At 61.8% G+C, this 56,719-nt stretch carries 52 protein-coding genes and 1 tRNA gene (2 of these 53 running past the window's edge); 8 read left to right on the top strand and 45 right to left on the bottom strand.

Translation table 11 applies throughout. From position 1 onward, the window contains the following. Nucleotides 1-1,071, top strand: the 3' portion of a protein-coding gene (locus ACYVRZ_RS07345) for a class I SAM-dependent methyltransferase (RefSeq protein WP_461225977.1). Its footprint begins 108 nt before the window's first position; only the last 1,071 of its 1,179 coding nucleotides appear in the window; the start codon falls outside the window, past its left edge; its stop codon occupies nucleotides 1,069-1,071. A gap of 69 nt (nucleotides 1,072-1,140) precedes the next feature. On the opposite strand, the gene smpB is transcribed toward ACYVRZ_RS07345, so the two are convergent. The 10 genes from smpB to ACYVRZ_RS07295 all read right to left on the bottom strand — a co-directional run bounded on the left by smpB (nucleotide 1,141) and on the right by ACYVRZ_RS07295 (nucleotide 13,357). Continuing rightward, nucleotides 1,141-1,614, bottom strand: coding sequence for an SsrA-binding protein SmpB (gene smpB, locus ACYVRZ_RS07340; RefSeq protein WP_262316641.1), 474 nt, complete (start codon nucleotides 1,612-1,614; stop codon nucleotides 1,141-1,143). Between the two features lie 315 nt (nucleotides 1,615-1,929). After that, nucleotides 1,930-4,386, bottom strand: coding sequence for a ribonuclease R (rnr, locus tag ACYVRZ_RS07335; RefSeq protein WP_461225976.1), 2,457 nt, complete (start codon nucleotides 4,384-4,386; stop codon nucleotides 1,930-1,932). A 71-nt stretch (nucleotides 4,387-4,457) separates the two neighbouring features. After that, a complete protein-coding gene (secG, locus tag ACYVRZ_RS07330) occupies nucleotides 4,458-4,694 on the bottom strand; it encodes a preprotein translocase subunit SecG (RefSeq protein WP_262316642.1) in 237 nt (78 codons plus the stop codon). Between the two features lie 83 nt (nucleotides 4,695-4,777). Next, nucleotides 4,778-6,331: a ClC family H(+)/Cl(-) exchange transporter gene (locus ACYVRZ_RS07325; RefSeq protein WP_461225975.1), complete on the bottom strand. Its 1,554-nt coding sequence runs from the start codon at nucleotides 6,329-6,331 to the stop codon at nucleotides 4,778-4,780. A 52-nt stretch (nucleotides 6,332-6,383) separates the two neighbouring features. Beyond that, a complete protein-coding gene (locus ACYVRZ_RS07320; RefSeq protein ID WP_461225974.1) occupies nucleotides 6,384-7,010 on the bottom strand; it encodes a LysE/ArgO family amino acid transporter in 627 nt (208 codons plus the stop codon). A gap of 679 nt (nucleotides 7,011-7,689) precedes the next feature. Next, a complete protein-coding gene (eno, locus tag ACYVRZ_RS07315; protein WP_262316645.1) occupies nucleotides 7,690-8,994 on the bottom strand; it encodes a phosphopyruvate hydratase in 1,305 nt (434 codons plus the stop codon). Nucleotides 8,995-9,062: 68 nt separating this feature from the next. Beyond that, nucleotides 9,063-9,818: a triose-phosphate isomerase gene (gene tpiA / locus ACYVRZ_RS07310; RefSeq protein WP_461225973.1), complete on the bottom strand. Its 756-nt coding sequence runs from the start codon at nucleotides 9,816-9,818 to the stop codon at nucleotides 9,063-9,065. A gap of 60 nt (nucleotides 9,819-9,878) precedes the next feature. Continuing rightward, complete coding sequence (locus ACYVRZ_RS07305; protein ID WP_461225972.1) at nucleotides 9,879-11,069, bottom strand: phosphoglycerate kinase; 1,191 nt, start codon at nucleotides 11,067-11,069, stop codon at nucleotides 9,879-9,881. Nucleotides 11,070-11,259: 190 nt separating this feature from the next. Next, nucleotides 11,260-12,282, bottom strand: a complete 1,023-nt coding sequence (gene gap, locus ACYVRZ_RS07300) for a type I glyceraldehyde-3-phosphate dehydrogenase (RefSeq protein ID WP_225049149.1) — start codon at nucleotides 12,280-12,282, stop codon at nucleotides 11,260-11,262. Nucleotides 12,283-12,319: 37 nt separating this feature from the next. Beyond that, the gene (locus tag ACYVRZ_RS07295) at nucleotides 12,320-13,357 is read right to left on the bottom strand and encodes a sugar-binding transcriptional regulator (protein ID WP_461225971.1); all 1,038 of its coding nucleotides are present in this window, start codon (nucleotides 13,355-13,357) and stop codon (nucleotides 12,320-12,322) included. 371 nt (nucleotides 13,358-13,728) lie between these two features. Between ACYVRZ_RS07295 and ACYVRZ_RS07290 the strand changes: the two genes are divergently transcribed. Next, complete coding sequence (locus ACYVRZ_RS07290) at nucleotides 13,729-14,178, top strand: MarR family winged helix-turn-helix transcriptional regulator (RefSeq protein ID WP_262316649.1); 450 nt, start codon at nucleotides 13,729-13,731, stop codon at nucleotides 14,176-14,178. Nucleotides 14,179-14,244: 66 nt separating this feature from the next. Here the strand turns inward: ACYVRZ_RS07290 and ACYVRZ_RS07285 are convergent, their stop codons facing one another. Next, nucleotides 14,245-14,835: an ATP-dependent Clp protease proteolytic subunit gene (locus tag ACYVRZ_RS07285; protein ID WP_225049145.1), complete on the bottom strand. Its 591-nt coding sequence runs from the start codon at nucleotides 14,833-14,835 to the stop codon at nucleotides 14,245-14,247. A gap of 267 nt (nucleotides 14,836-15,102) precedes the next feature. Here ACYVRZ_RS07285 and ACYVRZ_RS07280 point away from each other — a divergent pair, with 267 nt between their 5' ends. Next, nucleotides 15,103-15,807, top strand: coding sequence for a hypothetical protein (locus tag ACYVRZ_RS07280; RefSeq protein ID WP_461225970.1), 705 nt, complete (start codon nucleotides 15,103-15,105; stop codon nucleotides 15,805-15,807). Between the two features lie 61 nt (nucleotides 15,808-15,868). On the opposite strand, the gene ACYVRZ_RS07275 is transcribed toward ACYVRZ_RS07280, so the two are convergent. The 10 genes from ACYVRZ_RS07275 to ACYVRZ_RS07230 form a co-directional block, all read right to left on the bottom strand. Continuing rightward, nucleotides 15,869-15,940 (bottom strand) — tRNA-Arg (locus ACYVRZ_RS07275). A gap of 47 nt (nucleotides 15,941-15,987) precedes the next feature. After that, the gene (locus tag ACYVRZ_RS07270; protein WP_461225969.1) at nucleotides 15,988-16,557 is read right to left on the bottom strand and encodes a GNAT family N-acetyltransferase; all 570 of its coding nucleotides are present in this window, start codon (nucleotides 16,555-16,557) and stop codon (nucleotides 15,988-15,990) included. A 255-nt stretch (nucleotides 16,558-16,812) separates the two neighbouring features. Then, the gene (locus ACYVRZ_RS07265; RefSeq protein WP_461225968.1) at nucleotides 16,813-17,265 is read right to left on the bottom strand and encodes a MarR family winged helix-turn-helix transcriptional regulator; all 453 of its coding nucleotides are present in this window, start codon (nucleotides 17,263-17,265) and stop codon (nucleotides 16,813-16,815) included. A gap of 96 nt (nucleotides 17,266-17,361) precedes the next feature. Next, nucleotides 17,362-18,306, bottom strand: a complete 945-nt coding sequence (whiA, locus tag ACYVRZ_RS07260) for a DNA-binding protein WhiA (protein ID WP_461225967.1) — start codon at nucleotides 18,304-18,306, stop codon at nucleotides 17,362-17,364. A gap of 1 nt (nucleotide 18,307) precedes the next feature. Then, nucleotides 18,308-19,342, bottom strand: a complete 1,035-nt coding sequence (locus ACYVRZ_RS07255) for a gluconeogenesis factor YvcK family protein (RefSeq protein ID WP_262316654.1) — start codon at nucleotides 19,340-19,342, stop codon at nucleotides 18,308-18,310. Further along, nucleotides 19,339-20,223, bottom strand: coding sequence for an RNase adapter RapZ (gene rapZ / locus ACYVRZ_RS07250; protein WP_461225966.1), 885 nt, complete (start codon nucleotides 20,221-20,223; stop codon nucleotides 19,339-19,341). The genes ACYVRZ_RS07255 and rapZ overlap by 4 nt, the downstream gene beginning before the upstream one ends. Before the next feature lie 249 nt (nucleotides 20,224-20,472). Continuing rightward, nucleotides 20,473-21,015: an HdeD family acid-resistance protein gene (locus tag ACYVRZ_RS07245; protein WP_461225965.1), complete on the bottom strand. Its 543-nt coding sequence runs from the start codon at nucleotides 21,013-21,015 to the stop codon at nucleotides 20,473-20,475. Between the two features lie 299 nt (nucleotides 21,016-21,314). Then, complete coding sequence (gene uvrA / locus ACYVRZ_RS07240; protein ID WP_461225964.1) at nucleotides 21,315-24,173, bottom strand: excinuclease ABC subunit UvrA; 2,859 nt, start codon at nucleotides 24,171-24,173, stop codon at nucleotides 21,315-21,317. A gap of 4 nt (nucleotides 24,174-24,177) precedes the next feature. Next, the gene (gene uvrB, locus ACYVRZ_RS07235; RefSeq protein WP_461225963.1) at nucleotides 24,178-26,187 is read right to left on the bottom strand and encodes an excinuclease ABC subunit UvrB; all 2,010 of its coding nucleotides are present in this window, start codon (nucleotides 26,185-26,187) and stop codon (nucleotides 24,178-24,180) included. Nucleotides 26,188-26,473: 286 nt separating this feature from the next. Further along, nucleotides 26,474-27,109: a YfbR-like 5'-deoxynucleotidase gene (locus ACYVRZ_RS07230; RefSeq protein ID WP_461225962.1), complete on the bottom strand. Its 636-nt coding sequence runs from the start codon at nucleotides 27,107-27,109 to the stop codon at nucleotides 26,474-26,476. Between the two features lie 142 nt (nucleotides 27,110-27,251). Here ACYVRZ_RS07230 and ACYVRZ_RS07225 point away from each other — a divergent pair, with 142 nt between their 5' ends. Next, a complete protein-coding gene (locus ACYVRZ_RS07225) occupies nucleotides 27,252-27,749 on the top strand; it encodes a GNAT family N-acetyltransferase (protein WP_461225961.1) in 498 nt (165 codons plus the stop codon). A 39-nt stretch (nucleotides 27,750-27,788) separates the two neighbouring features. Here ACYVRZ_RS07225 and ACYVRZ_RS07220 read toward each other — a convergent pair whose 3' ends face one another. From ACYVRZ_RS07220 to ACYVRZ_RS07195, 6 genes are all read right to left on the bottom strand, one after another. Beyond that, nucleotides 27,789-29,456, bottom strand: a complete 1,668-nt coding sequence (locus ACYVRZ_RS07220; protein WP_461225988.1) for a phospho-sugar mutase — start codon at nucleotides 29,454-29,456, stop codon at nucleotides 27,789-27,791. Nucleotides 29,457-30,193: 737 nt separating this feature from the next. Further along, nucleotides 30,194-31,156: a thioredoxin-disulfide reductase gene (trxB, locus tag ACYVRZ_RS07215; RefSeq protein WP_461225960.1), complete on the bottom strand. Its 963-nt coding sequence runs from the start codon at nucleotides 31,154-31,156 to the stop codon at nucleotides 30,194-30,196. 53 nt (nucleotides 31,157-31,209) lie between these two features. Further along, a complete protein-coding gene (locus tag ACYVRZ_RS07210) occupies nucleotides 31,210-32,250 on the bottom strand; it encodes an NAD(P)H-dependent glycerol-3-phosphate dehydrogenase (protein WP_262316663.1) in 1,041 nt (346 codons plus the stop codon). A 25-nt stretch (nucleotides 32,251-32,275) separates the two neighbouring features. Continuing rightward, nucleotides 32,276-33,097, bottom strand: coding sequence for a prolipoprotein diacylglyceryl transferase (gene lgt / locus ACYVRZ_RS07205; RefSeq protein WP_461225959.1), 822 nt, complete (start codon nucleotides 33,095-33,097; stop codon nucleotides 32,276-32,278). Then, nucleotides 33,097-34,035 (bottom strand): HPr(Ser) kinase/phosphatase, encoded by a 939-nt coding sequence (gene hprK / locus ACYVRZ_RS07200; RefSeq protein WP_262316665.1) that lies wholly within the window; start codon nucleotides 34,033-34,035, stop codon nucleotides 33,097-33,099. The genes lgt and hprK overlap by 1 nt, the downstream gene beginning before the upstream one ends. Nucleotides 34,036-34,143: 108 nt before the next feature. After that, the gene (locus ACYVRZ_RS07195; protein ID WP_461225958.1) at nucleotides 34,144-35,088 is read right to left on the bottom strand and encodes a helix-turn-helix domain-containing protein; all 945 of its coding nucleotides are present in this window, start codon (nucleotides 35,086-35,088) and stop codon (nucleotides 34,144-34,146) included. A gap of 107 nt (nucleotides 35,089-35,195) precedes the next feature. On the opposite strand from ACYVRZ_RS07195, the gene ACYVRZ_RS07190 reads away from it, so the two are divergent. After that, nucleotides 35,196-36,464: an MFS transporter gene (locus tag ACYVRZ_RS07190; RefSeq protein WP_461225957.1), complete on the top strand. Its 1,269-nt coding sequence runs from the start codon at nucleotides 35,196-35,198 to the stop codon at nucleotides 36,462-36,464. 143 nt (nucleotides 36,465-36,607) lie between these two features. Here ACYVRZ_RS07190 and ACYVRZ_RS07185 read toward each other — a convergent pair whose 3' ends face one another. Both ACYVRZ_RS07185 and ACYVRZ_RS07180 read right to left on the bottom strand, forming a co-directional pair. Next, nucleotides 36,608-37,645 (bottom strand): hypothetical protein, encoded by a 1,038-nt coding sequence (locus tag ACYVRZ_RS07185; RefSeq protein ID WP_461225956.1) that lies wholly within the window; start codon nucleotides 37,643-37,645, stop codon nucleotides 36,608-36,610. 112 nt (nucleotides 37,646-37,757) lie between these two features. Beyond that, nucleotides 37,758-38,450, bottom strand: a complete 693-nt coding sequence (locus tag ACYVRZ_RS07180; protein WP_262316669.1) for a 2,3-diphosphoglycerate-dependent phosphoglycerate mutase — start codon at nucleotides 38,448-38,450, stop codon at nucleotides 37,758-37,760. A 164-nt stretch (nucleotides 38,451-38,614) separates the two neighbouring features. Here ACYVRZ_RS07180 and ACYVRZ_RS07175 point away from each other — a divergent pair, with 164 nt between their 5' ends. Both ACYVRZ_RS07175 and ACYVRZ_RS07170 read left to right on the top strand, forming a co-directional pair. Next, a complete protein-coding gene (locus ACYVRZ_RS07175) occupies nucleotides 38,615-38,818 on the top strand; it encodes a hypothetical protein (RefSeq protein ID WP_461225955.1) in 204 nt (67 codons plus the stop codon). Between the two features lie 159 nt (nucleotides 38,819-38,977). Further along, nucleotides 38,978-39,340 (top strand): hypothetical protein, encoded by a 363-nt coding sequence (locus ACYVRZ_RS07170; RefSeq protein ID WP_461225954.1) that lies wholly within the window; start codon nucleotides 38,978-38,980, stop codon nucleotides 39,338-39,340. Nucleotides 39,341-39,416: 76 nt separating this feature from the next. On the opposite strand, the gene ACYVRZ_RS07165 is transcribed toward ACYVRZ_RS07170, so the two are convergent. The 15 genes from ACYVRZ_RS07165 to ACYVRZ_RS07095 form a co-directional block, all read right to left on the bottom strand. Continuing rightward, nucleotides 39,417-40,460 (bottom strand): AI-2E family transporter, encoded by a 1,044-nt coding sequence (locus ACYVRZ_RS07165; RefSeq protein ID WP_461225953.1) that lies wholly within the window; start codon nucleotides 40,458-40,460, stop codon nucleotides 39,417-39,419. A gap of 31 nt (nucleotides 40,461-40,491) precedes the next feature. Next, nucleotides 40,492-41,214 (bottom strand): DNA/RNA nuclease SfsA, encoded by a 723-nt coding sequence (gene sfsA / locus ACYVRZ_RS07160; protein WP_461225952.1) that lies wholly within the window; start codon nucleotides 41,212-41,214, stop codon nucleotides 40,492-40,494. 72 nt (nucleotides 41,215-41,286) lie between these two features. Then, nucleotides 41,287-41,748: a universal stress protein gene (locus ACYVRZ_RS07155; RefSeq protein WP_461225951.1), complete on the bottom strand. Its 462-nt coding sequence runs from the start codon at nucleotides 41,746-41,748 to the stop codon at nucleotides 41,287-41,289. 33 nt (nucleotides 41,749-41,781) lie between these two features. Next, the gene (locus ACYVRZ_RS07150) at nucleotides 41,782-43,026 is read right to left on the bottom strand and encodes a carboxylate--amine ligase (RefSeq protein WP_461225950.1); all 1,245 of its coding nucleotides are present in this window, start codon (nucleotides 43,024-43,026) and stop codon (nucleotides 41,782-41,784) included. A 138-nt stretch (nucleotides 43,027-43,164) separates the two neighbouring features. After that, on the bottom strand, nucleotides 43,165-44,835 hold the full coding sequence (locus ACYVRZ_RS07145) for a MutS-related protein (RefSeq protein ID WP_461225949.1): 1,671 nt from the start codon (nucleotides 44,833-44,835) through the stop codon (nucleotides 43,165-43,167). 169 nt (nucleotides 44,836-45,004) lie between these two features. After that, nucleotides 45,005-46,078, bottom strand: a complete 1,074-nt coding sequence (locus ACYVRZ_RS07140) for an ABC transporter substrate-binding protein (protein WP_461225948.1) — start codon at nucleotides 46,076-46,078, stop codon at nucleotides 45,005-45,007. After that, nucleotides 46,075-46,887, bottom strand: a complete 813-nt coding sequence (locus ACYVRZ_RS07135; protein WP_262315570.1) for an ABC transporter permease — start codon at nucleotides 46,885-46,887, stop codon at nucleotides 46,075-46,077. The genes ACYVRZ_RS07140 and ACYVRZ_RS07135 overlap by 4 nt, the downstream gene beginning before the upstream one ends. Next, the gene (locus ACYVRZ_RS07130) at nucleotides 46,884-47,699 is read right to left on the bottom strand and encodes an ABC transporter permease (RefSeq protein ID WP_461225947.1); all 816 of its coding nucleotides are present in this window, start codon (nucleotides 47,697-47,699) and stop codon (nucleotides 46,884-46,886) included. The genes ACYVRZ_RS07135 and ACYVRZ_RS07130 overlap by 4 nt, the downstream gene beginning before the upstream one ends. An 11-nt stretch (nucleotides 47,700-47,710) precedes the next feature. Next, entirely contained in the window at nucleotides 47,711-48,802 is a 1,092-nt protein-coding gene (locus ACYVRZ_RS07125; protein WP_225049093.1) for an ABC transporter ATP-binding protein, read from the bottom strand. A 23-nt stretch (nucleotides 48,803-48,825) separates the two neighbouring features. Further along, nucleotides 48,826-49,365: a helix-turn-helix domain-containing protein gene (locus tag ACYVRZ_RS07120; RefSeq protein ID WP_461225946.1), complete on the bottom strand. Its 540-nt coding sequence runs from the start codon at nucleotides 49,363-49,365 to the stop codon at nucleotides 48,826-48,828. 335 nt (nucleotides 49,366-49,700) lie between these two features. Next, nucleotides 49,701-50,561, bottom strand: coding sequence for a UDP-N-acetylmuramate dehydrogenase (gene murB / locus ACYVRZ_RS07115; RefSeq protein ID WP_461225987.1), 861 nt, complete (start codon nucleotides 50,559-50,561; stop codon nucleotides 49,701-49,703). Nucleotides 50,562-50,615: 54 nt separating this feature from the next. After that, entirely contained in the window at nucleotides 50,616-51,155 is a 540-nt protein-coding gene (locus ACYVRZ_RS07110; protein WP_461225945.1) for a 3'-5' exonuclease, read from the bottom strand. A gap of 8 nt (nucleotides 51,156-51,163) precedes the next feature. Next, entirely contained in the window at nucleotides 51,164-51,925 is a 762-nt protein-coding gene (locus tag ACYVRZ_RS07105; RefSeq protein WP_461225944.1) for an exodeoxyribonuclease III, read from the bottom strand. A 962-nt stretch (nucleotides 51,926-52,887) separates the two neighbouring features. Then, on the bottom strand, nucleotides 52,888-53,979 hold the full coding sequence (locus tag ACYVRZ_RS07100) for a metallophosphoesterase family protein (protein WP_461225943.1): 1,092 nt from the start codon (nucleotides 53,977-53,979) through the stop codon (nucleotides 52,888-52,890). A gap of 88 nt (nucleotides 53,980-54,067) precedes the next feature. Next, complete coding sequence (locus tag ACYVRZ_RS07095) at nucleotides 54,068-55,369, bottom strand: pyrimidine-nucleoside phosphorylase (RefSeq protein WP_461225942.1); 1,302 nt, start codon at nucleotides 55,367-55,369, stop codon at nucleotides 54,068-54,070. Nucleotides 55,370-55,451: 82 nt separating this feature from the next. Here ACYVRZ_RS07095 and add point away from each other — a divergent pair, with 82 nt between their 5' ends. Continuing rightward, nucleotides 55,452-56,480: an adenosine deaminase gene (gene add, locus ACYVRZ_RS07090; protein WP_461225941.1), complete on the top strand. Its 1,029-nt coding sequence runs from the start codon at nucleotides 55,452-55,454 to the stop codon at nucleotides 56,478-56,480. 135 nt (nucleotides 56,481-56,615) lie between these two features. Here add and ACYVRZ_RS07085 read toward each other — a convergent pair whose 3' ends face one another. Continuing rightward, nucleotides 56,616-56,719, bottom strand: the 3' portion of a protein-coding gene (locus ACYVRZ_RS07085) for a GGDEF domain-containing protein (protein WP_461225940.1). 1,030 nt of this gene lie beyond the right edge of the window; only the last 104 of its 1,134 coding nucleotides appear in the window; its start codon lies beyond the right edge, outside the window — the gene reads right to left on this strand; the stop codon is at nucleotides 56,616-56,618.

Raw genomic sequence — 56,719 nt, 5'->3', positions numbered from 1 at the left:
CCGCTGAGCGTCACCTTCAAGAAGCCGGTACCCCTGCTTCAGGTGATGAAAAACGCGAGCCTGGCTTTGGGCGAGGCCTACATGCGCGGCGATATCACCGTGGTCGGCGGCCAGTACCCACTGCAGCGGCTGTTGACCGCGGCCTACGAAAGCGCCGGCAGCTTCATGAAAAACCCCGCCCTCAAGCGCTTCATCCCCAAGCAGTCGCACTCGGAGCAGAAAAGCAAAAAAGACATTCAGGCCCATTACGACCTGGGCAACGACTTCTACCGCCTGTGGCTGGACGACACGATGACCTACTCTTGTGCCTACTTCGATGACTGGCACGAAGACCTCACCCAGGCGCAAAAAAACAAGGTCGAGCACATTTTGCGCAAGCTCGACCCGCAGCCCGGCCGCACCTTCCTGGACATCGGCTGCGGCTGGGGGACCTTGATGCTTCGCGCCGCCACCGAATACCACCTGGACGTCACCGGCATCACGCTGAGCGAAGAGCAGTTCAAGTACGTCAACCAGCGCATCAAGGCGCTGGGGCTTGAGGATCACGCCCGGGTGCTGCTGTGCGACTACCGCGAGCTGGACCACGCGCCGTTCGATTACGTCACCTCCGTCGGCATGTTCGAGCACGTTGGCAAGGAGAACCTCGGCCTCTACTTCCAAGACGTCGCCAAGCTGATGAAGGCCAACGGCACCGCGCTGATCCACGGCATCACGCGCCAGCAAGGCGGTGCGACCAACGCCTGGCTGACCAAGTACATTTTCCCCGGCGGTTACGTCCCCGGCCTGAGCGAAAACGTCGACCACATCACGGCGGCCGGCCTTGAAATCGCCGACCTCGAGCCGCTGCGCCGCCACTACCAGCGAACGCTTGAACTGTGGGACCAAAACTTCAACGCCAAGCGCAACCTGATTCAATCGCAGTTCGATTACAGCTTCGTTCGCATGTGGGACCTCTACCTGCAGGCGGCCGCCGCGTCCTTTGAATCCGGCAACATCGACGTCATCCAGTACCTGTTGACCAAAGGCGCCTCGGGCCACGGCCTGCCGCTGACCCGCGAGTACATGTACTGATTCTCAGCCATCACAAAACGCGCCGCACAATCGCCATCCAGCTGGATGCGCAATTGTGCGGCGCGTTTTTCAGTAGCGTTCCTTCATCGCCCGGGCGATGTCGCGCTTTTGGTCCTTTTGCTTCAAGGCCTCACGCTTGTCGTAGAGCTTCTTGCCCTGGGCCACGCCGATCAGGACCTTGGCGTAGCCGTGCTTGAGGTACATGCGCAGCGGGACGATGGTCAGCCCCTGCTGATCCGTGGCCTCGAGCAGCTTCTTGATTTCTTTCTTGTGGAGCAAGAGCTTGCGGTTGCGCAGCGGATCGGCGTTGAACTGGTTGCCCTGCGCGAACGGGCTGATGTTAACGTTCTCCAGCCACGCCTCGTTGTTGCGAACCCGGGCGAAGCCGTCCTTGAGGTTGACCTTGCCGGCTCGCACGGACTTAATCTCCGTGCCGGTCAGCGCGATGCCGGCCTCGTAAGTGTCGAGGATGTTGTAGTCGTGGCGCGCCTTTTTGTTTTGCGCCAGCAAATTATCAGGCTTTGGCTGCATTTTCTTGGCCAAGGTGACGTCACTCCTTTCAAGAGAGGGTGGAGCGAGGCGGTTTTAGCCGGTCGGGTAGCGTAAGGCTGGGCATTGGGCCCGAACTTGGCCCAGTGCCCGGCCATAGCAGGCCGAACCGGCGTTGCCTCGCGGAACCCGTTTTAGAGGGGGGAAAAGCGCGGGTTTAGCGGGACGGGTAGCCGAGCGCTAGCGTTGGGGCGGGTTGTGCCCCGGCGCTGGTGCCTCGCTAGCCGCTCCCGCGTTGCGCTTTGGAACCCGTTTAGAGGGTGGAGCCGAGCGCCTAGCTGACCGGCCAGCGTAGGACTGCCCTGCCCCCTAGTGCTTGCCGCGGTTGCCGCCGCGGCCTTGGGTGTTGCGGATCTGGGCGCCGATGGTGTTGCCGAAGCCGTGGCTTTGGCCGCCGTTGCCGCGCCCGTTGCCTTGGCCGCTGCGGCCGTGGTTTTGGCCACCCTGGCCCGGCCGGTTGCGGTTTTGACCGTTACCGCCCCCTTGGCCGTTGCGCGGCCCATTGCCGCGGCGATCCGAGCGGCCTTGGCCGCCGTTGCCGCGACCGCGGCTGTTTTGGGCGGCCAGGGCCTGGACGTCGGCGTCGGCCACCGGCGCGTCCTTGTCGGGAATCAGCGAGAAGTCGACCTGGCGCTGCTCGACGTCGACGTTGTCGAGCTTCACGCGCAGCGGCTGGCCGATGCGGAAGATGTGGTGCATCCGAGAGCCGACCAGGGCCATCTGGCTTTCGACGAAGTTGTAGTAGTCGTCGCCCATGCGGGTGATGTGAACCAGGCCCTCGACGGTGTTGGGCAGGGCCACGAACATGCCGAAGCTGGTGACACCGCTGACCACGGCGTCGAAGGTCTCGCCGACCTTGTCGGCCATGAACTCGGCCTTTTTGAGGTCGTCGACGGCACGTTCGGCGTCGATACTGTGGCGCTCACGCACGGAGGTCTGCACGGCAATACCAGGCAGCTTCTCGGTCCACTTGTCCTGCACGGCCTCGCCGGCCCCGCGCAGCGCGTAATCGCGAATCAAGCGGTGGACGATCAGGTCCGGGTAGCGGCGAATCGGGCTGGTGAAGTGCGTGTAGTACTGCGCCGCGATGCCGAAGTGGCCGAGCGGATCCTCGGAGTAACGCGCCTGCTTCAGGCTGCGCAGCATTTTGACGTTGACCATCATCTCTTCCGGGGTGCCGGCGACTTCGGTGTTGACGTCTTGCAGCATCTTCGGGGTGACCGGGACACCCTTTTTGATTGGAACGTGGATGCCGAAGGTCGACAGGAAGTCGATGAAGTCCTTGATGCGGTCGTCGTCCGGGGTTTCGTGGACGCGGTACAGGAACGGCAGGTGCAGCTTGCTGTAATGCTCGGCCACGGTTTCGTTGGCCTGCAGCATGAAGCTTTCGATCATCCGCTCGGAGATGCCGCGGTCCCGCAGCACGATGTCTGTCGGGTGGCCCTGGTCATCGACGATGATCTTGGCCTCGTTTTCTTCAAAATCGATCGCGCCGCGGCCGTGACGCATCTTGTAAAGCACGTCATGCATCTCGTGCATCAGCTTCAGCATCGGCACCAGGTCGCCATACTCGGCAATCGCCGCCTCGTCGCCCTTGAACACGTCGTTGACCTTGTTGTAGGTCAAACGACCGTGCGAGCGGATCACGCTTTGGTAAATCTCGTGGCTCACCACGTGGCCCTCGTGGTCGATCTCCATGTCGCAAGACATCGCGAGGCGGTCGACATCCGGGTTCAGCGAGCAGATGCCGTTGGAAAGGCGGAACGGTAGCATCGGAATCACACGGTCGACCAGGTACGTCGAGGTGCCGCGGTCGTAAGTCTCCTTGTCAAGCGGCGAGCCCTCGGTGACGTAGTACGACACGTCGGCGATGTGAACGCCCAGGTGGTAGTTGCCGTTGGGCAGCTGCCAAGCGACCACGGCGTCGTCGAAGTCCTTGGAGTCGTCGCCGTCGATGGTCACCACCGGCTGATCGGTGATGTCGCGGCGGCCGACGCGGTCGGCGTCGGTCACGTGGTCCGGAATTGCGTTGGCCTGGGCCATCGCGTCTTCCGGGTAGTCGACGTGAATGTCATTGGCCATCACCAAAGACATGATGTCGACGCCCGGGTCGTTCTTGTTGCCCAGGTTGGCGACGATGATACCGAGCATGCTGGCCGGGCGGCTTTCATCCGGGTAGGCCGTGATCTCGACTTGCAGCATGTCGCCGAGCTGCGGGACGCTGCCGGTGTTTTGGACCAGCACCGGGTAGCGGTGCAGCTTCTTCTCATGGCTGGTCACCGTGCCGATGAAGCCGGTACGCGCCGCCTCACCGTCGGACAGCGGGGTGTACTCGCCGACCAACCGCGTGATTTTGCGCTCGACCACGGCCACCACCTCGCCTTCGGGGCCGCGGGTGTCGCCTGCGGCCGGCTGGCGCGTGATGCGCACCTCGACCGTGTCGCCGTCCAGGGCGAACTTGGTGCTTGGCGGGGCGATGAAGACGTCGTTGTCTTGGTCTTCAATGGCTACGAAGCCGAAGCCCTTCTCGTTGCCGTGGAAAATCCCCAGCAGGCTTTGGGCCTTGCCGCCGAGGTGGTACAGGTCCTGTTCCTGGTGAATCAGGTTATCGTTTTGCAGTCCTTCCAGTGCCTGCACCAGCACCTTGAAGTCCCCGGCGTCCTCGAGTTTCAACGCGCGGTTCAAGGACTGCACGGAAAAGCCGACTTCCGGGTTGCGCCGAAACAGCGCCAGTAATTCGTTTCTAATGTGGCCGACAGTGGTCATGGACAATTCCCTCGTTTTCTAGAATGGGTGACTTACTCAAAAAAAGACCTCCGGATTTCAGGAGGCCTTCGTTAGTGGGATGACAGGTACACCAGGGCAAGCGACAAGCCGAAGAACAACGCGCCCAAGACGACGGTCACTTTCTCCATGAAGGCTTCGAACCCTCGCGACTTTTGCTTACCGAACAGGTCCGTTGCCCCACCGGATAACGCACTCAAGGCGTCTTGCTGCTTGCTTGGCTGCATCAAGGTCGCGATCACGATTAGGACCGAGTCGATGATGAGCAGCACCGTGAATAGATTGCTCAAGTGAATGCCTCCTCAAATGAAAAACTCACTAGTAGTAGCCTATCACAAAGCCTTGCAATTGGCTAGACCAAGCGGCAAATTGCTCAGCCATCCGTGCCTTGCGCCGCCTTAGCGGCAATCTGCGCGGCCACCTTCGCCCGACGGCTGCTGTCTGTCAGCACCACCAGGGTGTCACCGGCGCGAATCACGGTGTCCCCGTGCGGCAGCACCGTATCCGAGCCGCGGCGAATGCTCATCAAAAGCGTGTGCTTGGGCCAGCTGACGCTGCGAACGGCGACGCCTTCCAACGCGCTGCCCTCAAAAATCGGCACCTCCACGCGGTCCATGTGGTGAATCCCGGCCAGCGCCTCCGGCTTGGTCAACCGCGCCAGCAGCGACTCGTAGATTGGGGCCCCGCCCAGCACGTCGACGACGACGTAGGCGACCAAGGACAGCACCGCCATGGCCATCAGGTTGGTCAGGTTCCCCACCATTTCGGTGATCAGCAGAATCGCGGTGAACGGCGCCTTGCCGATGCCGGCGAAGTACCCGGCCATGGAGAAAATAATCAGGTTCATGATGTAGACGTGCGGCAGCCAGCCGATCTGGGCCATGAACACCGCATACACCGCCCCGATCACCGCGCCAAGCGACAGGATCGGCAGGAAAATCCCACCGGGCAGCCCCGAGCCGTACGAAATCATCGAAAACGCGAAGCGCAACGCCAGCATCCCGCACAAGGCGGCCAAGGTCGGCAGCTGGTCGCCCATCGCGATGATCAGCCCGTTGCCGCCGCCTAGCAGCTGCGGCACGGTTAGGCCGATAGGAATCACCAACAGGAACGGCACGATGCCCTGAAAGGCCCGGGGAATGCGGGTCTTGGCGTACCACTGCGGCATGGCCAACAGCACCCGCTGGTAGAGGTAACCGAGCAGCCCCAAGACGATGCCCAACAGCAGCAGGTGCCAGTACAGCGTGACCGGCAGCGGCTTGGTGTAGGCCAGGTGCAACACCGGCACCTCGCCGAAGACGTTCAGCGAGATGAAATTGGCCCCGATGGCGCTGGCGAGGCTTGTGATCCACACCAGCGGACTGAAGTTGTGATAGACCTCCTCCAGCACGAACATCGTGCCGGCGATCGGCGCGTTGAACGCGGCGGCCAGGCCACCGGCGGCCCCGGCGGCGATCATGATGCGCCGATCCGACCCGCGCCGCTTGAAGCCGGCGGCGACGCCTTGCCCGACCGCGGCGCCGAGCTGAATCGACGGGCCTTCCCGCCCTAGGAACAGCCCGGCCCCCAGGCCCAGGACCCCGGCGACGAACTTCTTCCAAAGCACCGACCACCAGGAGAACTCAAGCTCGCCTTGCAGCTGGCCTTCGACCTGCGGAATCCCAGAGCCCGAGATGTTGGGCTCGCTGTGTAGCAGCCAGGCCACCAGCGCCGCCAACACGACCGCCGCGACCACCAACAGCGCCACCGTACCGGGCGTCGCGTGGCGGTAGACGCCTTGCACGAAGGCCAGGCTGCGCTCGATGCTCAGGCGAAACAGCGAGACCACGGCGCCGGTGGCCACCCCTACCAAAAGCCCCTGCAGCACAAAGCGCAGGCGCGTCGGATCCAAATACCGTTTTGCGGGGTTCAAGCCGCCACCTCCCATGATTGATACCTTCAGTATACACGGATTCCCCGCTCGCCAAAACCCGCCGGGCTCACCGCACCCAGGCGATCAACTGCGTGACGGCCTGCCACAGCAGCGTGGTGCCGTAGACCATCACGATCAACCCTGAAATCAGGTTCACCCACATCAAGAAGCGCTGCGGCAGACGATTTTTGAGCAACCCGATCACCAAGGTGACGCCGAAGAACCACAGCGTGGTGGACGAGAGAATCCCCAGCAGGAACGGCAGCACCTCACCGCTGGCCAGGGTGCTGCGCATCGCGCCGAACGAGACGCTGGTGTCGATGATCGCCTGGGGATTAGCGAAGGCCACCACCCAGGCGCCGGTGAAGGCCTCACCCAGCGGCATGACGTGATCGGAGCCGGCCAAGGTCGCCGCCTTGGCGCCGCGGAAAATGCCCCAGCCCATCCACACGACGATGCCGCCGCCGACCAACAGAATCAACAGCTTCAGCCACGCGAAGCGCGTGATCAAGGCCCCCATGCCCAAAAAGGCGATGAGCGTCAGCGTGGTGTCGGCCATCCAGACGAACAGCGTGATGAGCAGCGCCCGGCGCAACCGGTTGGTCATCGCGTTGTTGAAGACAAATAAATTCTGCATGCCAATTGAGCTGACCAAGGCGATGCTGATCAGCATCCCGCGCAAGTATACCGCCATTCGTGTGCTCCCTCCGCGAGTCGCCCCGCGATTACGTGATAGGGTCCAGCGTAGCGCAAAAAAAGCCCGGCTGTCAATAACCGCCGGGTCAAAAACACACAAAGGGTACCGCGGGTTGCCCCACAGTACCCCGGTTGCGATTGAATTGAGGAATCGCCCCAGCGGCAGGGCAGACTGCCCCCACCAGCCGGGTAGAACCGATTCAGTTGATGGTACGCACTGTGGTGGACCCGGCAGTCGCAGCTCCCTGAAATCAAACCAGTTAAGCTGTTTTCTTTTACGCGAATTTCTTCGTCGCTAGACACTCACGCCGCGGACGTGGTCGACATAGGTCGACGTTCATCAGATGAGGATGATAGTCACTGCGAGCTGCCTTTTGCTGCGCGTCGGCCGTGCGACCGAGAGGCGCTGTCGAATTCTACGGGGATAGAATAACACCGGCTGACCGTAATTACCATTACGAGGTTGTAAATATTAGGTAAATTTCGTGTAAATAAATAACGCAAGGCGAATGCTGAGTCCCGGCCAGCAGTCCTCGCACCACGCGGCGAACGCGCAACACCCGCAGCAACGCGCCAAACGGCAACCGCCCAGGCGTCAGGCGCCGCGGCTGCCAACCGCAGACACCAAAACGGCGCCGCCAAGAGGTCCTGGCGGCGCCGCGCAGAGCTAGTCGAGACTAGTCGATGGCCTTAACGTTGTAGAAGGACTTGCGGCCCTTGTACAAAGCGGAAGCACCGAGTTCGTCTTCGATCCGCATGAGCTGGTTGTACTTCGCAATACGGTCGGTACGGCTCATGGAACCGGTCTTGATTTCGCCGGCGTTGGTTGCGACAACCAGGTCAGCGATCGTGGTGTCTTCGGTTTCACCGGAACGGTGGGAAACAACGGCGGTGTAGCCGGCTTCCTTGGCCATTTCGATGGCTTCGAAGGTTTCGGTCAAGGTCCCGATCTGGTTGAGCTTGATCAGGATGGAGTTCGCAACGCCCATGTCGATCCCCTTCTTCAGGTAATCGGTGTTGGTTACGAACAGGTCGTCACCGACCAGCTGAACCTTGTCGCCCAGCTTGGCCGTGATCTTCTGCCAGCCTTCCCAGTCGTTTTCGTCGATTGGGTCTTCGATCGAAACGATTGGGTACTTGTCAACGAAGCCGGCGATCAGATCGATGAATTCGTCGGTGGTGTAGCTGGTGTCAGGGTCGGACCACTTGAGCGTGTACTTCTTGGTTTCCGGATCGTAGAATTCGGAGGAAGCAACGTCGAAGGCAATCGCAACGTCTTCGCCAGGCTTGTAGCCAGCCTTTTGGATGGCTTCAACCAGGAACTCGAAGGCTTCTTCGTTGTCCTTGAGGTTAGGCGCAAAACCGCCTTCGTCGCCGACAGAGGTGATGTCGCCCTTTTCCTTCAGCAGCGCCTGCAGGGCGTGGAAGGTTTCGGAACCCATGCGGATCGCTTCGCGGATGGTCTTGCCGCCGACAGGCATGATCATGAATTCCTGGAAGTCGATCGTGTTGGTGGAGTGCGCACCACCGTTGATGACGTTCATCATCGGGGTTGGCAGCACATGCGCGTTAGGGCCGCCAAGGTACTGGTACAGCGGCAGGCCAACTTCGGAGGCAGCGGCACGGGCTGCGGCCAGGGAAACGCCGAGGATGGCGTTGGCGCCAAGCTTGCCCTTGTTCGGGGTGCCATCGAGGTCGATCATGGTCTGGTCGATCAGGCGCTGTTCGGTCACGTCAAGGCCGATCACTGCTTTGGCAATGGCGTCGTTCACGTTGGCAACGGCCTTCAAAACGCCCTTGCCGCCGAAGCGGGACTTGTCACCGTCACGCAGCTCAACGGCTTCGTGTTCACCGGTGGAAGCGCCTGATGGCACCAACGCACGGCCAAAGCCGCCGTCTTCGGTGTAAAGTTCAACTTCAACAGTAGGGTTGCCACGGGAGTCAAGGACTTCGCGTGCCAGAACGTCTGTAATAATAGACATGTGGGTTTTCTCCTTTATGATGTGAGTTTGACTAATGAACGCACGGGACCGGGCCCTGGTCCGAGTGCTTAGTCCTGGTAGTTAGCCAGGGCAACGAAGGAATCTGGGTCCATGGAGGCGCCGCCGACGAGCCCGCCGTCGATGTCTTCCTTGGCCATCAGTTCCTTAACGTTCGCAGGCTTGACGGAGCCACCGTAAAGAATGCGGATAGCGTCGCCGGTTTCTGCGTCGTAAAGCTTCTTGATCGTTGCGCGGATGTGGGCAACCACTTCCTGCGCCTGATCAGCGGTCGCGGTCTTGCCGGTGCCGATTGCCCAGATAGGCTCGTAAGCGACAACGCTCTTCTTCACGTCGTCGGCAGACAGCCCAACCAAGGCGCCAGCAACCTGGTAAGCGACCCAGTCGTTGGTCTGGCCAGCTTCACGCTGCGCAAGGCTTTCGCCACAGCAGATGATTGGCAGCAAACCGTTGGCCAGGATGGCCTTGGCCTTCTTGTTGATGTCTTCGTCGGTTTCGTGGAAGTAGCCGCGACGCTCGGAGTGGCCGATGACTACGTAGTCAACGCCCATTTCGCTCAGGGCCTTCGGGCTGGTCTCGCCGGTGAACGCGCCTTCGTTTTCGAAGTAGCTGTTTTCAGCCGCGGTCTTCAGCGGGGTGCCTGCAGCGCCTGCAACCAGGGTGGTCAGGTCAATCGCCGGTGCGGCGATGACGGTTTCAACCTTGGCTGCTTCTGGCAGCTTGCCCTTAACGCCGTCCAAGAACGCCTGCGTTTCCTTAGGGTTCTTGTTCATTTTCCAGTTACCGGCCATGATAGGTGTACGCATGAATAAATCTCCTTTGTGTCGCCGTGCCTGGCGTATCCGGATACGTCAGACGCGAGTTACTTACTTGTTGGTGATAGCCGCGATACCAGGCAATTCCTTGCCTTCAAGGTATTCAAGCGAAGCGCCACCGCCAGTGGAGATGTGGGTGATCTTAGGGGCGATGCCGAGCTGCTTGGCAGCCGCGGTGGAGTCGCCACCACCGATGATCGTCGTGGCGTCGGTCAGGTCGCCGAGGGCCTTGCCGATTTCGAGCGTCCCCTTGGCGTAGTTCGGCATTTCGAACACACCCATTGGGCCGTTCCAAACAACGGTCTTCGCGTCAGCCAAAACGGCCTTGAAGTCCGCAATCGCCTTAGGGCCGATGTCAAGCGCCATGTAGCCGTCAGGAATGTTGCCTTCAACGACCTTATGTGGGGCGTCGTTAGCGAATTCGGTTGCGACCACGTTGTCGACTGGCAAAACCAGCTTGTCGCCGGCCTCGGCCATGATCTGCTTGGCCAGGTCGATCTTGTCGGTTTCAACCAGGGACTTACCAACGGTCAAGCCCTTGGCTGCGTAGAAGGTGTAGGTCATGCCGCCGCCGACGATGATCTTGTCCGCCTTGTTGATCAAGTTGGAGATCACGCCGATCTTGTCAGAAACCTTGGCGCCGCCCAGGATGGCAACGAATGGGTGCTTCGGGTTTTCAACCGCGTCGCCCAAGAACTTGATTTCCTTTTCCATCAGGAAGCCGGCAGCCGCCTGAGGCATGTTGGAGGAAATACCGACGTTGGAAGCGTGGGAACGGTGAGCCGTACCAAAGGCGTCGTTGACGAACAGGTCGCCCAAGGATGCCCAGTACTTGCCAAGCTCAGGATCGTTCTTGCTTTCCTTCTTGCCGTCGAGGTCTTCGAAGCGCGTGTTCTCCATCACAAGAACGTCGCCGTCCTTGAGGTTGGCGATCGCGTCTTCGAGTTCCTTGCCGCGGGTGGCCGGCACGAAGGTAACCGGCTTCTTCAGCAGTTCGGACAGGCGCTCTGCAACGGGACGCAGGGACAGCTTAGCCTTGTCTTCTTCGGTCTTGATGCGGCCCAAGTGAGACAGCAGGATGGCCTTGCCACCGTGATCGATTACGTACTGGATGGTCGGCAAAGCGGCAACGATGCGGTTGTCATCGCCGATGACCCCGTCCTTGATCGGCACGTTGAAGTCAACGCGGATCAGGATCTTTTTATCTTTGACGTCTAAGTCGGAGACGATCAATTTAGCCATTAGATAAAACCCTCCTATTAGTGGTTGATTCTATTGCGGCAACCGGCCGCGATGCTTGGATCAAGGCCTGGGCCCTCATCCAAACACCGCGGCGAGTCGCTGCGGTGAGAGGCGGTCACCCGCCCCTAGAAAAAGAGCGGAGGGAGTAACTCCCTCCGCCCTTTTTGCGGTTGAAAGTAGTTACTCTAGACTACAGAGTAGCGAACTTCAGCAGGGTACGGATCATCTGGCAGGTAAAGCCGTATTCGTTGTCGTACCAAGCAACCGTCTTAACAAGTTGGTAGTCACCGGCGGTCGTCACTTCGGTCTGGGTAGGATCAAAGATGGAGCCGAAGGTGGTGCCGATGATGTCGGAAGATACAACCTGGTCAGCGTTGTAGCCGAAGGATGGGTTGTTTTCCGTGTGCTTCTTGATCGCTTCGTTGATCTGGTCAGCCGTAACGTTCTTGGTCTTCAGGATGGAAACCAGTTCGGTCAGGGAGCCGTCAACGACGGAGACACGCTGAGCGTGACCCTGCAGCTTGCCGTTCAGTTCTGGGATAACAATGCCGATCGCCTTAGCAGCACCGGTGCTGTGAGGAATCGTGTTAACCGCAGCGGAACGAGCCGCACGCAGGTTGCCACCGCGAACAGGGCCGTCAAGCAGCATCTGAGTGGAGGTGTAAGCGTGAACCGTGGTCATGGTACCAACTTCGATGCCGAATTCCTTGTTCAGGAAGTAAGCCATTGGTGCCAGGCAGTTGGTCGTGCAGGAACCGGCGGAAACGATCTTGTCGTCGGAGGTCAGCGTGTCATCGTTAACGTTGTAAACGATGGTGCGGATCTTGCCGGCAGGAGCGGAGATCAGAACACGTTCTGCACCGGCATCCAAGTGAGCCTGGGCCTTTTCAGCGGAGGTGTAGAAGCCCGTGCATTCGAGGACGTACTGAACGCCATCGTTCTTAACCCACGGAATGTTCTGAGCTTGTGGTTCAGCATAAACGCGGTATTCCTTGCCGTTGACAACGATGCCGTTGTCGGTTGCACTAACTTCACCAGGGAAGGTGCCGTGAGTGGAATCGTACTTCAGCAGGTGTGCCAACATTGCTGGGCTGGTCAGGTCGTTGATCGCAACAACTTCGATGTCGTTGCTCTTTGCGCCAAGTTCGAAGATCCGGCGGAAAGCCAGACGACCAATGCGGCCGAAACCATTGATACCAATTTTAACAGTCATGCTAAAATTTCCTCCTTTAGGAAATAAGAGTTTTATTCTAACGGGTCTCCCCAGTTAAAATCGCGTTGGAGGCGCCGACGTCCGTAATCAGCCACGTGTGGGCCGGCGCATTCTTCATGTATGCGGCGATCGCCTTGGCCTTGCTTCGGCCGCCGGCGATGGCGAACACATACGGGATGTGATCAAGATCCGGGATCTGCAATCCGATCCGCGGTATCTTGTAGATGACTTGCCCCTCGGCATCGAAGAACGTGCCGAAAGTTTCTGAAACCGCGCGGTGATCAATCAACTCGCGGATGGTCGAAACCGGCATGGAACGCCGCTTCGCCATGATCAAGGCATCACCTATACTATGAATCACTACCTGAGCGTTGTCAATCATTTGCAACACTTCTTGCACCGCCGGTTCACGTAGCAGTGGCTGGTAGGTTTTGGCGCTGACATTTTCTGGAATGTACAGCACCCGGTAGTTGGCATCGGTGGCTTCCGCCATGGCGGCGGCCACCGAGTTGGCTTGAATCGAGACGGCCTCACCGACGCCGCCACGCGCCGGCACAAAGGTCAGTTCCCGGCCGGCCGACAGCTTGTAGTTCAGCTGCGTGGCCACCCGGGCCATCGTGGTGCCGCCCATGACGGCGATGGTCAGCCGCCCGGCCGGCAGCACGACCTGCAGGGTCTGATTCAGGAGCTTGCCCATCTCATCCATCACCCGGCTGCTTTGGTCGGCATCACCGTTGACAATCAGGCAATGCGCGATGCCGAGCTTGTCGGCCAGGCGCTTCTCGTCGTCCTTGACCCCCAGCAGCTGGTTCATCAGCTGCTCGAGGCCCTGGAACGTCTCGATGCCCTTGCTGGTCAGCACCATGCCGGACTTGGAGCTTTCGATCAGCCCCTGCTTGCGGAGAAATTCGGTTTCCGTTCGCAAGACGCGTTCGGAAATCTTCATCTGCTCCGCCAAGTTGCGGCGGCCGACCGGCGCCATCCAGCTGATGAATTGAAGGATCTGATACCGTTTGGTGATGACGCCCATCATGTCCGGGGCGATTGATTCGATCCAGGCAAATTCAGAGTGCATAATCGCTATCCTTCTCGGTGGGTCATTTTGTGTCCAACCGTGTCGCTTACCGACCCGGCTGGGCCAAAAAAATTTGGGTGCCCCAGTCATCCCGAGCTTCCCTAACCAACATCGCAATTATAACAATGAATTTTTGGCCGTGCAAGCCTTTCCCCGGACTTGCCGCCGACTTCACAAAAAGTGAGAAAGTCGGTCGCCAAATTTTCACGTTCTTTCGGAGTGTAACCGGTTTAGCGGCGTTGGCCGCGTCGTTGAACGTGAAAACGTTCGGTTTGGCGCTCACCGATTTTTCATTTGGTCCGACCAACCGCGACTTCCCTTGCGCCACCGTATCGTGTACAATAATCTTGACACATCTGGAGGCGAAGTTTATGGTAAAACCGATTTTATTAGATGAGCAGCTCTGCTTCTCCATCTACCGGGCGCAAAAGCAGTACAATCACTTCTACGCGCAGGCCCTGGCCCGTTTTGGCCTGACCTACCCGCAGTACATCACCCTGCTGTCTTTGTACGAGCACGGGACCATGTCCGTCAAGGAGGTGGGCAAGACCCTCGAGCTTGACTCTGGCACCCTGACGCCTTTGATGAAGCGCCTCGAAAAAGGCGGCTGGATCACCCGCACCCGCTCCACCACCGACGAGCGGCGCGTCGACGTCAGCCTGACCCAAAAGGCCAAGGACTCGCGCGACGAGATCTTCGCCCACGTCGGCGACTGCACCCGGCTGATGCAGCTGGATCAGCCGACTTACGACGCGATCAAGGCGCAGGTCGACCGCGTCGACTCGCACCTGGCCGCCATTCAGGACCAGGCCCTGAGCTAACCCAACACCGCACACAAAAAGCCGTTTCTCAATTGCGAGAAACGGCTTTTTGGCGTCACCGGCCACTTACTTCTGGTCGGCCTTGGTGGTCAAAATCGCATCGATCAGGCCGTAATCCTTGGCCTGTTGCGCGGTCAGGTAGTGGTCGCGTTCGGTGTCGGCCTTAATCTCATCGACGGACTTGCCGGTCGCGTCGGACAGGATCTGGTTCAGGCTGACGCGGGCCTTCAGGATCTGCTCGGCGGCGATTTCGATTTCGGTCTGCTGGCCCTGGGCCCCGCCCAGTGGCTGGTGAATCAGAACCTCGGAGTGTGGCAGCGCAAAGCGCTTGCCCTTCTTCCCGCCGGCCAGAAGCACACTGGCCATGGAGGCGGCCATCCCGATGGCGATGGTCTGCACATCCGCGTGGATGAGGTTCATCGTGTCGAGAATCGCCAGCCCGGAGGTGATCACACCACCGGGCGAGTTGATGTAGAGGTAGATGTCTTTATCCGGATCTTGGGCGTCCAGGAAAAGCAGTTGGGCAATGATCGAGTTGGCCACCTGATCATTGATTTCCCCGGACAGCATGATGATCCGGTCTTTGAGTAGGCGTGAGTAAATGTCGTAGGCGCGTTCGCCGCGGCTGGTCTGTTCAACGACTGTAGGAACTAGCATGGGTATTCCTCCTAGGTTACGTGCGTAAATTAGCACTCATTTGAATACAGTGCTAAGCATACGTCAAAAGTCAAAAAAGGTCAAATACTTCGGCTCACTTTTTTTCGTGTCCTCAGCATAGCACAACGGCGCGGTCTCGCGCATCGGTCGGCACCCGAAATTCGCCGAGGCAGATTACTTTATTCGCCGCGGGGCAACGTGCCACAATGAAGGCGGCAACGTCCAGCCCTGATCGACGTTAAAAGCTGCCTGTAAGGAGATTGTCGCATGTCCTACTTATCCACACTGCTCGCCTGGCTCGGCGTCGGCTTCATCACCGTCGGCCTGATTCTGCTGATTTTGCACATCCTCAAGCACCGCTCGCTCAAGACGCCGGGCATCGATGTGCTCGTCGGCGTCGTCCTGTTCGCCATCGGCCTGGCCGTCGCCCCGGCGCCGCCGACCAAACAGGAACAGGCGGCCGCCTCCCGGTCTTCCCGGGCCGCCGCGCAGTCTTCGCAAGCCGCGAGCAGCCGCGAAGCCAGCGTCGCAAGCCACGCCGCCGCCGAATCCCGGGCCAAGGTCCAAAGGGCCAAGACCGTGCTGGCCAAACTCAACGCCGCCATCGCCAAGACCCTGAAGCAGGACCAAGGCTTTGCCGCTGGCACCCTCGATCACAACGGCCATTCGACCAAAACCGGCACCGCCAACCCCGCCTTCGCCTGGGCCCTGATGGTGATTAGCGTCAAAATCGATCAAGACCACCACGTCAAGGCGCAGGTCAACGCCCAGGTCGCACCGCTGACCGATCGCGCCAAAAAACAGCTCGGCACCCACTGCGCCAACCTCGCGCTGGCCACCCTGGCCGAACTGGGGCAAGCCAAAGACGCCGAGCTCAACGAAGGCCTGTTCACCGAGGTCTACTTCGGCCACCAGATTGTCGCTCAGTCGCACCTCACCGACAACAAGGCCTTTCGCGCCTACTCCTGGTAACCGCTGAACGCAAAAGCAGGCGTCGCCATCACTGGCAACGCCTGCTTTGTGTGGTACCTGATGCGCAGCCCGGGAGTCGAACCCGGATTTCGAGAACCGGAATCTCACGTGCGATCCATTACACTAACCGCGCAAGTACCTAATTATATTAAGGGAAGCGGCGGCAAAAAGCAAGCAAAATCACGAATTACTCTCGCCCGGTCGCGATTCGAGGCCGCTTGCGCCCGTGGCCGCCGGCACCGGCGCTGCCATCAGCCAATCGCGCTGCGGGTCGTCCCCGACCTGGAAGACGTGCTCCCCCACCTTAACAAAGCCGCGCTTGGCGTAGAAGGCCTTGGCCGGCTCGTTGTGCTCCCACACGCCCAAGGCGATGACGGCCTTGCGCTGCGCCTGGGCCAGCTTCAGCGCGTGGGCATACAGCAGGCTCCCCAGGCCGTGGCGCTTGTAGGCCGGTAAAATGTAGATGCGCTCAAGCTCCAAGGCGTTTGGCGCCGTGACGTCTGCGGTCACCGCCGCGCCGACGTTGAGCTTGAGGTAGCCGGCAGGCACCCCGTCGACGGTGGCGAACCAGAAGCTGGTGCCAGGGGTCTGCAGCTCGGCCAAAAGCTGGGCCGGTGCGTAGGCGCTGGCCAGGAATTCCTGCATGTCGGCTGGCGCGGTGTTGGCCCCGAAGGTGTCGGCGAAGGTGGTTCTCGCCATCGACACCAGCGTGGGAATGTCGGTTGCGGTAATGCGTCGAATTGCGTTCATTGTGCCTCCTGTGGCGACCGGCAGCGGTCGCCTGTTTGCGATAGTGTAATCTGGTTTCGAGGTGAGCCGCGGTGGTGGCCGCGCCGTCGCCGGCTGGCGCCAGTGCGACAACCGCCTAGTCGCTGGCCGCCTGCGGTTGGGCGACGGCTACCCCTAGCCCTGCCGCTTGGTCACGGCCAGCCACTGCCCGGCGGCGGGAACCCGATTCGGCCGCGTAGCCCGATTCGACCGCAGGGACCCGATTCGGCCACGGCGTCAGTACTGCCGCTTGCCGCCGCCTTTGACCAGCTGCCAGTCACGGTCGACATTATCGCACATCTGGTTCAACAGCCGCGTCAGCGTGGCCACCTCCGCCGGCGTCATGCCGGCCAGTGCCTGGTTGAGCGAGTACTGGTTCTCGCGGTGAATCGGCTGGTAGGCGCGAAGGCCGGCCGGGGTGGCGAACAGCTGGTTGGCCTTGGCATTGGCCGGGTCCGGCCGCTTGAACACCAGCCCCTGGGTGCAGAGCTTGGCGACGCTTCGCGCGACGGTCGCGCGGTCGACCTTGAGCTGGTTGACCAGCTGCTCCTGAATGATCCCGGGCTGCTCGACGATTCGCACCAGGTAGAGGTACTGGCCGCGCGTCAGCTGTTGATCGCGAAACTCGATGTTGGCGATGCTGTCCAAAGCCCGGGCCACCACCCCGATGGCGCGTAACGCATCCTGCATGGGCTCACCTTCCTTCGACGTTTCAGTATACCAGAACGTATTGCAATTGCAACACGATACTGATAAAAAAACGACCGCAGGGGTCGTTTTCGCGTGTCACACCGCCGGGGCCTGGGCCCCTTCGGCAATCTGGTTGAGCTTGCGCAGCCGGTGGTTGATGCCGGACTTGGAAATCGCGCCGCTGGGCACCATCTCCCCCAGCTCCTTGAGCGACACCTCGGGATGCGCCAGCCTGAGCACCGCGATTTCGCGCAGCTTCTCCGGCAGGGTCTCCAAGACCCCGTGATCCGCGAGGTACTGGATGTTTTCGATCGCGCGTTGGGCCGCGTCGATGGTCTTGTTCAGGTTCGCATTCTCGCAGTTGACCAACCGGTTGACCGAGTTGCGCATGTCGCGAACGATTCGCACGTCTTCGAACTTCAGCATCGCGTTGGTCGCGCCGATCAGCTGCAGGAAGTCGGCGATTTTCTCCGCCTCCTTGAGGTAGACGATGTAGCCGCTGCGCCGCTCGACGGTTCGCGCGTTGAGGTCAAAGTCGTTCATCATCTTGAGGATGCCGTCGTTGTGGTCCTGGTACAGGGAGTAGATCTCCAGGTGGTAGCGCGAGGTCTCCGGGTTGTTGACGGAACCGCCGGCCAAAAAGGCGCCGCGCAGGTACGAGCGTTCGCGCTGGTCCTCATTGAGCACCTTGGGCGACACCGCGGTCTGAATCGCCATGGTGTCGCCGGCCAGGATGTCGAGGTCTTCGAGCAGCGCGTTGACGCCGGTGGCCAGCCGCACCACGTACTGGTTGTTCTTCTTGAGCTTCATCTTGCGCCGCACGATCAGGTTGGCCTCGTGGTGGTAGAGCTGGCGAATCAGGCTGTAGATGCGCCGGGCGATCGCCGGGTTTTCGGTCTGCACGTTCAAGACGAACTGGTGGTTTTGAATGCCGAGGCTGCCGTTCATGCGAATCAGGGCGGATAGCTCCGCTCTGGCATGCTCGGGGTGAACCTCGAGGCCAGTCAGCTCCTTTTTGACGAGACTGGCAAAACTGGCCATGTCACCGCCTCCGTTTCTTCATCGTCCCCACCTGAAAAGCGAGGTTCATGATTTCTTGGGCGACCTTGTCGCCGTCGTGGAACACGCCTTCGTCGCGCAGGCGCAGGAAGTCGGCCGAGATCACCCGGCAGCCCATGTGGCGCAGCGCCTGGTAGTCGGACCGCACGGGGCCCAGGATCTCGTCGTACTTCTGGTGGTTCAGATAATGCGCCGGCACCGGGGCGATGTTGACCAGCACGGTGTCGACGAAGTTGGCGCCGAGGTGGTCGTTGAGCACCTTGACGTGGTCGGCGTCGCTGAAGTGCTCGGTTTCGCCTTTTTGCGTCATGATGTTGACAATGTAGATCACCTCGGCTCGGGTCTTCAGCACCGCCTCACCGAGGTTTTTGATCATCAGGTTGGGCAGGATACTGGTGAACAGGCTGCCGGGGCCGAGCACCACGACGTCGGCGGCCATGATCGCGTCGATCACCTCGGGTACGGCGGCCGGCGCCTCACCGGTGGCGGTGTCGGTCACAAAGACGCGGGTGATGTTCTTGTCGGCGGCGGTGATCTCCGCCTCGCCGGCGAGGCTGGTGCCGTCGTCAAAATCGGCGTGAAGCGTCAGCGGCCGGTCGGCGGCGGGGTAAATGTGGCCGTCGACCTTCATCATCTGGGAGAGCTGTTGCACCGCATCGAAAATCCCGCTGCGCATCTCGGACAAAGCCGCGATGATCAGATTGCCGATCGCGTGGCCGGCGAAAAAGGCGTCGCCGGAGCAAAAGCGGTACTGGAAGATGTCCAGGTACAGCTGCGGCAGGTCGGACAAGGCGACCAACACGTTGCGAATGTCGCCAGGCGGGACGACGTTGATGTAGTTGCGAATCACGCCGCTTGAGCCGCCGTCGTCGGCCACCGTCACAATGGCGGTCACGTCGGCGTTTTGCTCGTGCAGGCTCTTGACGATCACCGGCAGGCCGGTGCCGCCACCGATCACGACCACCTTGGGGCGGCGGCCGCGAATCACGCGGATGGTGCGATCATTGTCTGCGGTCATGAGCGGTTCACCGTCGCTTTGCGCTTATTGACATCGCGGTGGGTGATGTCGACCGGGTAATCGGCGGCGAAGGCCTTGCCGATGCGCTCGGCAAAGGCGACGCTGCGGTGCTGGCCGCCGGTGCAGCCGATCGCGATGGTGACGCTCGACTTGCCCTCCTGCTGGTACTGCGGCATCACGTCGGCCAAGAGCGTGTAGAACTCCTGGTAGAACTTCTCGGCGGCCGGCTGCTGCATCACGTAGTCGTAAACCGGCTGGTCCTTGCCGGTTTGGTTGCGGAACTCCGGCACGTAATACGGGTTGGGCAAAAACCGCACGTCCATCACGATGTCGGCGTCGATCGGCAGCCCGTACTTGAAGCCAAAGCTCATCACTTCCAGGTGGAAGGTCGGGTGATCCGTGGTTTTGAAGGTCAAAAACAGCTTCTCGCGCAGCTGGCGGGGGCTGAGGTTGGTGGTGTCGATTACCACCTGGGCGCGGTTTCTCAGCTCGGTGAGCAGGTTGCGCTCCTTGCGAATGCCGTCCATCAGCCGGCCTTCCATGGCCAGCGGGTGGCTGCGGCGGGTCTCCTTGTAGCGCGACACCAGCTCGGCGTCGGTCGCGTCGAGAAACAGGATCTTGGTCGCGACATTGGCGGCCTTGTCCAGGCCGGTCAGCATGTCGAGAATCTGGTCGTAAAAGGCGTGGGACCGCAGATCCACCACCAAGGCGACCTTGTCGATCTTGCCGCTTTCCTTCACCAGCTCCCAGAACTTGGGCAAAAGCGCCGGTGGCATGTTGTCGACGCAAAAGTAGCCGAGGTCTTCAAAAGACTGCATCGCCACGGTTTTGCCGGCGCCGGACATGCCGGTGATCACCACGAGGTTCAGGCTATCGCTCATCGCTATTCCTTCTTTCGTCAGGCCAAGCCTGCGTTTAATAATTCAATTATAACATGCCGGGCGTGTCATTCCCAGCCGCAGCCCTCGTCCCGCGCAAATTCTAGGGTCGCTCGGCTTGCCGCACCGCCCCCGTCGCGCTGCCCGGTGTGTCACGCGGGGTCACCACCCCTGCGCGACGCGTCCCCACGTTCGCCGGCCGCGGCACAAAAAAACGAGCCCTCATCAGGCTCGCGTGTTTGACCCGGACCGCTACAGCTGGCGCCGGGCAAAGGCCGTGATAATCGCGTTGAGGCCGAACAGCACAAAGGCGATCGCCAGAAGCGACACCATGCCGACCGCCGACACCACCGGCTGCATCAACAGCAGCACCCCGACGGCCACCGTGAACAGGTCCAAGAGCAGGTCCAGAATCAGCCAGCCCATCCCAGCCTGGCGCAGGTGACCGATGTTGAACAGGTTGGCAATCGCATCGACCAAGAACCACGCCGCAAACAGGTAGGACAAGGTCAAGGCCGCCGTCACCAGGTTGAACAAGAACACCACGCCCAGGCCGATGTCCAAGACGCCGGCCAGAAGCGACAGCCACGATTTCTTGCCGGTGTACTCGCGCAGCTTGTTGAACCCGGCGAGCGTCGCGATGCCGCGGATGATCGCGATGATTGCGAAGATGAAGGTCAGCGTCAACAGCGTCGCACCGGGATTGCGGAACATCACCACCGCCGCGATAATCAGGGCGATGCCGGTAATGAATTCGCCCCAGTCAAAACCAAAATGTGCTTGTCGATTGAACATTCTCTCACCACTTTCTTGCCCTTATTGTACTGGCCCCAGCGACCCGACACAAGCAAAACCCGTCGCGGTTGGGCGACGGGTTGGTCGGTGCTTGGCGTTATTAATTCGTTCGCCGCGGTGGCGCGGTGTTCAGGCCGCGCCATTGCGCGAGCCGGCGGCCGACGAAACCGGTGGGGCAGCCCGGCGGCGGTCACCGGGGCAATTGCCACGGCGGTGTCTTGGGCCGCCGCCGGTGCTAACCCCGCGACCGCGAATCGGCCAGCGTGACGCGCGGCGGCCGGTTGGCCCCGGCGCCGCCGTTATTTTTCGGCCGCGGCGGCCGCGGTGCGAGCCGCGTCGCGTTCGAGGATTGGGCGCAAGTAGATTCCGGTGTAGCTCTTGGTGTTTTGCGCGATGGTCTCCGGGGTGCCGGTGGCGATTACCGTGCCGCCGCCGTCGCCGCCTTCCGGTCCCAGGTCGATCAGCCAGTCGGCGGTCTTGATCACGTCCAGGTTGTGCTCGATTACAAGCACCGTGTTGCCCTCGTCGACCAGGCGCTGCAAGACGCCCAGCAGCCGGCGGATGTCGTCGGTGTGCAGGCCGGTGGTCGGCTCGTCGAGGATGTAGAAGTTCTTGCCGGTCGAGAGCTTTTGCAGCTCGGAGGCGAGCTTCATGCGCTGGGCCTCGCCGCCGGACAGCGTGGTGGCGCTTTGGCCCATGGTGACGTAGCCCAGGCCGACGTCGACGATGGTTTGCAGCTTCCGGGCGATTTTGGGAATCGGGGCGAAGAACTTGACCGCCTCGTCAACCGTCATGTCGAGGATTTCCGCGATGTTTTTGCCCTTGTAGGTGACCTCGAGGGTCTCGGAGTTGTAGCGCTTGCCGTGGCAGACCTCGCACGGCACGTAGACGTCGGGCAGGAAGTTCATCTCGATTTTGATGATGCCGTCGCCCTTGCAGTTCTCGCAGCGGCCGCCCTTGACGTTGAAGGAAAAGCGCCCCTGCGAGTAGCCGCGCAGCTTGGCCTCTTGAGTCTGGGCCATCAAGGCGCGGATGTCGTTGAACACGCCGGTATAAGTCGCCGGGTTGCTCCGCGGGGTGCGGCCGATCGGGCTTTGGTCGATGTCGACTAGCTTTTCAATCTGGTCGTAGCCCTCGATGCGGTCGTAGGCGCCGGGTTTTTCGGAGTTGCGATAGAGCTTTTGGGCCAGCACCCGCTTGAGGATGCCGTTGACCAGCGTCGACTTGCCCGAGCCGGAGACGCCGGTAACGGCGATGAACTTGCCCAGGGGGAATTCGACGTCGATGTGCTTGAGGTTGTTGGCCGCGGCACCAAAGAGGCGGATCGATTCGCCGTTGCCGGCGCGGCGCTTGGTCGGCACCGGGATGAACTTCTTGCCGGCCAGGTACTGCCCGGTCAAAGACTTGGTCGAGCGCATCACCTGCTTGGGGGTGCCGGCGGCCATGATGCGACCGCCGTTGTCGCCGGCGCCGGGACCGACGTCGACCAGGTAGTCGGCGGCGAGCATCGTGTCCTCGTCGTGCTCGACCACGATCAGCGTGTTGCCCAAGTCGCGCATTTTCTTCAGCGAGCGAATCAGCCGGTCGTTGTCGCGCTGGTGCAGGCCGATCGACGGCTCGTCGAGGATGTACATCACCCCGGACAAGTTGGAGCCGATCTGGGTGGCCAGGCGGATGCGCTGGGCCTCCCCGCCGGACAGGGTGCCGGCGGCGCGGCTCAGGGTCAGGTAATCCAGGCCGACGTTTTTGAGGAAGGTCAGCCGGTCGGCGACCTCCTTGACGATTGGCTGGGCGATTACCTTCTCGTTGTCAGACAGCGTGATGCCTTGGTAAAACGGCAGCGCATCCTTGATCGACATGTCGGAGGCCTCGGCGATGTCGTGGCCCTCGACCTTGACGGCCAGGGCCTGGCGGTTCAGCCGCTTGCCGTGGCAAACCGGGCAGACCAAGGCGGTCATGTACTGGCGCATCTGATCGGAGCCGAACGCGTAGTTGTTGGAGTGGTAGCGCCGCTCGACGTTGTTGAGCACCCCTTCGAACGGCACGTCTTGGTCCTTGACGCCGCCGAAGTCGCTGTGGCTGTGGAAGTGGAAGACCTTGCCGTGGCTGCCGTTCAAAATAAGGTCTTGCTGACGTTCGGTCAGCTTGCCAAAGGGCTTGTCCATCGGCACCTTGAAGGCCTTAGCCGCCTGTTCCAGCATCGACGGGTAGTAAACAGAGGTGGCCGACGACCAAGGCGCAATCGCCCCTTCCGCCAGCGTCTTGTCGCGATCCGGCACCACTAAGTCGACGTCGACCGTCAGCTTTTGGCCCAGGCCGTCGCACTCCGGGCAGGCCCCGAACGGCGCGTTGAAGGAGAACAGGCGCGGCTCCAAGACGCCGATGGTGAAGCCGCACAGCGGGCAGGCGAAGTGCTCGGAAAACACTAGCGGGTCTCCGCCAATCACGTCGACGGTGGCGTAACCTTCGGCCAGGCGCAACGCCGCTTCGAACGAGTCAAAGAGGCGCGAGCGAACCTCGGGCTTGGTCACGATGCGGTCGATCACGATGTCGATGTCGTGGAACTTGTTTTTGTCCAGCTCCAAAGCAGCGGTCGCGTCCATCACCTCACCGTCGACGCGCATCCGCACGTAGCCTTCCCGGACGATCTTTTCCAGGACCTTCTTGTGGCTACCCTTCTTGTGGCGAACGATCGGGCTGAGAATCTGGATGCGGGTCTTGTCCGGGAGTTTTTGAACCCGGTCGACCATCTGCTCGACGCTTTGGGACACGATCGGGGTGCCGTCGTTGGGGCAGATCGGGTGGCCGATTCGCGCCCACAGCAGGCGCAGGTAGTCGTTGATCTCGGTCACCGTGCCGACGGTACTGCGCGGGTTCTTGCTGGTGGTTTTTTGGTCGATCGAAATGGCGGGGCTCAGCCCGTCGATCGAGTCGACATCCGGCTTGTCCATCTGGCCCAGAAACTGCCGGGCGTACGCCGACAGGCTCTCGACGTAGCGGCGCTGCCCTTCCGCGTAAAGCGTGTCGAAGGCCAGGCTGGACTTGCCGGAGCCCGACAGCCCGGTCATCACGACCAGCTTGTTGCGGGGAATCGTCACGTCGACGTTCTTCAGGTTATGCGCCCGAGCGCCGTGAATCACAATTTTATCGTTTGCCATTTGTTCACTCTGCTTCCAATTCTAGGATCGTGTCGCGCAGCGTTGCTGCCTGCTCGAAGTCGAGCTTCTTGGCCGCCGCCTGCATCTGGCTGCGCAGGTTGGCGACCAGCTGCTTTTTCTCCGCCTTGGTCATGTCGTGCAGGTCGACCTCGGCGAAGCTCTTGTCCTTGTCCGTCTCGTCCTTGCCGCTGGTGTCTAGGCTATGAATCGAGTCGCGGATCGGCTTGATGATGGTCTTGGGCGTGATGTGGTGCGCTTCGTTGAAGGCCTCTTGAATCTCGCGGCGCCGCCGGGTCTCCTTGATCGCGGCGTCCATCGAGTCGGTGACCTTGTCGGCGTACATGATGACCTTGCCGTGGGCGTTACGGCTGGCGCGGCCGATGGTCTGAATCAAAGACCGCTCCGCGCGAAGGAAGCCTTCCTTGTCGGCGTCTAGAATCGCGATCAACGACACCTCGGGGACATCGATCCCTTCACGCAGCAGGTTGATGCCGATCAGCACGTCGAACTTGCCCAGCCGCAGGTCGCGGATGATCTCCGTTCGCTCCAGGGTCTTGATGTCCGAATGCAGGTACTTGACCTTGATGCCCAGCTCTTTAAGGTAATCCGTCAGGTCCTCGGCCATTTTCTTGGTCAAGGTCGTGATGAACACCCGCTCGTGCTTCTCGACGCGAACGTTGATCTCGGACACCAGGTCGTCGATCTGGCCCATGATCGGCCGCACCTCGATGGTCGGATCCAGCAGGCCGGTCGGGCGAATAATCTGCTCGGCAATCTGGGACTTGGGGACCCGGTCCATCTCGTAAGGGCCCGGCGTCGCCGAAACGTAGAGAATCTGATTGACGTGCGACTCGAACTCCGGCAGCTTCAGCGGCCGGTTGTCCAAGGCGCTGGGCAGGCGGAAGCCGTAGTCGATCAAGGTCTGCTTCCGGGCCCGGTCGCCGTTGTACATCCCCCGCACCTGCGGCATCGTGACGTGGCTTTCGTCGACCATTATCATGAAGTCCTTGGGGAAAAAGTCCAGCAGGGTGTACGGCGGCTCGCCGGCCTTGCGCCCTTCCATGTGGCGCGAGTAGTTCTCGATGCCGTTGGTGTAGCCCATCTCCCGCAGCATCTCGATGTCGTAGGTCGTGCGTTGGTCCAGCCGCTGGGCCTCCAGCAGCTTGCCGGCGTCGGTCAGCTCCTTGAGCCGTTCTTCCAGCTCCTTGGAGATGCTTTCGATCCCGTGCTCCAGCTGGTCGTCGGAGGTCATGAAGTGCGTCGCCGGGAAAATCGCGACGTGTTCGCGCTCGCCGACCACCTCGCCGGTCAGCGCGTCGACCTCGGTGATGCGATCGATTTCGTCGCCGAAGAACTCGACGCGAATCGCGTGGTCGTCGCGGCTGGCCGGGAAGATCTCGACCACATCGCCGCGAACGCGGAAGCGACCGCGCTGAAAGTCGATGTCGTTGCGGTCGAACTGGATGTCGACCAGCTGGCGCAAAAGCGTGTTGCGGTCGATTTCCATGCCGGTGCGTAGCGACAGCACGTGGTCGCGGTACTCGTCCGGGCTGCCCAGGCCAAAGATCGAGGACACCGAGGCGACCACAATCACGTCGTTGCGCTCGAGCAAGGCGGAAGTCGCGCTGTGGCGCAGCTTATCGATCTCGTCGTTGATCGCCGAGTCCTTTTCGATGTAGGTGTCCGAGCTTGGCACGTAGGCCTCGGGCTGGTAGTAATCGTAGTAGGACACGAAGTACTCGACCGCATTGTGCGGGAAGAACTCCTTGAACTCGCCGTACAGCTGGCCGGCCAGGGTCTTGTTGTGCGACAAGATCAGAGTCGGCCGGTTGCGCTTGGCGATTACCTGCGCCATCGTGAAGGTCTTCCCGGTCCCGGTCGCCCCCAGCAGGATCTGCTCCTTCTCCCCGGCCTCAAAGCCGGCGGTCAGCTTGGTGATCGCCTGCGGCTGGTCCCCGGCCGGCCCGTAAGGCGCGACCAGGTCGAATTTGCGGTTTGCCATGCGTTCGATCATTGCGATTCCTCCCGTACCCAAGATTGTGGCGTCATGTTTGACGCGATAAAAAAGTCGGAACCGAAATTCCAACTTCTGACTGGTACTTATTATAGCATAGCGAACATACTTTCGCGACCCGTTTCGGCAGTCGCGGTTGCGGCCCGGTCGCCGACCAGTTAGGGCCCAGTGACCGGCCTGGTTGCCAGCGGCGAGCGCGTGCCGCCACCGCATGGCCGCCTCGCCGTCCCTTCGCGCCGGTTACCAGGTCGCGGGTCGCCGCGGCGGTCGCCCCGGCGCCGCTAGGCTACTGCTTGTCCATGATCGCGCGGGTCAGCTTGGTCAGCATGTCGCGGTCGGCGAACTCCTCGTTGAGCATGTCCGGCAGGATGTCCTTGAGGAAGTACTGCACGGAAGGCCGCGTTGCAAAGGACATGATCACCGCCAGGCTTTCGGTGTAGATGCTGACGAAGACTCGCTCCGGGTTGCCCTTCTCGATTTCGCCGAAGGATTCGTACAACAGGTCGACCTTGTCGGCGATGCTCAGAATCTCGCCTTCCAGCGTGTTGTCCTTGCCTTCCGACAGGCGCCGCCGGTAGGCCTCTTGGAACTCGGCGGGGATCTCGTTTTGGATGAAGTTCTCCGTCAGGGATTCCTCGACGTCGGCCAGCATCGCCCGCAGCGCCGGGGTGGCGTACTTGACCGGGGTCTTGATGTCGCCGATGAAGCGCTCGGTGTAGTCGTGGTTCAGCGCCTTTTCGTACAGGCGCTGCCAGTTGACCGTGTTGCCGGCGTTCTCCTCGATGTCGCCCAGCAGCTGGGCAATCTCGGCGACCTTGAAGCTGTGAGCCGCCACGCTGTGCTCCGCGTACTTGAAAAATCCCGGCGCCCGGCGCAGCGTCTCTAAGTTGTTGAGTCCCTGAATGAACTGGTGCATCCCCATGTCTTGTAGCCTCCTAGGTAAATTTTTACTATGCTATCACCAACCGGCCGGCGATGCAAGTGAGAATTGCTGACAAAATGCCTTGCATCCCCGGGCGCCCTTAGTTAAGCTCGACGTAATCACGCAAAAAGGAAGTCACGCCATGCCGACCTTTACCCTTGCCACCACCGCCGACCTGCCGGCGATCGTCGCCATCTACAACGCCGCGATTCCCGGCCGCCTCGCCACCGCAGACCTCGAGCCGGTGACCGTCGGAGCCAAAGCCGCCTGGTTCGCCCAGTTCAACGCCGAACGCCGCCCCATCTGGCTGATTCACGACGGCGCCGCCTTAGCCGGCTGGGTCAGCCTGGAGAACTTCTACGGGCGGCCGGCCTACGCCCACACCGCCGAAATCAGCATCTACCTAGACCCAGCCTGCCAGCACCGCCACCTCGGCCAGGCGGCGCTGGATTTTGTCTTCACCCAGCTCACGCGACTGGACCTTGACACCATCGTTGCCTTCGTGTTCCACCACAACCAAGCGAGCCAGCGCCTGTTTGCCAGGAACGGCTTTGCCACTTGGGGCCACCTGCCTGAGGTCGCCTTGATAGACGGGGTGCGACGCGACCTGGATATCTTGGGTCGCCGCTTCGATGCCTAAAAAAAATCACCCCGCGGGGTGATTTTTTAGTGGCGCGACTTATTCCTGACGAAAGGCGGTCAGCGCGGCCTCGAAGTCGGCGAGCTTCTGCTCGGCCGCCGCCTTGTGCTCGGCGCTGGTGCCGACGTAAAACTTCACCTTAGGCTCGGTGCCGGACGGCCGAATGGCGATCCAGGTGCCGTCTTGCAGCACGTACTTCAAGACGTCGGACACCGGCATGGCGATCGCCTGCTTAGTGCCGTCGGCCTTGGTCGTGGTTTGAGCCTTGTAGTCTTGAACCTCGGCCACGGCGACGCCGGCGAAGTCTTTTGGCTGGTGCTCGCGGAACTTGGTCATCAACGCGGCCATCTGCGCCGCGCCATCGACGCCTTCAAAGTCGACCCCCACCGTCTTTTCGGCGAAGTAGCCGTACTTTTGGTAAAGCGCCTGGATGCCGTCCCACAGGGTCATGTTGCGGCTCTTGTAGTAGGCCGCAACCTCGGCGAGCAGCACGGTGGACTGAATCGCGTCCTTGTCCCGCACGAACGGCTTGATCAGGTAGCCGTAGCTTTCCTCGAAGCCGAACAGGAACTCGTGGCTGCCGGTTTCCTCGTACTGCTTGATCTGATCGCCGATGAACTTGAAGCCGGTTTCGACGTTGATCATCGCGACGCCGTAGTCCCTGGCAATCGCCGTGGCCAGCTCGGTGGACACGATGGACTTGACCACCGCCCCGTTGACCGGCAGGGTGCCGGCCGCCCGCCGCGCCTCCAAAATGTAGTGGAGCAGGAGGCTGGCAATCTGGTTGCCGGTCAACAGCTGGTAGTGATCGCCGGTCCACACCGCGGTGCCGAGGCGATCGGCGTCGGGGTCCGTGGCGATCAAAACGTCGGCCTGGCTCTTTTTGCCCAGCGCGATGGCCATGTCAAAGGCCTGCGCGAATTCCGGGTTCGGGAACGGCACGGTGGCGAACTCGGGGTCGGCCACCGCCTGCTTGGCCACCAGCTGGAAGTTGGCGAAGCCGGCGTTGCGCAGCACCATCTGGGCCGGGATGCGGCCGGTGCCGTGAAGCGGGGTGTAAACCAGGCTCATGTCCTTGCCGGTGGTCGCAATCAGGTCGTGGTTGATGGTGACCGTGGCGACCTGCGCGTAGTAGGCCTCATCGACGTCCTCGCCGATCGGGGTCAAAAGCTTCTGGCGCCGCAGCTCGTGGACGTCAAGCGCCTTGATGGCGAACAGATCCGTCACCGACCGAACGTACTCGGTGATGCGGTCGGATTCCTCCGGTGGCATCTGGCCGCCGTCCGGCCCGTAGATCTTGTAGCCGTTGTAGGCCTTCGGGTTGTGGCTGGCCGTGATCATGATGCCGGCGTAAGTCTTGAGGTACCGCACCGCAAAGGACAGCTCCGGCGTCGGGCGCAGGCTGTCGAACACGAAGCTTGGAATGCCATGCGCCCCCAAGACCCCGGCCGCCTCCTGGGCGAACGCGGTGCTTTCGTAGCGCGAGTCAAAACTGATCGCCACGCCGGCCTGCTTTTGCGCCGCCGGCAGGGTGTCCATGAACCGGGCCAGCCCCTCGGTCGCCTGCCGCACCGTGTACAGGTTGATGCGGCCGATGCCGGCCCCGATGATACCGCGCATGCCCGCGGTCCCAAAGGCCATCGGGGCGGAGAAGGCGGCCTCTTGAGTCTCGGGGTCGTCGGCCATCGCCAGCACCTCTTGCCTCATTCGTGGGTCGATGCCCGTCGCGTCTGCCCAGACAGCGTAGTTCTCTTTGTAACCCATAAGCTCAACTCCTATTCATTGTCGTGCCGGTGCCACCACCGGTCATCTCGCTTAGATTATCTCACTTGAGAAAGACCAGTCAACAAATAAGCGCGATTCTCACCAAGCTTTCGCCGGCCGCTTGCGGCTTACCGGTGGTTCCCGGTGCTGGGTAGACCAATGCTGGCTGGCCACCTCGCGCCACCCGCCTTCAGCCGCCCCGCCACACGCAAAGGACACCGCGGGTTGCCCCACAGTGTCCCCGGTTGATATTGAATTGATGAACCGACCCACCGGCAGGGCAGACTGCCCCCGCCGACGGGTAGAACCGATTCAGTTGGTGTTACGCACTGTGGTGGAGCCGGCAGTTGCGGATCATTGGAGTCAAACCAGAGCCGTTTTCACTTGCGAGAATTTCTCCATCGCTAGACGCTCGCGCCCGGGACGCGGTTGACATAGGCCAACGTTCATCGGATGAGAATGATAGTCACCGTAGACTGCCTTAAGCTACGCGTCGGCCGTGCGACCGAGAGGCGCTGTTGAATTCTACGGCAATAGAATAACACCAGGCGACCGGGATTACCATTACGCCAGTGTAAATGTTAGGTAAATTTTGTGTAAATAAATAACGACAGGCGAATGCAGCGACCCAAAACGCGGCCGCCTGGAAACGCCAGACGGCCGCGTCAGCTGGTACGTGTTTAGTTGGCCGCCGGCACGGCGCCGTTCTCAAGCGTCGCGTCCTGCAGGCCCTGCAGGTAATTGAAGGCGCTTTGGCCGGCTTGGCCGCCTTCCCCGACGGCCGTGGTGATCTGGCGCAAGGTCTTGGCACGAACGTCGCCGATAGCAAAGACGCCCGGCACCTTGGTAGCCATCAGGTCGTCGGTGGGAATCCAGCCGTTCTCGTCCAGCACCCCGAGGTTCTGGAAGCTGTCGGTCAGCGGCTTGATGCCGACGTAGATGAAGACCCCGGCGGCCGGCACGGTGGTTTCCTCGCCGGTCACCTTGTCGCGGTAGACCACGCCGGTCACCTTGTTGTCATCGCCGACAATTTCCTTGACCTGGGCGTTCCAGATGAAGGACATCTTCTCGTTGGCAAAGGCCCGCTGCTGGATGATCTTCTGCGCCCGCAGCTGGTCGCGCCGGTGGATCACCGTGACCTTGGACGCCAGGCCCGTCAGGTAGAGGCCCTCTTCGACGGCGGAGTCACCGCCGCCGATCACAACGACTTCGCGGTTCTTGAAGAACGCGCCGTCGCAGACCGCGCAGTAGGACACGCCGCGGCCACCGTACTGCTCCTCGCCGGGAATGCCCAGCTTGCGGTGCTCGGCACCGGTGGCGATGATCACGGCCTTGGCCTCGTAGGTGGTTTCGTCGGTCGTCACGACCTTGACTTCACCCTTGTCGGTCACATCCGTCACGTTGCCGTACGCGTATTCTGCGCCAAACTGGGTCGCCCCGTCGTACATCTTCTGGCCGAGTTCCGGGCCGAGGATCGAGCTGAAGCCCGGGTAGTTCTCCACGGCAGCGGTGTTGTTCATCTGGCCACCGTAGATGCCGCGGTCCAGCATCAACACGGACAGGTTCGCCCGCGATGCGTAGAGGGCGGCGGTCATGCCGCCGGGCCCGGCCCCGATCACGATCACATCATAAAGCTTAGACATGGGCAAAAACTCCTTTTGGTTGGTTTGCTTACGAAAGGTAAGTATACGCGCTTTTAGTCCTGCTGTAAAGTCGTGTCGAAATCAAATTCCGGCTTGCCATCTCGCGCCATCAGGTCGGTGATCACGCTGGCAATCGGCGCGTCTTGGTACAGCACCCGGTAAATGGCGGCCGAAATCGGCATTTCGACGTCCAGCTGCGCCGCCAGCTCATGCACGACTTTGGCGGTGGAGACGCCTTCGACCACCATGCCCATGTTCTCCAGCACATCCGCCAGCTTCTGGCCCTGCCCCAGCGCGTTGCCGGCTCGCCAGTTGCGGCTGTGAACGCTGGTGCAGGTGACGATCAGGTCGCCGACGCCGGACAGGCCGATGAAGGTCAAGGGATTGGCCCCCATTTTGACGCCCAGACGGGTGATCTCGGCCAAACCGCGGGTCATCAAGGCCGCCTTGGTGTTGTCGCCGTAGCCCAGGCCGTGCAAGGCCCCGGCCCCGATGGCGATCACGTTCTTCAACGCGGCGCCGCACTCGACGCCGATCACGTCCTGGTTGGTGTAAAGGCGGAAGTAGTCGTTCATGAACGTGTCTTGAATCGACTGGGCCGCCGCCAAGTCTTTGGAGGCCGCGGTCAACGTCGTGATGTCCTTGGTCGCGACGTCTTCGGCGTGGCTCGGCCCAGAAATCACCACCAGCCCCTGGTACAGGTCGGCCGGCAGCACGGATTCAATCACCTGCGACACGCGCAGCTTGGAGCCGACCTCAAGCCCCTTGGCCGCATGGGCGATGATCGGCCGCTTGGCGGCGCCTGCCAAAAGCGGCATCACCTGCGTGGCCACGCTGCGAATCGCGTTGGTCGGCACGACGAACAAGATCACATCGGCGTCTTGCACCGCCGCGGCCAGGTCGGTTGTGGCCTGCAAGGCCTCGTGCAGGTGGAACTCCGGCAGGTAGTGGGTGTTAGTGTGTTGCTGGTTGATTTCCGGAATCTGCTTGGGATTGTTGGTCCACAGCGCGACGTCGTGCCCATTTTCCACCAACAGGTTCGCTAAGACGGTACCCCAGGAACCGGCGCCTAGTACGGCCACTTTTTTAGTCAAAAGATCACTCCTATTTTGTTTAAAGTTAAAGGTTGTTCAACTTGTTGCCATCCAGGTACCACGGCAGGTCCAACCGGCGCCGGTACCACCACATGAAGGCCGCGGCGGCGAACAAGACGATCGACAGCAGCTGCGAGACCCGCAGCCCCGGCAGCATGTACAGGCTGTCGGTTCGCATTCCCTCGACGAAGAAGCGGCCGAAGCTGTACCACATCACGTAGGACAAGAAGACCTCGCCTTGCTTGAACCAGCCCTTGTGGTGCCGGACGCTCATGATCAAGACGAAACCGGCGACGTTCCACGCGGATTCGTACAGGAAGGTCGGCTGGCGGTACGCGCCGTCGATCAGCATCTGAGACACGATGAACGGCGGCAGGTGCAGCCCTTGCAGGAAGGTCAGCGACGTCTTGGCGCCGAACGCCTCTTGGTTCATGAAGTTGCCCCAGCGCCCGATTGCCTGGGCGATCATCACGGTCGGGGCGGCGATGTCCAGGATCAGCCAGGCCGGCAACCACTTGGCGTGACAGTAGACGAGAAACACGATGACGCTTGCGATCAGCGCCCCGTAAATCGCGATGCCGCCGTGCCAGATTGCGATAATCTCGCCGGGGTGAGCCGCGTAGTACGGCCACTCGAAGGCCACGTAGTACAGCCGAGCCCCGATCAAGGCGAAGGGCAACGCCCACAGCACCAGGTTCAGGATGTGATCCTCGTTGACGTTGCGGCGCTTGGCCTCTTGCATCGCCAGGTAGGCCGCAAGCAGCACCCCGGCGGCGATGATCACGCCGTACCAGTGAACCTCAAGGCCCCCCAGGCGCAGCGCGATTGGATTCAGTGCATTGAACATCACTTGTCCTCCGAGTTCGTCTTGATCAGGTTGTTCAGGTTGCGCTCGAAGGTCTTGGTCGCGTCAAAGCCCATGGACTTAGCGCGGAAGTTCATCGCCGCGACCTCGATAATCGAGGCCAGGTTGCGGCCGACCTTGACCGGAATGGTGATCTTCGGCACGGCGACGTCGAAGATCTGCTGGCTCTGCTCGCCGGAGCCCAGGCGGTCGAACTGCTTGTCCGGCGTCCAGTTCTCCAGGTGAACGATCAGGTCGACCGAGGCGTTGGTCCGCACCGCACCGGCCCCGAACAGGCTCATCACGTCGATGATGCCCAGGCCGCGAATCTCCAGCAGGTGGGCCAAAATGGCCGGCGCCTCGCCGATGATGGTCTGCTCGTCTTTTTGGTAGACATCGACGCGGTCGTCGGCGATCAGCCGGTGGCCGCGCTGAATCAGCTCCAGCGCGGTTTCGGACTTGCCGACCCCGGAGTCACCGGTGATCATCACGCCCAGCCCATACAGGTCGACCAAGACGCCGTGCATGCTGCGCCGCTCGGCCAGCTCGCTTTCCAAGTAATCCGTCAGCAGGCTGGACAGGCGCGTGGTGGACAGCTTGGAGCCAAGCACCGGAATGTGGGCGGCCGCGGCGGCCATCAGCATTTCGTCCAGCGGCTCGATGCCGCGCGACACCAAGAACGCCGGCGTGTCCTCGGCGGCCATGCGCTTGAGAATCACCAGCCGCTCTTCGGAAGTCATGTTCCGCGCAAAGGCGCTTTCCGTGCGACCGAACAACTGCACGCGTTCGTGCGGGTAGTAATTGAAGTACCCGGTCAGCTCCAAGCCCGGCCGCGAAATATCTGACACGACCACCTTGCGCTCATCTAGGTACGCCTCACCGCTGTACACGGTCAGGTTCGTGTCGGTCACGAGCTGGCGCACTGAAACACTTTCTACCATCGGGTCCACCTGTCTTTCGCCATAGTTTGTCTCTAATTTTATCATCGTTTGGCCTAACTTAACAGGGCCGGGGCCAAAAGCGCGGTGCGGCGGCCCTGGTGGCGCCGCTCACTGGCTGCCACCGAGGTTGATCAGCACCAGGTCGCGGTGGTCGGGCTTCAGGATTGCGTCCAGCCGATTCTGCCACATCGCCGCATCCTTCGGCAGCTCGATGGCGGCCATCATGGCGATCGCCGCTTGGCAGGTCGCGGTGCCACTGGCCACATCGCCCTGGCGAATCGCCAGCCAGCCGGCGAGGAAGCGCCGCACCAGTGCCGTGGCGCCGAAATTCGGCTCCTTTTGAAGCAGCGCCAGCACCGCGGCCGCGGCGGCAAACTCCCGCCGCGCCACAAACACCGTGAAATCCCCCACGAGCAGGTCAAAGGGCAGCGTTCGGTACCGCGCGTTGGCCTTGAGGCGGCGGCTGAGCTTGACGCCGATGGTGAGCAGGCGCAGGTTAGCCGCGGTCGGCATCATCACCATGAACAGCTGGAAGAGCTGCACCTCGTACACACCCCAGCTGTCAACCTGCTGCAGGTAGCGAATCACTGGCCCTGCCGCAGCCACGTCGGCGGTGATGTGTTCGGCCGCACTGGCCGCGAGCATCCCCTGGTAGAACAGGTAGGCGAAGTGGTGGTTGCGCGTCGGGGCGGCGCGAAAGGTCGCCTCGGCCGCGTCTTTGGCCCGGCGAATCTCGGCCAGGTTAGCGCCGCCGTATGTCCCCCGGGCCAAGAACGGCCGCAAGAAGGGCAGCTCCCGCTTAGCCAGCCACAGCTGCGCCGCATCCCCCGCCAACTCGGGCGGTTGGCCATCACGGTTGGCGGCGAACCAAAACTCGGCCGCAGCCACGTTGATGGCGGTCAAGAGCTTCATAAAATTGGTCTGCGACACGTCCGTTCGCCCCCGCTCGAAGCGCGAGACGAACGAGGCGGTCAGGCCGGTTTCCAATTCAATGTCTTGCAACGTGATGCCGCGGCTTTGGCGCATCTGGCGGTACAGCGATCCGGTTGGCATGTCCTCGCCCCACTTTATTTGTCATATATGACATTTTGAACCGACCGGCGGCGGCCGTCAACTATCATGAGGCCATACATCAATTACCGGACTACGGAGGAATCGTCATGAACATCTACCTGCACAACCGCCCATTTCGCGCCTTGGCCAACGCCAGCTTCCTGTCCAGCATCGGCTCGGTGCTGTTCAACTTTGTCTTTCTGGTTTACGCCCAGACCCTGCCGTTCAAAACCCTGGCGCTGTCGTTGGTCACCGCGATCAACTTGTTGCCGCAGCTTCTGGCCGTACCCAGCGGCTACCTGGCCGATCGCCTCGCCCCGCGGCGCCGCTTCACCGCGATGGTCGGCTTGCGGCTGGTCCAGGCCGTAGCCTACGTCGCGCTGGCCTTCATCATTCAGGCGCCGGGTACCTTGGGCCTGTTCGCCGTGCTGTTGGCCATCAACTTGGGGTCGGATCTGCTGGCCGACTTCACCGGCAACCTGGTCATGCACTACCAAAAGCACGTGTTGGCTAACCAAGATGAGTACCAGCAAGGCTTCGGGCTGCTCAGCGGTGTCGGCAACCTGATCAGCCTGGTTTTCCAGGCGCTGGGGGCCAGCCTGATTGTGCTGCTGCACCACAATTACGTCGTCTTCGGCCTGATCAACGCCGCAAGCTTCGCCTTGGCCGCCCTGGCGCTTTTGCACGACCGCGCCGTCTTTCGCGCCGCCGACCGAACCGCCCAGGATGCGCAGACCGCCGCCCCGCAGGCCATTGAATCCATGCGTCAAGGCATCGGTCACGCGCTGCGGTTCATCACCCAAGACCGCTTCTTGTTCAGCATCATCGGCCTGGCCCTGGGGGTCAACGCCTTGGGTACCGGGCTGGACGGCCTGCTCACCGTGCTTTTGGCCAACGTACCCCGGCTGTGGTTCGGCGCCAGCTTCGGCACCACCGTCGCCGTGGTCGGCGTGGCTGCAAGCCTCAGCACCACCGTCGCCGCCTTGTTCATGCACGATGGCCTGCAGCGCTGGTCGCTGCCGGCCCTGGCCGCGGTCACCATGGCGGCCTTGGCCGCCGAGTCGGCCAACCTGGTGTGGTGGCAAAACCGCGGCGCGATGGTCGCCTTAATCGTCGTGGCCTGCTACCCGGTCGGCAAAATCAACCCGCGCCTGTCTGCCGTCGTCTTGAGCCGCGTCGACGCCGCTCACCTAGCCACCGTCTCCGCCGCCATGCAGACGCTGGTGATGATCGGCGCCCCAGCCGGCACCGCCGTGTTCTTGGGCATCGCCAACCTCGCCCAACCGACCAGCGCCTGGCTGGTGTACGGCATCTGCGCCACCTTGATGGCCGCCGTCGCCGTGGCGCTGGCGCTGCACCAGCCGGCCGCCGACTGAGCGGCTGCCACCAACCAGCGGCGACCGCTTGCAAACGTCAGTGGCTGACCGCACTGGACAGGCCACGGCGCGACCAACCGCCGACACCAAATACCCCGCCTTTCCACGCGTATACGTGGTGAGGCGGGGTGTTTTGGCCGTACTCAGTTGCCGTTGGCGGTGCTGTCGTCACCGGTAGTGGTCGTCGCCTTGGTGGTCGCCACCACATCTGGGTAGCGTTCCTCCAGCAAGGAGACGGTGTAGCCGACGTCGCCACCGACGGCCAGCGTGTCCTTGTAGGCCTGCAGGATGCCGCTGTCCGGCACGGCGTTGACCGCCGCGGCCGACAGCTGGGTGCCAAAGTAGGTCAACACGGCGCTGCGAACGTCGGCGGCACTCAGGTCGTTGCCGGAAGGCGCCGTCGCGGTGGTCGTGTCCTTGCTCGAGCTCGTGTCGCTGGTCGCACCGGTGTCGCCGTCGCCACCTTGGGCCTTGGCCGCCTGCGTCCAGCTGACCTGCGGCTGATCGGTCGCGGTCGGGTCGCTGGCCTTGGCGCTGGTGCTACCCTCGTCAGCGCTGCTGGTGCTGGTCGCGGTACTGCTGGTGCTGTCGCTGGACGCAGCCGCCGTGGTGCTGGCCGACGCGGCGTCAAGTTTTTGAACCAGCGCGTCGTAATCGGCCTTGAGCCGTTTGAGGTAGTCCTGGCTCCAATCAAGCGGGGCCAGCGGCGCGAGCGTCTCCTTGGCCTGGGTGGTTTCGCCAGCATCCGCCTGGGCCTGGGCCTCCTTGAGCAGGCTGGCCGCGCGGCGGTACTTTTTAGCGACCTTGGCCAGCCGCTTGGCGTAGGCCTTGAGCTTGGTGGTCAAGGCCTTGGCGCCGTGCTTGCGCTTGAGCGCCTGTTTGACCGTCTTGTGAGCGGCAACGGGCCGGCCGGCCTGCTCCTGCGTCTGCGCCTTCAGATACGCCTTGGTCTGCGCCAGATCGGTCGCCGCGGCCTTGGTCTTCTTGGCCGCCACCGCCGCTTGGAAGTGGTCCAAGGCGCCGGCGAAGTCGTTGTGCTTGACCGCCTGCACCCCGGCTGCAAGCGCCGTTTGGTAGGTGCTTGGCTTGGTTTCGGCCGCCTTCTTGCCGCCGAAGCAGCCGGCCAAGGCGACGACCGACACCGCCAAGGCAACCGCGAGTTTGACCCATTTGCTTTTCACGCTATCACTCCTGTTCTGTCCTTATAGTTTACTACATCCCGCCGCGGATTGCGGCCGCGCAACGGAATCTTAAGGACAAAAAAACAGCCGCGGTGGCGGCTGTCTGAGGCAATTACTTGCCCAGCTTGGTCTTGTCGGTCACTTCAAGCTTGTCGTTGAAGGTGTAAACAACGGGTTCGCCGGTGGCCATTTCGAGGTTGATGATGTCTTCATCGGAAATGTTTTCGATGTACTTGGTCAAGGCACGCAGGGAATTACCATGGGCGGCGATGATCACGTTCTTGCCGGCCAGCAGGTCTGGGGCGATGTGGTCTTCCCAGAACGGAATGACACGCTCAAGGGTGACCTTGAGGTTCTCACCACCCGGCACGATGCGAGGGTCCAGGTTGGCGTAGCGGCGATCCTGCGCAGCGGAGCCTTCGTCGTCAGCGCTCAAAAGCGGTGGCAGCACGTCGTAGGAACGACGCCAGATGTGAACCTGCTCGTCGCCCCACTTCTTGGCGGCCTCGGCCTTGTTTTGGCCCTGCAAAGCGCCGTAGTGGCGTTCGTTCAGGCGCCAGGTCTTGGTTTCTGGAATCCAGAGCTGGCCGGATTCTTCCAGTGCAAAGTGCAACGTCTTGATCGCGCGGGTCAAAACAGAGGTGTACGCCTGATCGAATTCAAGGCCGGCTTCTTTGATCTTGCGACCCGCCGTCTTTGCTTCCTCAACACCTTTTTCGCTTAAGTTAACGTCGACCCAACCGGTGAACTGGTTGGACAGGTTCCATTCACTTTGACCGTGACGGATAAGCACTAATTTTGCCATCTAGAGATTACCTCGCTTTTAATTTTTGTCAGCTGGCTGACTGCTTTACATCCACTTATCATACACTATTTCTGAAAAGCGTGCTACTCAAAGTGCAGGCGCCGGCTGGTGCGGCCGCCCGGCATCTGCTACACTACGGTAAAAAAGCTCACGAAGGGACCCTCATGAAAAAATTCTGGCTTGCCATCGCCGCGCTGTGGGTGCTCAGCATCGTTTACTTCCTCGTCTACGTCAACGCCCCCGCCCTGCAGACGGCGGTCGACCAAAGCAGCGGCCTGTCGCTGCTCCACGGCATCATGGACATTTTGCTTTTGGGCGGCGGCTTCGCCCTGATCGCCCGGGGCCTGTACCGGCTGTTCCACCGCTGAGGGGCCACCGGTTAAGCCGCGCCCTGACAGCGCCGTGGCCGCCGCCGGGCGAGGCGAGGTCAGCAGCCGCGACTCGGCCGCTTGCGCCGAGTCGTCTGAGGCGCTTTTTGGCGTCATTGGGGGTATCATGACGGTATCCTGACGAAAGAAGGCGCCACCATGACCCTTGAAATCGCAAGCAGCCTGCAGAATCTGCAGTGGACCGTCGACCACCACCTGCGCCACATTCAGGCCAACCACCCCTTCGCCCGCCCAATCGCGGTGCAATACGAGCTGGCCTACACCGACTACCGCGTCGTCCAGATCGCCCTGCAGCTGGGTGGGCAGCCGGCGTTGAACGCGGCCTTGACAGCCGCTTACCAAGCCGTTCAGGCCTACGAGTGGCCGTTCATCGCCGGCGGTCCGGCCGAATTCGCCGCCCAACACGGCGAAGACGCGACCGGCTACCGCGAGGCCGTCGACACCTTCGACGCCGTGTGTGGCCAAGTGGCCGCCTGGCAGTCCGGCACCGCGACGCGCTGACGCCGAAAGCCCGGCGGCGCAACGCAAAAACCGGTTCACCCTGCCAACGCATTGGCGGCAAGGACGAACCGGTTTTTTATTTGGCGGTTGGCTTGGCCGGTGGTGCCGCCTCTTCCGGAATCTTCTTGACCCCGAGAATGTCTAAGATGAAGGTGAAGATCGGGATGCCGACGATCAGCCCCCAGGTGCCGAACAGCCGCTCGCCGACCAGCAGGACGACGAAGGTGAAAAACACCGGCAGCTTGGTGCGGCTGGACATGAACTTGGGGTTGAGCACGTAGGCCTCGAGCATGTGGATCACCAAGATCATCACGATGATCGTGATCACCCCTTGCAGCCCGTCGACCGTGAAGGCGATGATCGCCAGCGGCACCACCGAGATGATCGCGCCGGCCACGGGAATCATCGACAGCAAAAAGACCATGATGGCGAGGCTTGGCACGTTGGGCATTTTCAGCGCGATCAAAGTGATGGTCGTGATCACCGTGTTGACGATGGCGATGAAGATCTGCGCCTCGATCACGACGCCGAACGTGTTGATGAACTTCTCGGCGAAGTACTTGAGATCGGCGAAGTACCAGCCGAACGGCGAGGTCAAAAAGCGCCGGCCAAAGACCTTGAGCTCATCGATTTCAACGGTGAAAAAGAAGCTGAGAATCAACGACAGCAGCAGCGTGACCCCCATGGCGGTGATGCTGCCGGCGTATTCGAGAATCGTGTTGATCCCGGCCTGCAGCTGGGTCTTCAGGTTCATTTTGTTCAGCGAATCCAGCACCCACTGCATCGCCTGGTTGTTGGCGAACTCCTTGCTGTTGTAAAAGGTTTGAACCTGGTTGTACAGATGCACCGTCTGGTTGGCGATCACCGGCACGTAATGGATCAGGGTATACATCAGCCCCGCGACCACCAGTAGGTACAAGGGGGCGACCACCACCACCGCCTTGACGCGCAGCTTACGTCGCACCAGGTTGATCACCCGTGTCACCAAAAAGGCGAAGATGAAGGTGAGCAAAATCGTGCTCATGATGCTTCGGGCCAGCCACAATAAGACGACGACGCTGGTCATCACGGCCGCGCGGCGCAATTTTTCATTCGCAATGAATTTCTGGTAAGGTGTCATGCACAAGCTCCTCGGGTTAACTTCCCGGTCATTATACCACGACCTCGCGGAATGGCAGGCTCAAGTCGAAGGGGACCGGCTGCGCCAGCGTCAAAAAGTCCGGGCCGCTGGCGCAGGTCACGGCCAGGACCTGGACCCCTGCCGCCTGGGCGGTCGCAATCGCCGGGGCGAGCTCGGGGAAGCGGTCGCGGTAGATGGTCGCGTCTTGAATGCCGGGGAGCTGAATCACGAACACCAAAAAGGCCTTGTACCCCTCCTGGGCCGCCGCGGTCAGCGTGTGGACGTGCTTGAGACCGCGGGTGGTCGGCGCGTCCGGAAAGGCCGCCCGGGTGCCGTTGGCCAAAGTCACCCCCTTGGTCTCGGCGAACCATTCTTGGCCGGCCTGGGTGTGACCGGCAAAATCCAGCCGCGAGTCGCGGTAGGTGGTCTCCGGATGCACGACGTAAGGCCCCGGGCAGCCGGGCAGACTCAGGCTGCCGTCGCGCAAGGCCGCGTTGACCAGCCGGTTGGGCGCCAGGCTGTCGATGTTGATCCAGCGGTCGTCGCGCTGCACGGCGATGATGTCGTAAGGCGTCTTGCGGTCCGGGTTTTGGGCCTTACGAATGCTGATCGCGTGACCGGGGACCAGTAGCTCCTTGTTGCGGCCGGTGTTGCTCAGGTGAGCGGCGACCACCGCGCCGTCGCAGTCGACGGTGACCGTGAAGCGGCTGATGCGCTTGACCACCCGCCCGATTTGAACAGTTCCGTAATCCATGATGCGCCTTTCCGGGCAATGCCCCGCGAACGCCGCGGCCAGCAAAAAAGCGGCGCAACCGCGCCGCTTGGCCTAACGCACGACGATGACCGAAGTCTCCGCCTCACGCACGATGTCACCGGCGACGTGGCCGATGTGAACGTGGCCGCGGCGGTTGTGCGAGCCCAAGATGATCAGGTCCGGCTTGAAAGCCGGCACGATTTCGTCCAGAATCACGCGGCCGGGCTTGCCTTCACCGATCAGGGGCTGCACGTCTTGGGCCCCGAATGCCGTCGCCTTTTCCACGTAGGTGTTGAGGTGAGCGGCAATCTCGGAACGGCGCTGGCTCAAGAGATCCGGCGACAGCGACTGGTAGATGTTCAGGTCGCCGGTTTCAAGAATCGACACGATGCCCAGCGGAATGCTGTAGATTTTCGCCAGGGTGCAGGCGTAGTTGAACGCTTTGCGCGATGAATCATCGTCGTCGTCATCCACCGCCAAAAGCAGGCGGTTGTAGTGCATTGATTGAACTTCGAAGTCTTCTTCAGTGGCCATGTGTATCGCTCCTTTGCTTGTGCTTACAGGATACTACGCGCCGCCCTTGTTTTCAGCAAAATACTGCCGAAACCGGCCGTAATAATTGTGGAACATGTACGTCATCAGCACCCAGCGGCGAAAGGACATGTCGCCGTCGTAAAACACGGTGGTGCCGACCTGCCCCGCCGCGATCAGCCGCAGCGCGTCGGCCTTGGCCGGGTTGCCACTGGCGTAAGTGGTAAAGACCTTCTTGGGCACCCCCAGCCACAGCTTGCGCGAGGCGGCCGGCGGATTGGCGAACACCGGCGGCTCGCTGGCCAAGGTGTGCTCGATCAGCTCCGCCACCGGCCACTGCGCCAGGTTGTAGCCGTTCAGGGTGACGTAGTAGGCGCTGCGGCCGGGCCGCAGGTTCAAGTCGAGGATTTTGAACTGCGAATCTCGAACGTCGTACTTCAGGTCGATGTTGGCGAACCCGACGTAGCCGATGGCCTCAAGAAACCCCGCGAACCGGTCGTACAGCGCCTGGTCATGCGCCGGCAGAATCGCGACGTAAGAGCCGATGACATTGGGCGTCGGGTCCTCCAAGAGTGGGTGGCCCAAACACATCATTTTGACCCGGTGGTCGCCGGTCACGTACGCGTTCAAAACGCGGGTCTGCGAGTCGTCGCCGGGGATGAAGTCCTGCAAGATCAGGTTGCCGCGGTAACCGTTGGCGTAGGCCTTTTGCACCGTGGCGTTGAGCTCGACTTGCGAGTGAATCAGGTAGGCCTTCTTCACCCCTTCGAAGCTCAGGCGGTGCCAGGCCAGGCTGTCGGCCGGCTTGAGCATGACGGGAAACGCGTAGGGCGAGCTGATTGCCACCCCGCTGGCCGCCATGGCCGGCGTCACGATTCGCGTCGCCGGATACGCGATGCCGTGATCCGAGCACAGCTGGTAGAAACGCTCCTTGTCGGCCAGCTCGGCCAACAGCGCCGCGTCGATGGTCGGGCAAAGAAACTTCGTGGCCAGCGCCTGCTTGTGCGTGGCCACCAGGCTGGCGTAGGCGTCGCCGCAGGGCAACAGCAGCGTCGGCTGCGGGCAGGTGAGGGCCATCAAGGTCTTGATGAACACCGCGTCTTGATCGAAGTCCGCCACTAGGTGAACATCCACGATTTTGGAGTAGCGCGTCGGGGCGAACTGCTCGCGGGCATACACCGTCGCCACGGTGCCGTACCGTTCGTGAAAGGAACGGGCAATGCCGTACACATTATCATCGCTGCCTAGCAGCACCACCGCAAACTCCGGACTTTCCGCCAACCGCGTCGCCCTCCCTTATCCACACTTTGGCTCAAGTATAACATGCCACCGCGGATTTACCTAAAACCGCGCGGCGGCGCAGGCGGCGCCAGGCTCGGTGCCAAGTCGCCGCGATGCCGCCGGTATTGGCCCGGCCGCTCAGGCGTCGGGCGCAGGCGGCGCCACGGCCGGCCAGCGGTGTGTCGCCTCGAACTCGGCGGCCAGCTGCTTGGCCGTGGCCGTCACCGCCGCCGGGTACTGGAGGTGGGCCAGCAGTGCAATCGCGTTGTGCGTGGTGGCCGGACCCCGGTGCAGCCGGTAGTCGAAGTGAACCCCACCAGCGTCGACGCTTTCTTGGAAGTGCCAGTTGACCACGCCGGCGCCGAGAATCGCGGTCAGCTCGCTGTCGTGGGTCGCGACCATGGTCAAGGCCGCGGTCGGCTCCAGCCAGTCGATGATGCTGGCCGAGGCTGCGATGCGCTCGACCGTGTTGGTGCCCTTCAGGATTTCGTCGACGAAACCGTAGACCCGCGCCCCTTGTTGGACCTGGGTCAAAAGCCGGCGAATCGCCTTGATCTCGGCGATGAAGTAGGAGTCGCCGGCGCTGAGGTCGTCTTGAATCGCCATGGCGGTGATCACGTGGCCCGGCGCCAGCGTGAAGGTGGCCGCCGTCGCGGTGTTGATGGTCTGCGCCAGCAGGCAGTTGATCGCGACGCTTTTGACGTAGGTCGACTTGCCCGAGGCGTTGCTGCCGGTGATCAAGGCGGTGCGCGTCCAGGCCAGGTCGTTGGCCACCGGCTTTTTGAGCAGCGGGTGAACCAGGCCGGTCGCGTTCACGCCGCCTTCCGCAAACCGCGGGATGCAGCTGACCGGCTGGGCCAGGCGGTAATTGGCGATGGCAATCGCGCATTCGAGGTCGCCCAGCTGCCGCCACAGGTCAAGCGCCGCCTTGCGGGAGCGGTGCAGCTTCTCCAGCACGAAGTTGTACGAGATGAACGGCAGCATGAACGCGATGCTCAGGTAATCGGCGATCACCTCGCCGGCGGTCCCGGTCTTGATGCGAAACACGAAGGCCGTGCGGGTGATGGCGGCCAGCGGCGCCAGCGCCTGCTGCAAGGCGGCTTGGCGCGGCGTCTCGAGCTTGGCGACCCGCCGCGCCGTCGCCACCGTCTGCACCAGGTAGCGCATCGCGTTGAGCTCGACGGTCAGCCGCTCGCGCCGCAGTTGGTAGTAGATCAAATTGAAAATCAGGCTGGCCATCACCACGGTCACCCCGACCAGCGGCAAGACGAACGCCAGCGCCAGCCCGACCAGCGGCAGGCAGCCCAGCACGACGTAGCGCCAGGTCTGGTGCAGCTCGTGCTTGGCGCCTTCCAGCAGGTAGGCCTGCGTCTGGTTGTGGTCGCTTTTGCCCAGCCTAGCAAAGGCGGTGCGACAGCGCAGCCGCGAGACCGGCTCGGTGGTGAAAAAGGCAATCAGATCCTCGAGGTCGCCGGCGTGGCCGAAGTCAAAGGCGTGCAGCCTGGCGTAAAGCGCCTCGGCGCCGACGCTGGACTCCGTCAGGTTCAGGCTGCGAAACACCGTCTGCAGGTTCAGGTCCTGCCAGGTCAGCGCATCAACCGTGCTGTCGACCGGGTGCAGCTGGCTGGCGTATCGGAACGCCTCCTCCAGGCTGGCCGGGCTGTCCTGGCGCCGGGCCTCGGGCAGCTGGCCCCAGCTGCCCAAAAGCCGGTCGCGCAGCGCCAGCCGCTCGCGAATGCTCGACACCACCACCACGGCCACCAAAACCAGCCCAAAGCCGACTAGCCACCACCCGCTGTTCGCGTCCATTCCTGTCACCCCTTGCAATTGTTACCCTCAGAATACGGCCGTGGCGCAAAAAAGCAAGCGGATTCTACTGCTACCGCGTTCGCGCGGGTTTCGGCGGCGGTCCCAAACCGCAACAACGCGCCACCCAATCCGGCTTCGTCGGAATGGGTGGCGCGTTGCGTTGGTGCGATTACTTTCTGAACATCTTGAACTCGAGGAACAGGTCGTTGTACAGCCCCACGGTCTTGGGTGACAGGTCCTTGTAGACCTCGGAGCGGCGAATGACGTCTTGGTCCGGGTAGAACTGTTTGTCGTTTTGCACCTTCTTGGGCAGGCGGCGCAAGGCGGCGTCGTTGGGCGTCGAGTAGCCGACGTAATCCGCGTTTTGGGCCGCGTTCTTCGGGTCGTTCATGAAGTTCAAAAAGGCGTAGACGGCCTTCAGGTGCTTAGCGGTTTTGGGAATCACGAAGTTGTCGAACCAAAGGTTGGAGCCCTCGGTCGGCACGACGTAATGCAGGTGCGAGTTGTCCCACATCATGTCGGCGGCCTCACCGGACCAGTCGACGGCCAGCGGCGCCTCCCCTTCGGCCATGTACATCTTGATTTCGTCGGCGACCACCGCCTTGACGTTCAGCGACAGCGCGTCGAGCTTGGTCTTGGCCAGCTGCAGGGTCGTCGGATTAGTCGTGTTCATCGACTTGCCCATCGACACCAGGGAGAAGCCCAGGATGTCACGCGCCGAGTCGATCAGCATGATGTCACCGCGCCACTTCTTGTTCCACAGGTCATCCCAGTGCTCGACCTCGGAGCGCTTGACGTACTGGTCGTTGTAGATGATGCCAAGCGTACCCCAAAAGTAAGGCAGCGAGTACTTGTTACCGGGGTCAAAAGAGCGGTTCATGTACAGGCTGCCGAAGTTTTTCAGGCCGGTCAGCTTGCTTTTGTCCAGCGGAATCAGCATGTTGGCCTTGATCATCTTCTCGACCATGTACTCGGAAGGCACGGTCAAGTCGTAGGACGTGCCGCCTTGCTGAATCTTGGTGTACATCGCTTCGTTGGAGTCGAAGGTCTCCTGGTTGACGTGGTAGCCGGTTTGCTTCTCGAACTTCTTGATCAACGCCGGGTCGATGTAGTCGCCCCAGTTGGCGAAGTTCAGCGTGTTGCCACCGGTGGCGCCTTGGGTCTTCTTCAGGTTGGCCGACCACAGGGCCAGCCCGGCGACCACGGCGAGAATCGCCACGATCATGCTCATGAGCTTCTTCACAGTGTCTCGCCTCCCTTGTGCTTGGCCTTGCGCGTCTGGGCGCCTTGCTGGATGAAGTAGTAGCCGATCACCAAGAGCAGCGCGAAGATGAACATCACGCCGGACAGCGCGTTGATCTCCAAGCTGATGCCTTGCCGGGCCCGGGCGTAGATCTCGACGGCCAGGGTCTGAAAGCCGTTGCCGGTGACGAAGAAGGTGACGGCAAAGTCATCCAGCGAGTAGGTGAAGGCCATGAAGAACCCGGACAAAATCCCGGGGGTGATGAACGGCATGATGATGTGCGTCAGCACCTGGGTGGTGGTGGAGCCGAGATCTCGCGCCGCGTCCAGCATGGACTGGCGCATTTCCTTGAGCTTGGGCAGCACCATCAAAACCACGATGGGAATCGAAAAGGCGATGTGAGACAGCAGCACCGACAGGAAGCCCAGCGGGACCTTCAGCGCGGTGAAGAAGATCAGAAAACTCGCCCCGATGATGACGTCGGGCGACACCATCAGGATGTTGTTCATGCTCAGCACGGTGTTTTTGATCACCGGCCGGCTGGTGCGGTGAATCGCCAAGGCCCCCATCGTGCCGACGATGGTGGCGATCAGGCTGGACAACAGCGCGAGCAGCAGCGTGTCGACCACGATCTGAATCATCCGCGTGTCGGCGAACAGGTCCAGGTAGTGCTGCCAGGTGAAGCCGTGGAAGTTGCTCATCGAGTCGCCGGCGGAAAAGGAGTAGCCGACCAGGTAGAAAATCGGCACGTACAGCAGGATGAAGACGAAGATCAGGTAGAGGTTAGACCACTTCCATTTTTTCATCAGGCCCGGCCCCCCTTCCGCTTGCGTTCCCCGGTTAGGAACATGATCAAAAACATCGCGATGATCAAGACGACGCCGATGGTCGAGCCCATCCCCCAGTTCATCGTGACCAAGAAGTGCTCCTCAATCGCGGTCCCCAGCGTGATCACGCGGTTCCCGCCGATCAGGCGCGTCAGCATGAACAGGCTGAGGCTGGGGATGAACACCGCCTGCACCCCGGCCTTCACACCGCTCATGGTCAAGGGCAAAATCACGCGGGTGAAGGTCTGCCAGCCCTTGGCCCCGAGGTCGCGGGAGGCGTTGACGAAGCCTTGGTCGAGCTCCTCGATGCCGTTGAAAATCGGCAGGATCATGAACGGAATTTCGATGTAGCTCGCCACCAGAATGAACGAAAAGTCCGTGAACAGGAACTGCTTGGGCGCGATGCCAAACATCGCGAGGAAGCCGTTGACCCCGCCGTCTTGAGAGAAGATGCCGATGAAGGCGTAGGCCTTGAGCAGCAGGTTGATCCAGGTCGGCAGGATGATCAAGAGCAGCCACAGCTGCTTGTGCTTGGCGTAGTGCAGCAGGTACGCGGTGGGATACGAGATTAGCAGCGTCACCGCGGTGATGATGAACGCGTACACCACCGAGTTGATGGTCATCAGGATGTAGGTGCCAGACTGAAAGTACGTCGCGTAGTTGCTCAGCGTGAAGTGACCGCTGATGTCAAAGAAACTTTGGTAGATGATGAGCAGGACCGGCGCCACGACGAACAGGGCCAGCCACAACCCGTACGGCACGTAAAAGGCCGCATTGGTGGTACTTTTCTTCAACTGACTCCCCCCTATTCACCTTCGTAGCTTTCAAGCCGCGCGTCGAAGTCCTCCTCCGATTCGTTCAGGCGCATGACGTGGATGTCCTCCGGATCGAAGGTCAACCCCACCGTCTCGCCGTCCTTGGCCGGGTTGGTGGAATGCACCAGCCACTCGTTTTGGGCGCCGTCGTAGGCCACGATTTCGTAGTAGTCACCGCGAAATAGCTGGGTGTCGACCGTGACGGTCACCTTGCCCTTGTCGACGGCCGTCAAGTCGAGGTCCTCGGGCCGCAGCACGACTTCGACCTGCTCGTGCGGCCGCATCCCGGCGTCGGCGCATTCGAACTGCTTACCGTTGAACTCCACCAGGTAGTCTTCGATCATGTAGCCGGAGACGATGTTGCTTTCGCCGATGAAGTCGGCGACGAAGTGGTTGATCGGCTCGTCGTAAATGTCCACCGGGGTGCCGCTTTGCTGGACCTCGCCGTCGTTCATGACGAAGATCTCGTCGGACAGCGCCAGCGCCTCTTCCTGGTCGTGGGTGACGAACAAGAAGGTGATGCCCAGCCGCTGCTGCAGCTCGCGCAGCTCGTATTGCATGTCCTTGCGCAGCTTGGCGTCAAGCGCCGACAGCGGCTCGTCGAGCAACAACACGGAAGGCTCCAGCACGATGGCCCGGGCGATGGCGATGCGCTGCTGCTGGCCGCCAGACAGCTCGGAAATCTCGCGGTCGGCCAGGTCGTCCAGCCGCACCATGTGCAAGGCGTCCTTCACCCGCGTTTTGATCTCGGCCTTGGGCAGCTTTTGGATGCGCAGGCCGTACGCGACGTTTTCGAACACGTTCATGTGCGGGAACAGCGCGTAGTCTTGGAAAACAGTGTTGACGCGCCGCTCGTTGGCCGGGATGTCGTTGACCCGCTTGCCCTCGAACAAGACGTCGCCGGACGTCACGTCCAAAAAGCCGTTGATGGCGCGTAGGATGGTGGTTTTGCCGCTGCCGGAAGGCCCCAGCAGCGTGTAGAACTTCCCACGCTCGATTTCGATGTTCACGTCCTTGAGAACGACGGTGTCGCCGTAGGTCTTGTTGACGTGCTTGAGTTCAATGATGGTGTTGTTGCTCAATCTCCCCACTCCTCTAACTGGACTTACAGGTAAGACGCCGTGGCCACCAGCAGGATTTCGCTGGCGGTTTTGGCGGCGTTGACAATGCGGTGCTGCTGGGTCGCGTGAAAGTAGATCGTCTCGCCACGCTTGGCCAGGTAGTGCTTGTCGCCGAGCTCGAGGGTCACCCGCCCCTTGGTCACGTAGACGAAGGTTTCGGCCGGCGACGGCTCGAAGGTCTTGAAGGTGCCGCCCGGTGCGAAGCTAATGCGAACCGGCTCCATCTCGTTCTCGTTGCTCTCCGGCACCAGCCAGCGCAGGTTGAACCCCCGCTCTTCATCCTCATACTCGACTTGGTCTGCGGCGGTGTACACCAGCTGGTCCTCACGGTTTTCGGTGAAAAACTGCGCCGGCGTCTGCCCCAGCACGTTCAGGATGTCGAAGAATGTCTCCATCGAAGGCGAGCCCTGATCGTGCTCAAGCTGCGAGATGTACCCCTTCGTCAGGTCGGTTCGCTCTCCCAGCTCCTCTTGTGTCAGGTTCTTTTGGATCCGCAGGTCGCGAATCCTCTGACCGATATCCATGCGACACCTCCTTGTTTGGTAAAACTAAACTCTGAGTTTAATATTCTAGCCCATTATACCGACTGACCCCCAAAAAGCAACGTCCCCGCGCAAAAAAATTGATGACAATTTGATGACAGGGGTCGTTCCGGTCTGGCCGCCCTCGCGGCTGGCCAGACCGGCTTTCGCACCACCGGCCGCAGCATTGCCGAACAAGCGCGGCGACCCAGGCCGCGAGTCGGCGCCTGCCCCGCCGCACCCGGTGGCCGCGACGCTTCAAGCCGCCGCCAATACGAGGCGGCCGCGCCCGGCCAATCAAAAAAGGCCGCAATCAGATGATTGCAGCCCCGCACTGGCTATTGCGCCGCGCCGATGATTCGCACCTCGGGCTCCAAGTGCAGCCCGAACTGCTCGAAGATGTTGGCCTGGACGTAGTGAATCATGTTCAGGTAGTCCGTCGCCGTGGCGTGGTCGATGTTGACGATGAAGCCGGCGTGTTTCTTGGAAATCTGGGCGCCGCCGATGATGTGGCCCTGCAGGCCAGCCTGCTGAATCATCGGCCCGACGTAATGGTCCGGCGGCCGCTTGAAGACGGAGCCGCAAGACGGGTACTCCAGCGGCTGCTTGGCGGCGCGACGGGCGTTCAAGTCGTCCATTTTGGTGCGAATCGCCACCGGGTCGCCCGGCGTCAGCGCGAAGGTCGCCGAAAGGACAATCGCGCCGTTGTCTTGCACCAGGCTGTGGCGGTAGCTGAAGGCCATGTCGGCGTTGCTGTAGGTCGCCAAGTCGCCTGCCGCCGTCAGAACCGTGACGCTTTCGAGCACCGAGGCGATGTCGCCGTCGTAGGCGCCGGCGTTCATGTACACCGCGCCGCCGATGGAGCCGGGGATGCCGCAGGCGAACTCGAAGCCGCTCAGCCCGGCGCGGTAGGCCGCCTCGGTGGTGTCGATCAGCCGGGCCCCGGCCTGGGCGGTCACGCGGTCGCCGCTAATTGTGACGGCGGCCATATCCGTCAAAATCATGGTCAACCCGCGAATGCCGCCGTCTTGGACGATCAGGTTCGAGGCGTTGCCGATCACCGTCAGCGGCAGCCCTTGCCCCTGTGCCATGGTGACCAACTGCTGGACCTCCGCGACGGTTTTGGGGAACGCCAGCAGGTCGGCCGGGCCCCCGGTTTTGGTGAAGGTGTAGCGGCTCAACGGCTCGTGGTGCAGCATGCGAATCTCTGCGTCCAAGTTATCGACTCCTTTCGTCGTATTCAGTCTAGCACATCACGCCGCCGTGAGCTTGGTCAAAGGCGAAAGCGCCGCCAGCCCGAAGCGGTCGGCCTGGGCCAAGAGGATCCGGGCACAGGCGTAGCTGTCGGCCAGCGCATTGTGGTGGTTGGTCAGCGGAATGTTCAAGGCCGCGCTGACGGTGTCGAGCTTGCGGTTGTCAAGCTCCGGCATCAGCCGCTTGCTGGTCTGTGCGGTGTCAATCACCTGGTAGCGCGGCACGGCCAAGTGGTAGCGCTCCAGGCTGCGGCGCATCACGGACACGTCGAAGGGCGCGTTATGCGCCACCACCAGCCGGTCGCGGGTGAAAAACGACTGGATGTGCGGCCACACCCCGGCGAAGTTCGGCTGCCCCACCACCATGCTCGGGCGAATGTGGTGAATCTGCACGTTCATCGGCTCGAAGTCGTCCTCCGGGTCGATCAGGGTGTAGAAGCTGTCGGTAATCTGGCTGTTTTGGACCACCACCAGGGCCAGCGAACAGGCGCTGGCGCGTTTGCGGTTGGCGGTTTCAAAATCCATCGCGATAAAATCCATGTTGCCTCCTAAAGCAGGTCTTCGGTCACCAGCTCGACCGGGCAGTGGTCGCTGCCCAGAATCTCGCTGTGGATGCTGGCGTCTTGCATGAACGGCACAAAACCCGTGCTGGCCACGAAGTAGTCGATGCGCCACCCGGCGTTGCGGCTTCTAGCGTTGAAGCGGTAGCTCCACCAGGAGAACGCGTCGGTCAACGTCGGGTAGAAGTGGCGGAACGAATCGGTGAAGCCGGCGGCCAGCTGCGTGGAGAAGCCTGCGCGTTCCTCATCGGTGAAGCCGGCGTTGTGGTGGTTGGCACTCGGGTTCTTCAGGTCGATTTCCTGATGCGCGACGTTCAGATCACCGCAGTAGACCAAAGGCTTCTTGGCCGCCAGGGCCTGAGTGTAAGCGAGAAAGGCCTTGTCCCACGCCTGGCGGAAGTCCAGGCGCTTAAGCTCGCTGCCGGAGTTTGGGGTATACACCGTAATCAGGTAGAACTTGGGGTACTCCAGCGTGATTACGCGGCCCTCGGTGTCAAGTTCCGGGGTGCCGATGCCGTACGTGACCGCAAGCGGCTCGTGCTTGGTGAAAATGGCGGTGCCGGAATACCCCTTGCGCTCGGCGTAGTTGAAGTACTGGTGGTAGCCGGGCAGGTCAAGCGTCACTTGCCCCGCCTGCATCTTGGTCTCCTGCAGGCAAAACCAGTCGGCGTCAAGCGCCGCAAAGGTCGCCTCAAAATCCTTCTTCAGCACCGCGCGTAACCCATTCACGTTCCACGAAATGAATTTCATTGTCCAGTCTCCCATCTACATTCTCTGAGCTCATTGTACCTGCAATTCGAGTCGCGGGCAATTGACCCCGGGCCAAGACTACCCAGACACACCAAAAAGTCGCCGCGGGTTGCCCCGGCGGCGGCCGCGCCGAAGCCAGCGGCGAGCGCTTCGCTGCTGGCTGCTGGCCTTAGCCATCTTGTTGTTGCGTTGCTGTGAACTGAAGGCCAAGCGATCTGGGGTACTGCGCAGCCGCTTGGCGCAAGCCACCGGTCAATGCGCCGCCGCAGCTACCTCGCAAGCGAGTAGGCGGTACACGATACAGCCGGTGGGTGGCGGTCCAACCCTGGTATTCGGGCCAGCAGGTAGGCGCCGTTACGCAATCCGGTTCGCCGGGTTCCAAGGCAGCGGCGGCACACAAACAGACGCGCGCATGTTGATGGCATGCGCGCGTCCTAGGTCAGGGTGATTGTCAGCTGGTGACGATAAACTTGCAGTGACATTAAATTGATGGTTCCACCTCAAACTGTTCTGATATTCACTTGTACGCTTAGACTGCGGTATTGCATGGTGCGGCCTAATTACTTGGCGTTGTTTGGTGTTATGCTAATTACCCGTGTTGCACCTTTAACTCGCAGTGGTCACGCTTGGTTCGTTGAGCCTTGTTATTAGACTCACACCTCCAATTTCGTGTTACCGGTTCTTTGCAGTTAATGCTTTGTTTCTGGTGTTTCCGGAGCTCAGTGCGTCATCCTGTGTTGAACGACTTGCCGGGATCTTCCTTCTAAGCTGATGAGACTTGGTTGACTGGCTGAGCAATCCTTCCTTGACCTTGACTAAAGTATAGCATGGGCCCCGACTTTTTGCAAGCGCTTCCCTGTTATTTTTTAAGTTGACCTGCGCAACCTGGCAAAGATTGGTCCGGCCAATCAAAAAGGCGGATCGCTGCGATCCGTCTCGGTTGATTCATCCCGTTAATTGTCTCAGTAGCCGAACACCCGCGATGGGGTCGCGGCCCCGTAGCCGAACACCCCGAGCCGGCGGGTGGCGGCGTTGATCGACACCACGTAGCCGGCGTACTCGCTGGGCGTGTTGATCAGCCGGTTCCACTTGCGGTTGAAGCGCGTGGTCAGCCCGTGGTTGCGGCCCATCAACGCGGCGGTGTTCAGCAGGCAGTAGTGAATGCCGTTGACCGCGAAGTCCTCTTCGGTGTGCCAGTGGCCGGCGAGGCTGGCGATGATCGTGCCTTGGGTGTGGCTAAAATCAAACTGCGCCTGCCCACCAAAGTCCGGGTGTTCCCCGAAGGTCACCTGCCCGGCCAGCTTGGCGTTAAACGCGCGAAGCACCTCGTGAACCTGGCGGCCGTTGAAGCGCAGCCCAGGCTTGCCGCTTCGGGTCATCACCGGGGCGTGGCTCATGATCAACACGTCGCGCGACCCCGCCGACTGCAGGGCATCGATCAGCTCCTGCACCTGCGCGGCCGTCACCGCCAAGGTCTTTTTGACGTCGTAGTTCTTGCGGCCGCCGACCCACCGCACCGGCACATCCGAGGTGTTCAGGGTGATCACGCGAATGTTGGCCCAGTCGAACACGGACAGCCCGTGGGCCGACACGAGCGGGGCCCCGACTTGCGCCTTCATCTTGGCGAACACGTACTCATTGAAGACCCAGGGGTGAAAGCTCCCGGTGAAGCGCCGGTTGCGCTCGGCGAACTTGTCGTTGTCGTCGTGGTTGCCCTTGGTGATCACGTACGGCAGCGCAGACGCCGCGTAGTCGCTGACGATGTTGCGCAGCCGCCACTGGGTCAAAAAGGCGGGTTCCGAGCCATCGACCAAGTCGCCCAGGTGAACGCGCCAGTCGATCGGCAGCTCACCGGCCAGCCAGTGCTGCTCCAGCACGTGCCAGTAGCCGTTGGGGCCGTAAAAGCTGCGCGACAGCTTGGTGCGATCATGGGTGTCGGTGATGACGGCCATGTTCAGGCTGGCGCCGGTGATCTGCGGTCGCACCCAATCGGCGAACGCGGTCAGGTCGGCCTTGGCGAAGCGGCGAATCGTGATGTTCTCGTGATGACGCATGTCGGTCACTCCTTTGTGCTTTTGCCACCATCATACACGCCCAAAGCCAAAATGTATCGGCACAGGGGCGGATTTTCGCGGTGCGGAATCAGCGAATCACCTGCTGGATCAGCGGCTGCTTAGCCGGCGCCTGGTCGCCGATGGTGTAGGCGGCGGCGACGGCTGCGGCCACCTGGGCCACGTCTTCTTGATTGGCGTGGATGGTGGCCAGCGTGTCGCCGACCGACACCGGGGTGCCGACCTTCTTGTGCAGCACCAGCCCGACGGCGAGGTCCAGCTTGGAATCAAGCGTCTGGCGGCCACCACCCAGCTGCATCACGGCGGTGCCCAGCGCGTTGGCGTCGATGGCTGTGACCACCCCCGCGGTCGGGGCCGTGACCGGAATCTTAAACTTGGCCTGCGGCAGCCGGCGCGGATCGGCCACGACGCCGACGTCGCCCCCTTGCGCCTCGATCAGCTGCTTGAACGCGCGAAGGGCCCGACCGTCCTTGAGGGCATCCTCGCACATCCCGGTCGCGACCTCGAGGCTTTCCGCGCGGTGGCCCAACACCAGCATGTGGGCCGCCAGCGCCACGGTCAAATCCCGCACGTCCTTGGGCCCACGGTTTTTGAGGATGGCGATGGCCTCGGCCACCTCCAGGCTGTTACCGATGGTGACACCCAGGGGCTGGCTCATGTCGGTCAACAGCGCCACGGCGGCGACGCCGGCCTGCTTGCTGATGGCGACCAAGGCGCGGGCGAGCTTTTCGGCCTGAGACAGCGTCTTCATGAAGGCGCCGTTGCCGACCTTGACGTCGAACACCAAGGCGTCGGTACCGGAGGCCAGCTTCTTGCTCATGATGGAGCTTGCAATCAGGGGAATCGACTCGACGGTGCCGGTCACGTCGCGCAGGGCGTAAAGCAGGCGGTCGGCCGGCGCCAGCGCCTTAGAGCTTGAGACGATAGCCTGGCGAATCGTTGCGACCTGGTCTTTGAACTGGTCCTCGGTCTCGGCGACGGTGAAGCCCGGAATGCTCTCGAGCTTGTCCAGGGTGCCGCCGGTGTGGCCCAGCCCCCGCCCAGAGATCATCGGTACCGGCACCCCGAGGCAGGCCACCAACGGCGCCAGCGGTAGCGAAATTTTGTCGCCGACGCCGCCGGTCGAATGCTTGTCCACCTTGACGCCGGGAATGCCGCTGAGGTCCAGCCGGTCGCCGGAATGCAGCATCGCCATGGCCAGCGCGGTTTGCTCCGCGTCCGTCATCCCCTTGAAGTACGTCGCCATCAAAAAGGCGCTCATCTGGTAATCCGGCACCGTGTTGTCGACGTACCCCGCGATCAGCCAGTTCAGCTCGGCCGCCGTCAGCTCGCCGCCGTCGCGTTTTTTGGTAATCAGGTCAACCATCCGCATGCGTCACCACTCCCTTGCGTGTTAATATCTATAGTATAGCGTATTCAGACCAGAGTTTCAGATTGACGATCAGGAGGCTCACATGGACGCACAAATTCTGCACCAGCTCGGCAAAGTCGAGCTTCACTGTCACCTCGACGGGTCGCTGTCGTTGCCCGTCATTCGCAGGCTCTCCGCCATGGCCAACGTCCCGCTGCCGGCAGCCGACGCGGCGCTTCGAGACATGGTCTGCGCCCCACCCGATGCGCAGTCATTAATGGACTACCTGCGGCCCTTCGATGTCATCCGGCCGCTGCTTCAAACCGCCCCGGCGTTGCGGTTGGCGGCTCACGACGTGGTCGCCCAGGCCGCGGCGGAAAACGTGCGGTACATCGAGGTTCGCTTCGCCCCGGAGTTTTCCATGGACGGTGAGCTGTCGGCGCTTGAGGCCATCGAGGCCGCGATGGCTGGGCTCGCCGCGGCCAGCGCCGAGTTCGACGTGCAGGCCACCGCCTTGGTGTGCGGGATGCGCCAAAGCCCGGCGGCGGTGACCCAGGCGATTTTTGCCGCGGCGGCGCCTTTGGTCGGCCGCGGCGTCGGCGGCGGCGACTTTGCCGGCAACGAGGCCGCCTTCCCGCCGGCCGTGGTGGCGGAGTCGCTGCGCTTCGCCCAAAGCCTTGGCCTGCCGATGACCTTCCACGCCGGCGAGTGCCACTGCGCCGCCAACATCGCAGCCGCCTTGGCCGCCGGGGTGCGGCGCATCGGCCACGCCACCGCCATCGGCCAAGACCCCGCCTTGATCTCGCGCTTCACCGCGGCCGGTGCGGTGGCCGAGCTGTGTTTGACCTCTAACCTGCAGACCAAGGCCGCCAACAGCCTGGCCGAGTTCCCCTTCAAGGCGCTGCGGGCCGCCGGGGCCAAAATCACGATCAACACCGACAACCGCACCGTGTCCAACACCACGCTGACCCGCGAGTACGAGCTGTTCGGCCAACTGTTCGGCGTGACCTACGCCGATCTGCTCACCTTCAACCAAACCGCGGCGGCCGCCGCCTTCATCCCGGCCGCCCAGCGAGCGGCCCTGAGCCGCCGCCTGGCCGCGGAATACGCGCCCTACGTCGGCCGCGACTAGGACGCAAAACCCTAGGCCTCGGCCGCCCGGTCCCCGCTTGCCAGGGCCCCGCTTGCCAGGGCCCCGCTGCCCAACCACGCAAAAACCGTTCGTCGCTGATAAGACGAACGGTTTTTGCATGGTCGGATTGCCGCGTCAGGCGGCCCGGCCCTCGGCGGTCACCCGGTCGCGGCCGCCGGCTTTGGACTGGTACAAGTAGCGGTCGGCGCGTTTGAACACCGCCGTCGGGCTGCCGTCCT

Source organism: Lacticaseibacillus suihuaensis (genome assembly GCF_054785075.1).
The sequence above is the reverse complement of the archived record's forward strand: the minus strand, read 5'-3'. Positions and strand labels throughout refer to the sequence as shown.

Coding starts and splice junctions, on each gene's coding strand:
- rnr (WP_461225976.1), bottom strand. CDS start 4,386: ATGACCACTGTCGGCCACATTAGAAACGAATTACTGGCGCTGTTTCGG.
- ACYVRZ_RS07325 (WP_461225975.1), bottom strand. CDS start 6,331: ATGGGAGGTGGCGGCTTGAACCCCGCAAAACGGTATTTGGATCCGACG.
- ACYVRZ_RS07320 (WP_461225974.1), bottom strand. CDS start 7,010: ATGGCGGTATACTTGCGCGGGATGCTGATCAGCATCGCCTTGGTCAGC.
- eno (WP_262316645.1), bottom strand. CDS start 8,994: ATGTCTATTATTACAGACGTTCTGGCACGCGAAGTCCTTGACTCCCGT.
- tpiA (WP_461225973.1), bottom strand. CDS start 9,818: ATGCGTACACCTATCATGGCCGGTAACTGGAAAATGAACAAGAACCCT.
- ACYVRZ_RS07305 (WP_461225972.1), bottom strand. CDS start 11,069: ATGGCTAAATTGATCGTCTCCGACTTAGACGTCAAAGATAAAAAGATC.
- gap (WP_225049149.1), bottom strand. CDS start 12,282: ATGACTGTTAAAATTGGTATCAATGGTTTCGGCCGCATTGGTCGTCTG.
- ACYVRZ_RS07295 (WP_461225971.1), bottom strand. CDS start 13,357: ATGCACTCTGAATTTGCCTGGATCGAATCAATCGCCCCGGACATGATG.
- ACYVRZ_RS07290 (WP_262316649.1), top strand. CDS start 13,729: ATGGTAAAACCGATTTTATTAGATGAGCAGCTCTGCTTCTCCATCTAC.
- ACYVRZ_RS07285 (WP_225049145.1), bottom strand. CDS start 14,835: ATGCTAGTTCCTACAGTCGTTGAACAGACCAGCCGCGGCGAACGCGCC.
- ACYVRZ_RS07280 (WP_461225970.1), top strand. CDS start 15,103: ATGTCCTACTTATCCACACTGCTCGCCTGGCTCGGCGTCGGCTTCATC.
- ACYVRZ_RS07270 (WP_461225969.1), bottom strand. CDS start 16,557: ATGAACGCAATTCGACGCATTACCGCAACCGACATTCCCACGCTGGTG.
- ACYVRZ_RS07265 (WP_461225968.1), bottom strand. CDS start 17,265: ATGCAGGATGCGTTACGCGCCATCGGGGTGGTGGCCCGGGCTTTGGAC.
- whiA (WP_461225967.1), bottom strand. CDS start 18,306: ATGGCCAGTTTTGCCAGTCTCGTCAAAAAGGAGCTGACTGGCCTCGAG.
- ACYVRZ_RS07255 (WP_262316654.1), bottom strand. CDS start 19,342: ATGACCGCAGACAATGATCGCACCATCCGCGTGATTCGCGGCCGCCGC.
- rapZ (WP_461225966.1), bottom strand. CDS start 20,223: ATGAGCGATAGCCTGAACCTCGTGGTGATCACCGGCATGTCCGGCGCC.
- ACYVRZ_RS07245 (WP_461225965.1), bottom strand. CDS start 21,015: ATGTTCAATCGACAAGCACATTTTGGTTTTGACTGGGGCGAATTCATT.
- uvrA (WP_461225964.1), bottom strand. CDS start 24,173: ATGGCAAACGATAAAATTGTGATTCACGGCGCTCGGGCGCATAACCTG.
- uvrB (WP_461225963.1), bottom strand. CDS start 26,187: ATGATCGAACGCATGGCAAACCGCAAATTCGACCTGGTCGCGCCTTAC.
- ACYVRZ_RS07230 (WP_461225962.1), bottom strand. CDS start 27,109: ATGGGGATGCACCAGTTCATTCAGGGACTCAACAACTTAGAGACGCTG.
- ACYVRZ_RS07225 (WP_461225961.1), top strand. CDS start 27,252: ATGCCGACCTTTACCCTTGCCACCACCGCCGACCTGCCGGCGATCGTC.
- ACYVRZ_RS07220 (WP_461225988.1), bottom strand. CDS start 29,456: ATGAGGCAAGAGGTGCTGGCGATGGCCGACGACCCCGAGACTCAAGAG.
- trxB (WP_461225960.1), bottom strand. CDS start 31,156: ATGTCTAAGCTTTATGATGTGATCGTGATCGGGGCCGGGCCCGGCGGC.
- lgt (WP_461225959.1), bottom strand. CDS start 33,097: ATGTTCAATGCACTGAATCCAATCGCGCTGCGCCTGGGGGGCCTTGAG.
- hprK (WP_262316665.1), bottom strand. CDS start 34,035: ATGGTAGAAAGTGTTTCAGTGCGCCAGCTCGTGACCGACACGAACCTG.
- ACYVRZ_RS07195 (WP_461225958.1), bottom strand. CDS start 35,088: ATGCCAACCGGATCGCTGTACCGCCAGATGCGCCAAAGCCGCGGCATC.
- ACYVRZ_RS07190 (WP_461225957.1), top strand. CDS start 35,196: ATGAACATCTACCTGCACAACCGCCCATTTCGCGCCTTGGCCAACGCC.
- ACYVRZ_RS07180 (WP_262316669.1), bottom strand. CDS start 38,450: ATGGCAAAATTAGTGCTTATCCGTCACGGTCAAAGTGAATGGAACCTG.
- ACYVRZ_RS07175 (WP_461225955.1), top strand. CDS start 38,615: ATGAAAAAATTCTGGCTTGCCATCGCCGCGCTGTGGGTGCTCAGCATC.
- ACYVRZ_RS07170 (WP_461225954.1), top strand. CDS start 38,978: ATGACCCTTGAAATCGCAAGCAGCCTGCAGAATCTGCAGTGGACCGTC.
- ACYVRZ_RS07165 (WP_461225953.1), bottom strand. CDS start 40,460: ATGACACCTTACCAGAAATTCATTGCGAATGAAAAATTGCGCCGCGCG.
- sfsA (WP_461225952.1), bottom strand. CDS start 41,214: ATGGATTACGGAACTGTTCAAATCGGGCGGGTGGTCAAGCGCATCAGC.
- ACYVRZ_RS07155 (WP_461225951.1), bottom strand. CDS start 41,748: ATGGCCACTGAAGAAGACTTCGAAGTTCAATCAATGCACTACAACCGC.
- ACYVRZ_RS07145 (WP_461225949.1), bottom strand. CDS start 44,835: ATGGACGCGAACAGCGGGTGGTGGCTAGTCGGCTTTGGGCTGGTTTTG.
- ACYVRZ_RS07120 (WP_461225946.1), bottom strand. CDS start 49,365: ATGGATATCGGTCAGAGGATTCGCGACCTGCGGATCCAAAAGAACCTG.
- murB (WP_461225987.1), bottom strand. CDS start 50,561: ATGCTGCACCACGAGCCGTTGAGCCGCTACACCTTCACCAAAACCGGG.
- ACYVRZ_RS07110 (WP_461225945.1), bottom strand. CDS start 51,155: ATGGATTTTATCGCGATGGATTTTGAAACCGCCAACCGCAAACGCGCC.
- ACYVRZ_RS07105 (WP_461225944.1), bottom strand. CDS start 51,925: ATGAAATTCATTTCGTGGAACGTGAATGGGTTACGCGCGGTGCTGAAG.
- ACYVRZ_RS07100 (WP_461225943.1), bottom strand. CDS start 53,979: ATGCGTCATCACGAGAACATCACGATTCGCCGCTTCGCCAAGGCCGAC.
- ACYVRZ_RS07095 (WP_461225942.1), bottom strand. CDS start 55,369: ATGCGGATGGTTGACCTGATTACCAAAAAACGCGACGGCGGCGAGCTG.
- add (WP_461225941.1), top strand. CDS start 55,452: ATGGACGCACAAATTCTGCACCAGCTCGGCAAAGTCGAGCTTCACTGT.